At 36.5% G+C, this 57,671-nt stretch carries 48 protein-coding genes and 1 tRNA gene (1 of these 49 running past the window's edge); 23 read left to right on the top strand and 26 right to left on the bottom strand.

The features are described from left to right. A protein-coding gene (locus tag K345_RS0118290) for a UTP--glucose-1-phosphate uridylyltransferase (RefSeq protein ID WP_028975396.1) crosses the window boundary here: on the bottom strand, window positions 1–868 show its start. 869 nt of this gene lie to the left of the window's left edge; the window shows 868 of its 1,737 coding nt (coding positions 1–868); the start codon lies at window positions 866–868; its stop codon lies off the left edge, out of view. Between the two features lie 111 nt (window positions 869–979). Between K345_RS0118290 and K345_RS0118285 the strand changes: the two genes are divergently transcribed. Both K345_RS0118285 and K345_RS0118280 read left to right on the top strand, forming a co-directional pair. Next, window positions 980–2,149, top strand: coding sequence for an ATP-binding protein (locus K345_RS0118285; RefSeq protein WP_053228458.1), 1,170 nt, complete (start codon window positions 980–982; stop codon window positions 2,147–2,149). 12 nt (window positions 2,150–2,161) lie between these two features. Further along, window positions 2,162–3,424 (top strand): OmpA family protein, encoded by a 1,263-nt coding sequence (locus K345_RS0118280; RefSeq protein WP_028975394.1) that lies wholly within the window; start codon window positions 2,162–2,164, stop codon window positions 3,422–3,424. Here K345_RS0118280 and K345_RS21815 read toward each other — a convergent pair. After that, complete coding sequence (locus K345_RS21815) at window positions 3,408–4,193, bottom strand: TatD family hydrolase (RefSeq protein WP_053228457.1); 786 nt, start codon at window positions 4,191–4,193, stop codon at window positions 3,408–3,410. The two genes, K345_RS0118280 and K345_RS21815, sit on opposite strands and share 17 nt — an antisense overlap. Window positions 4,194–4,282: 89 nt before the next feature. On the opposite strand from K345_RS21815, the gene K345_RS0118270 reads away from it, so the two are divergent. Beyond that, window positions 4,283–4,367, top strand: a tRNA-Leu gene (locus K345_RS0118270). Between the two features lie 139 nt (window positions 4,368–4,506). Here K345_RS0118270 and K345_RS0118265 read toward each other — a convergent pair. From K345_RS0118265 to K345_RS0118255, 3 genes are all read right to left on the bottom strand, one after another. Then, on the bottom strand, window positions 4,507–4,806 hold the full coding sequence (locus K345_RS0118265; protein WP_028975393.1) for a hypothetical protein: 300 nt from the start codon (window positions 4,804–4,806) through the stop codon (window positions 4,507–4,509). A 76-nt stretch (window positions 4,807–4,882) separates the two neighbouring features. Next, on the bottom strand, window positions 4,883–6,886 hold the full coding sequence (locus K345_RS0118260) for an ATP-dependent helicase (RefSeq protein ID WP_028975392.1): 2,004 nt from the start codon (window positions 6,884–6,886) through the stop codon (window positions 4,883–4,885). Between the two features lie 31 nt (window positions 6,887–6,917). Next, a complete protein-coding gene (locus tag K345_RS0118255; protein WP_028975391.1) occupies window positions 6,918–7,781 on the bottom strand; it encodes a M28 family peptidase in 864 nt (287 codons plus the stop codon). A gap of 70 nt (window positions 7,782–7,851) precedes the next feature. Between K345_RS0118255 and K345_RS0118250 the strand changes: the two genes are divergently transcribed. The 3 genes from K345_RS0118250 to argS all read left to right on the top strand — a co-directional run bounded on the left by K345_RS0118250 (window position 7,852) and on the right by argS (window position 11,334). Further along, window positions 7,852–8,310 carry a hypothetical protein gene (locus K345_RS0118250; RefSeq protein ID WP_028975390.1) on the top strand — a complete coding sequence of 153 codons (459 nt, stop codon included), beginning with the start codon at window positions 7,852–7,854 and terminating at the stop codon, window positions 8,308–8,310. Window positions 8,311–8,400: 90 nt separating this feature from the next. Further along, window positions 8,401–9,603, top strand: a complete 1,203-nt coding sequence (locus tag K345_RS0118245; protein WP_169714840.1) for a D-alanyl-D-alanine carboxypeptidase family protein — start codon at window positions 8,401–8,403, stop codon at window positions 9,601–9,603. Window positions 9,604–9,627: 24 nt separating this feature from the next. Continuing rightward, the gene (gene argS, locus K345_RS0118240; protein ID WP_028975388.1) at window positions 9,628–11,334 is read left to right on the top strand and encodes an arginine--tRNA ligase; all 1,707 of its coding nucleotides are present in this window, start codon (window positions 9,628–9,630) and stop codon (window positions 11,332–11,334) included. A 1-nt stretch (window position 11,335) separates the two neighbouring features. Here argS and K345_RS0118235 read toward each other — a convergent pair whose 3' ends face one another. Beyond that, a complete protein-coding gene (locus K345_RS0118235; RefSeq protein ID WP_028975387.1) occupies window positions 11,336–12,010 on the bottom strand; it encodes a Crp/Fnr family transcriptional regulator in 675 nt (224 codons plus the stop codon). 80 nt (window positions 12,011–12,090) lie between these two features. Here K345_RS0118235 and K345_RS0118230 point away from each other — a divergent pair, with 80 nt between their 5' ends. Next, complete coding sequence (locus tag K345_RS0118230; RefSeq protein ID WP_028975386.1) at window positions 12,091–14,022, top strand: ATP-binding response regulator; 1,932 nt, start codon at window positions 12,091–12,093, stop codon at window positions 14,020–14,022. On the opposite strand, the gene K345_RS0118225 is transcribed toward K345_RS0118230, so the two are convergent. Further along, window positions 14,015–14,371: a response regulator gene (locus K345_RS0118225; RefSeq protein ID WP_037573215.1), complete on the bottom strand. Its 357-nt coding sequence runs from the start codon at window positions 14,369–14,371 to the stop codon at window positions 14,015–14,017. The genes K345_RS0118230 and K345_RS0118225 overlap by 8 nt on opposite strands. 124 nt (window positions 14,372–14,495) lie before the next feature. Between K345_RS0118225 and K345_RS0118220 the strand changes: the two genes are divergently transcribed. Next, window positions 14,496–15,113 (top strand): methyltransferase domain-containing protein, encoded by a 618-nt coding sequence (locus K345_RS0118220; protein WP_037573212.1) that lies wholly within the window; start codon window positions 14,496–14,498, stop codon window positions 15,111–15,113. A gap of 33 nt (window positions 15,114–15,146) precedes the next feature. Here K345_RS0118220 and K345_RS21810 read toward each other — a convergent pair whose 3' ends face one another. Further along, complete coding sequence (locus tag K345_RS21810) at window positions 15,147–15,800, bottom strand: potassium channel family protein (RefSeq protein ID WP_053228456.1); 654 nt, start codon at window positions 15,798–15,800, stop codon at window positions 15,147–15,149. 4 nt (window positions 15,801–15,804) lie between these two features. After that, entirely contained in the window at window positions 15,805–17,238 is a 1,434-nt protein-coding gene (locus tag K345_RS21805) for a potassium transporter TrkG (RefSeq protein ID WP_083963861.1), read from the bottom strand. Between the two features lie 52 nt (window positions 17,239–17,290). Between K345_RS21805 and K345_RS0118205 the strand changes: the two genes are divergently transcribed. Further along, a complete protein-coding gene (locus tag K345_RS0118205; protein ID WP_028975383.1) occupies window positions 17,291–18,469 on the top strand; it encodes a pyridoxal phosphate-dependent aminotransferase in 1,179 nt (392 codons plus the stop codon). A 159-nt stretch (window positions 18,470–18,628) separates the two neighbouring features. Here the strand turns inward: K345_RS0118205 and K345_RS0118200 are convergent, their stop codons facing one another. Further along, window positions 18,629–20,425, bottom strand: coding sequence for a motility associated factor glycosyltransferase family protein (locus K345_RS0118200; RefSeq protein ID WP_028975382.1), 1,797 nt, complete (start codon window positions 20,423–20,425; stop codon window positions 18,629–18,631). Beyond that, the gene (locus K345_RS0118195; RefSeq protein WP_037573209.1) at window positions 20,422–22,314 is read right to left on the bottom strand and encodes a penicillin-binding protein; all 1,893 of its coding nucleotides are present in this window, start codon (window positions 22,312–22,314) and stop codon (window positions 20,422–20,424) included. Before K345_RS0118195 ends, K345_RS0118200 begins: the two co-directional genes overlap by 4 nt. Before the next feature lie 101 nt (window positions 22,315–22,415). Here K345_RS0118195 and K345_RS22655 point away from each other — a divergent pair, with 101 nt between their 5' ends. Continuing rightward, window positions 22,416–23,552 (top strand): peptidoglycan DD-metalloendopeptidase family protein, encoded by a 1,137-nt coding sequence (locus K345_RS22655; protein WP_053228454.1) that lies wholly within the window; start codon window positions 22,416–22,418, stop codon window positions 23,550–23,552. 322 nt (window positions 23,553–23,874) lie between these two features. On the opposite strand, the gene secA is transcribed toward K345_RS22655, so the two are convergent. Then, window positions 23,875–26,598: a preprotein translocase subunit SecA gene (gene secA, locus K345_RS0118180; protein ID WP_028975380.1), complete on the bottom strand. Its 2,724-nt coding sequence runs from the start codon at window positions 26,596–26,598 to the stop codon at window positions 23,875–23,877. Window positions 26,599–26,705: 107 nt separating this feature from the next. Here secA and K345_RS0118175 point away from each other — a divergent pair, with 107 nt between their 5' ends. From K345_RS0118175 to K345_RS0118155, 5 genes are all read left to right on the top strand, one after another. Continuing rightward, complete coding sequence (locus tag K345_RS0118175) at window positions 26,706–27,896, top strand: LIC_12708 family protein (RefSeq protein ID WP_028975379.1); 1,191 nt, start codon at window positions 26,706–26,708, stop codon at window positions 27,894–27,896. Further along, window positions 27,897–29,315 carry a bifunctional ADP-dependent NAD(P)H-hydrate dehydratase/NAD(P)H-hydrate epimerase gene (locus K345_RS0118170; RefSeq protein WP_028975378.1) on the top strand — a complete coding sequence of 473 codons (1,419 nt, stop codon included), beginning with the start codon at window positions 27,897–27,899 and terminating at the stop codon, window positions 29,313–29,315. 4 nt (window positions 29,316–29,319) lie between these two features. Next, window positions 29,320–29,850, top strand: a complete 531-nt coding sequence (locus K345_RS0118165) for a hypothetical protein (RefSeq protein ID WP_028975377.1) — start codon at window positions 29,320–29,322, stop codon at window positions 29,848–29,850. 68 nt (window positions 29,851–29,918) lie between these two features. Further along, window positions 29,919–30,329 (top strand): hypothetical protein, encoded by a 411-nt coding sequence (locus tag K345_RS0118160; protein WP_028975376.1) that lies wholly within the window; start codon window positions 29,919–29,921, stop codon window positions 30,327–30,329. Next, complete coding sequence (locus K345_RS0118155) at window positions 30,329–30,733, top strand: (deoxy)nucleoside triphosphate pyrophosphohydrolase (protein ID WP_028975375.1); 405 nt, start codon at window positions 30,329–30,331, stop codon at window positions 30,731–30,733. Before K345_RS0118160 ends, K345_RS0118155 begins: the two co-directional genes overlap by 1 nt. A gap of 4 nt (window positions 30,734–30,737) precedes the next feature. On the opposite strand, the gene K345_RS0118150 is transcribed toward K345_RS0118155, so the two are convergent. Continuing rightward, window positions 30,738–32,015 carry a glucose-1-phosphate adenylyltransferase gene (locus K345_RS0118150; protein ID WP_037573206.1) on the bottom strand — a complete coding sequence of 426 codons (1,278 nt, stop codon included), beginning with the start codon at window positions 32,013–32,015 and terminating at the stop codon, window positions 30,738–30,740. Window positions 32,016–32,047: 32 nt separating this feature from the next. Here K345_RS0118150 and K345_RS21795 point away from each other — a divergent pair, with 32 nt between their 5' ends. Genes K345_RS21795 through purB form a run of 3 tightly spaced genes read left to right on the top strand, consistent with a single transcriptional unit; the run spans window position 32,048 to window position 36,996 of the window. Beyond that, the gene (locus tag K345_RS21795; RefSeq protein ID WP_083963860.1) at window positions 32,048–34,408 is read left to right on the top strand and encodes a DEAD/DEAH box helicase; all 2,361 of its coding nucleotides are present in this window, start codon (window positions 32,048–32,050) and stop codon (window positions 34,406–34,408) included. Next, complete coding sequence (locus K345_RS21790; protein WP_211227923.1) at window positions 34,401–35,519, top strand: ribonuclease H-like domain-containing protein; 1,119 nt, start codon at window positions 34,401–34,403, stop codon at window positions 35,517–35,519. The genes K345_RS21795 and K345_RS21790 overlap by 8 nt, the downstream gene beginning before the upstream one ends. A 52-nt stretch (window positions 35,520–35,571) precedes the next feature. Next, window positions 35,572–36,996 carry an adenylosuccinate lyase gene (gene purB / locus K345_RS0118135; RefSeq protein WP_028975373.1) on the top strand — a complete coding sequence of 475 codons (1,425 nt, stop codon included), beginning with the start codon at window positions 35,572–35,574 and terminating at the stop codon, window positions 36,994–36,996. Here the strand turns inward: purB and K345_RS0118130 are convergent. Together K345_RS0118130 and K345_RS0118125 are read right to left on the bottom strand one after the other, a co-directional pair. Then, window positions 36,972–37,541, bottom strand: coding sequence for a hypothetical protein (locus K345_RS0118130; protein WP_028975372.1), 570 nt, complete (start codon window positions 37,539–37,541; stop codon window positions 36,972–36,974). The genes purB and K345_RS0118130 overlap by 25 nt on opposite strands. Continuing rightward, entirely contained in the window at window positions 37,534–38,364 is an 831-nt protein-coding gene (locus K345_RS0118125) for a CvfB family protein (RefSeq protein WP_028975371.1), read from the bottom strand. Before K345_RS0118125 ends, K345_RS0118130 begins: the two co-directional genes overlap by 8 nt. Before the next feature lie 46 nt (window positions 38,365–38,410). Here K345_RS0118125 and K345_RS0118120 point away from each other — a divergent pair, with 46 nt between their 5' ends. After that, window positions 38,411–39,433: a diacylglycerol/lipid kinase family protein gene (locus K345_RS0118120; RefSeq protein WP_037573203.1), complete on the top strand. Its 1,023-nt coding sequence runs from the start codon at window positions 38,411–38,413 to the stop codon at window positions 39,431–39,433. Window positions 39,434–39,454: 21 nt separating this feature from the next. Next, the gene (locus tag K345_RS21785; RefSeq protein WP_053228452.1) at window positions 39,455–40,117 is read left to right on the top strand and encodes a lysophospholipid acyltransferase family protein; all 663 of its coding nucleotides are present in this window, start codon (window positions 39,455–39,457) and stop codon (window positions 40,115–40,117) included. Here the strand turns inward: K345_RS21785 and K345_RS0118110 are convergent. The 3 genes from K345_RS0118110 to K345_RS0118100 are packed head-to-tail and all read right to left on the bottom strand — an operon-like array spanning window position 40,114 to window position 42,448. Beyond that, window positions 40,114–40,290, bottom strand: a complete 177-nt coding sequence (locus K345_RS0118110; protein WP_156888471.1) for a hypothetical protein — start codon at window positions 40,288–40,290, stop codon at window positions 40,114–40,116. The genes K345_RS21785 and K345_RS0118110 overlap by 4 nt on opposite strands. Window positions 40,291–40,316: 26 nt before the next feature. Next, window positions 40,317–41,201, bottom strand: a complete 885-nt coding sequence (locus K345_RS0118105) for a GRP family sugar transporter (RefSeq protein WP_028975368.1) — start codon at window positions 41,199–41,201, stop codon at window positions 40,317–40,319. Further along, window positions 41,201–42,448 (bottom strand): mechanosensitive ion channel family protein, encoded by a 1,248-nt coding sequence (locus K345_RS0118100; protein ID WP_028975367.1) that lies wholly within the window; start codon window positions 42,446–42,448, stop codon window positions 41,201–41,203. The genes K345_RS0118105 and K345_RS0118100 overlap by 1 nt, the downstream gene beginning before the upstream one ends. 97 nt (window positions 42,449–42,545) lie before the next feature. Here K345_RS0118100 and K345_RS0118095 point away from each other — a divergent pair, with 97 nt between their 5' ends. Both K345_RS0118095 and K345_RS0118090 read left to right on the top strand, forming a co-directional pair. Next, a complete protein-coding gene (locus K345_RS0118095) occupies window positions 42,546–42,743 on the top strand; it encodes a hypothetical protein (RefSeq protein WP_028975366.1) in 198 nt (65 codons plus the stop codon). A 41-nt stretch (window positions 42,744–42,784) separates the two neighbouring features. Further along, entirely contained in the window at window positions 42,785–44,146 is a 1,362-nt protein-coding gene (locus K345_RS0118090) for a tetratricopeptide repeat protein (protein WP_156888470.1), read from the top strand. Here K345_RS0118090 and K345_RS0118085 read toward each other — a convergent pair. The 8 genes from K345_RS0118085 to K345_RS0118050 are packed head-to-tail and all read right to left on the bottom strand — an operon-like array spanning window position 44,139 to window position 56,933. Next, a complete protein-coding gene (locus tag K345_RS0118085; protein WP_028975364.1) occupies window positions 44,139–47,054 on the bottom strand; it encodes an efflux RND transporter permease subunit in 2,916 nt (971 codons plus the stop codon). The genes K345_RS0118090 and K345_RS0118085 overlap by 8 nt on opposite strands. Next, complete coding sequence (locus tag K345_RS0118080; RefSeq protein ID WP_028975363.1) at window positions 47,032–50,004, bottom strand: efflux RND transporter permease subunit; 2,973 nt, start codon at window positions 50,002–50,004, stop codon at window positions 47,032–47,034. The genes K345_RS0118085 and K345_RS0118080 overlap by 23 nt, the downstream gene beginning before the upstream one ends. Further along, window positions 49,997–51,568, bottom strand: a complete 1,572-nt coding sequence (locus tag K345_RS0118075; RefSeq protein ID WP_028975362.1) for an Ig-like domain-containing domain — start codon at window positions 51,566–51,568, stop codon at window positions 49,997–49,999. The genes K345_RS0118080 and K345_RS0118075 overlap by 8 nt, the downstream gene beginning before the upstream one ends. Continuing rightward, window positions 51,565–53,052: an Ig-like domain-containing domain gene (locus tag K345_RS0118070; RefSeq protein ID WP_028975361.1), complete on the bottom strand. Its 1,488-nt coding sequence runs from the start codon at window positions 53,050–53,052 to the stop codon at window positions 51,565–51,567. Before K345_RS0118070 ends, K345_RS0118075 begins: the two co-directional genes overlap by 4 nt. Next, on the bottom strand, window positions 53,039–54,382 hold the full coding sequence (locus K345_RS0118065; RefSeq protein ID WP_028975360.1) for an efflux RND transporter periplasmic adaptor subunit: 1,344 nt from the start codon (window positions 54,380–54,382) through the stop codon (window positions 53,039–53,041). Before K345_RS0118065 ends, K345_RS0118070 begins: the two co-directional genes overlap by 14 nt. Further along, entirely contained in the window at window positions 54,379–55,752 is a 1,374-nt protein-coding gene (locus K345_RS0118060; RefSeq protein ID WP_028975359.1) for a TolC family protein, read from the bottom strand. Before K345_RS0118060 ends, K345_RS0118065 begins: the two co-directional genes overlap by 4 nt. 1 nt (window position 55,753) lies before the next feature. Then, entirely contained in the window at window positions 55,754–56,251 is a 498-nt protein-coding gene (locus K345_RS0118055; protein ID WP_028975358.1) for a hypothetical protein, read from the bottom strand. A gap of 1 nt (window position 56,252) precedes the next feature. After that, window positions 56,253–56,933: a tetratricopeptide repeat protein gene (locus K345_RS0118050; protein WP_028975357.1), complete on the bottom strand. Its 681-nt coding sequence runs from the start codon at window positions 56,931–56,933 to the stop codon at window positions 56,253–56,255. Window positions 56,934–57,247: 314 nt separating this feature from the next. On the opposite strand from K345_RS0118050, the gene K345_RS21780 reads away from it, so the two are divergent. Then, the coding region (locus K345_RS21780) for a hypothetical protein (protein ID WP_037573198.1) at window positions 57,248–57,671 on the top strand (424 nt) is incomplete at its 3' end.

Raw genomic sequence — 57,671 nt, 5'->3', positions numbered from 1 at the left:
GCCCTTCTTTGGTAAGCTTAACCAAACCACCTACCGCTTCACCGGGGACACGGTTAACAGCCATAGAGTTGTAGTCATAGTCATATTCCAGAGAACTTCCTATGGCACCTAGTACGGCATTAAAGATCTGTCCATTGGTATCCTGCATGAATACAAGATGTTCGATTCCCTGTTCATAGAGTTTACGAGCTGTTCCTGTTGTATGAAGCAGCATATGCACATCTCCATGACCATGGGGTTTGAAGACAACTTCATTGTTTTCATCCAGAGCTATATGAGCCTCATTGTCTGATAAAGCAGGAACAAGCTCCTGCTTTATGATAATAACTTGCTTTGGATCTAAGCCGTAGTAGTTGTTTGTTTTGAGGCTTTCTAAGGTTTTATCATTTGTATCTTCTGATGTCATAATGACAAAGGGGATAGGCTGTGGAGATGACATTCTTTTTTGTAAGGCTAATAAGCATTGGGCGTAATGTTTTATATAAGAAGTTTCTCTGAGAACCTCAACGGGAATGTCTAATTTGATACCAGTGTAACCCAGGCGTTCCCCTAAACCGCCGGCAACGAGTACAAAGGCTGTTTTATTTATATGTTCCAAACCACGTTGTTCGAGGGCTTCATAATGGGCATCAAGACTTGTTAAATCTTGTACTTCCGGTTGTGAGGGAATATAGCCGTCATAGGGATTCACTCCCGCCTGTGATTCCTGAAGAAGCTTTCGGGCGTTGTCTATATAATGACCAATCCCTCCGGGATAAGCCTGATGAGCTTTTATTAACTGGGAATAATATGAATCGGAATGACCGACGAGATGTTCCTGTCCTTTTTCCTTTAATATCTGTATAAGATCACTCTGTTCCTGAGTCACAAATACCTCCTTTAAGTGTTAACAGGATAATAAAAGATAGAATAACATTCCAGTCCTTGGGTTTTACTTGCCTAATGTAAATATATCCTCCAAAATGTTATGGGGGTTCCGGTGTATCAGGATTTTATAAAGAAAGTAGCCTTTTTCACTAATTTGACTGATCAAGAGGTAGATGAAGTCATTAAGTATTGTCAGGAAGATTATTTTTCCGCAGGAGAGATTATCTTTCGGGAAGGGGATCAGGCCGATAGGTTTTATATAGTCCTTAAAGGTACCGTAGAAGTTTGGAAAGACTGGGGAGCCGAGAATAGTGACCTTCTTGCTGTTCATAAGGAGGGGGGCTTATTTGGTGAAATGGCTCTTATCGATGATTTACCCCGATCTGCCACTGTTATCGCTGCCAAAGCGACTAAGGTCCTTTATCAGAATCAAAATGATTTTCAAGAACTTATTAAAAGCAATTCAGCTATTGCCCTGGCTATTATGAAATCCGTATCCAGTATGGTCCGCAAGAGTAACGATAGTTTTGTGGAAGAACTGCGTCTTCAAAATACTCAGTTAGAAAATGCTTTACGAGAACTCCGTCAAACTCAGGCAGAACTGGTTCGTTCAGAACGTTTATCTACAGTGGGTAAGTTTTCTTCCAGTATTATTCATGACTTGCGAAATCCTTTATCTATTATCAAGAGCTATAGTGAACTCATTTCTTATCAAATTCCAAGGGAAGATAAGATTTGTTCTTATATTAAGAATATACAGACAGAGGTGGATCGCCTAAATCGCCAATGCAATGAACTATTGGATTTTTCCAGAGGTCAGATAAGATTGAACTGGTCGATTACAGATATGGCTTCTATCTTTGATGAAGTCCAAAGTTTTATCAAATCAAGAGATCCTCGTAACCAAATTACTTTTAAAAAGGACCTTCAATATAATGGACCTGTTTTGATCGATGTAGAGCGAATCCTGAGGGTTCTCTATAATCTGGCTGATAATGGCCGTAAAGCTATGTCGAGAGGAGGATGTCTGACTCTTCGTTCCCTGTATGAAGATGATATTCATTTTAAACTGGAAGTCATTGATGATGGGGAAGGTATGAGTCCAGAGGTCGTGGAGCATGTATTTGATCCTTTCTTTAGCCAATCCAATAGTGGTGGTACAGGTTTAGGTATGTTAGTTGTTCAGAATGTTATCGAAGCCCACCATGGAACCATATCTGTTGATAGTCAGATGGGGCAGGGCACCAAGATTACCATATATCTTCCTATCAAAGGACGTTAAAGGAGCTTCATCATGTCAAAAGGACCCCTCATTCTCATTAGTTTAATATTCGTCTTATGTATACCCTCATGGGGGCAGGAATTAACTCAGATTGTATACCCGGATCAATTTAAAATTCTCCATCGTTATGATTTTAGGATTAAAGAAAATAATAGGTACCAGGGATTAGCCTATCGTGAGGTTCGGGGAATTCTCAATCAACAGGAACCAGGTTCTTATGCCGGTCAGTATTTTGTCCTTCAGGAAACGAAAAAAGATAATCGCTATACGATTAACGGAGTTAACCAGGTTCTTGATATTAATCTGAATATTAGTCCTAAAGGGGATTGGATTAGTCAGGGGCATCAGGCGTATCCTGTCTTCAGAAATTTCCCCAGTGCTCCTCCTGAAGGTATCAAAGTAGGCCAGCGGTGGACCAGTTATGGACAAAAAGTTATAGACCCTCTCAATGACGGAAATTATACCACCGTTCCTATCCTTTGTGAGTATGAGTATAGAGGTCTTGATGATTATCTGGGAGAACAGGTTCATGTGATCACTGGACAATATGCCCTCAGGTATCAAAATGGTGATGATCCCCAGGGGGATCGTAATTTATTAAAGACTAGCGGCAAGCATGTCATTGCTTTTTATGTATCCCTGGAAGGGAAGCCTATATTTATGAGAGACACTCTGACAGATGAGTTTTATTATAATGATGGACGCCAGATCGAGCATAAAGGCTTTCATTTGACCTGGTATAAAGATATCATTCCCCTTCAGAGAAGCTCCCTTATTGCAGAGTTAGAACGTAGCTTATCCGATGAGATACAGGATCAAATAGATCAATTAGAACCGGGGAACGGGGCTGGCGGATCAGGAGCTAAAGATGGTTCTGGAACAGGTGGGACAGACCAAGCAGGTGACTTTAGTGTGAGTGAGAATGAAGAAGGGGTTATGTTAACTATGAACACTCTCAATTTTTATCCAGATCAAGCCACATTGCTCCCGGGAGAAGATAAAAAGTTGTCCCAGATAACCAAAGTCCTCCAGGCTGTTCCCGATCGTACTTTTCATGTTCTAGGGCATACAGCAGATGTAGGCTCTGCTGAAAGTCAGCAAAGCTTGTCTATGGAAAGGGCTAAGACGGTAGCTAAGTATCTAATGAACAATGGTATCGATCCCCGACGCATTCTGTTTGAAGGACGGGGGGGACGAGAACCTGTCGCTGATAATAATACCGACGAAGGGCGAGCTCAAAACAGGAGGGTTGAGATCGTTATAATGGAAGATTGATCTTATTGCCCCATAGGGATCTTATATTAATAAGAATTTGATCTTCCAGACTTTTGGGCAGCATTTCCCTTTGAGTGGCCACATACTCTAGTGTGTGATGTACATAAAGGGGGGAATTCCCTTTGCCTCTATGAGGAACGGGTGTCAGATAAGGGGCATCTGTTTCTACAAATATCCTTTCTTTAGGTACGACTCTGGCCGCCTCCTGTATGTTCCTGGCAGATTTGAAGGTCACATTCCCGGCAAAGGAATAGTAGAATCCCAGATCAAGGGAGTTCTCTACAAATTCCGGTCCCGAGGAAAAACAGTGAAAGATCCCTTGTACTTTGCCTTTATAGGGCTTGAGAGCCTGGAGGATCTCCTTATCTGCATCCCTACTATGGATGACTAAGGGTAGGTCCTTTTTTATGGCCAGTTCCGCCTGGAAGTGTAGGAGGTCAAGTTGAATAGGCAGAGTGTCTTTTGTGTAATGAAGATCAATCCCTGTCTCTCCTATGGCTATTACCCGGGGATGTTCTACCTGTTCCAGTACAAGATTTTTATGTTTATCTATATCAATATTCGTATTCTCAGGATGAATTCCAGCACTGTAGTATAAGGATGAATGGGTGATGTTTGTACGCTGGTCAAAATTATCACCATCCACTGCTATATCCATAAGAAAGGCAATATCCTGTGATTGGGTAAATATGTCATGGGGTGAAATTTCTTTGCGTAACATCTCCATCATATGAAAGTGTGTATCTATTAATTTGTATGTATTATTCATTCCCCTAAAATAGCGTTTTTAATCAGAAAGGAAAAGTGAAAATAACGTATTGACTAAGAATGGGAATCTCGTTATTGTAGTTTTCAGTTGCCGAAGTGGTGGAATTGGTAGACACAAGGGACTTAAAATCCCTCGGCTATTATGGCTGTACGAGTTCAAGTCTCGTCTTCGGCACTCCACAATTAAGACCATCTATTTGATGGTCTTTTTTTATGGTCCAATGATTTTTGCACATCCTAATGTCAATAGTTTGTTATAAAAAAATAAGGGATGATAATGATTATCATCCCTTTCTTGTTTCAACATCAAAAAATTATAGTGAAGATCGCAGTTTCTTTGTCATAAAGCCTGCTACAGAAAACCGAATCTTTTGGAAGGGGTTTTTTGTATGTCTTTTCATTATCTCTATTGATTTGAGGTTCAGTTCAACCAAGGCATCCTTGCTTGTGCTGCTTAAGGTTTGGAATTCGGAAGAACCAATGCGGCCTCCCTTTTGCAAGAAGGCTGTGAGGGCTCTTTTTTCTTTACCCTGCATTCGTCTTGTATAGACTTTTAATATCTTTTCCTGTGCCTTCTGAACCTCTGCCTGAACCCTCTTTTTATTTGTACTCAAAAGAAATCTCCTCATTCAAAGTATCCATTAACTGTCCCATGATCAGTTATATGAAAGCCCTTGTCAAGGGAAAAGCTTAGGAGAAGCGCTTCTTTAAATCCTTAAAAAGATCTTTCGCTTCGGAAACATCGACATAGTCCTCAAACTCATGATACTGGATAAGTTCTGTTGGGATTTCATCAAGAAAAGGACTAGCGGCTGGTTCAATCGTTTCATTCATGGATCGTCTCGTCCGGCAAGCGGTCATGAAAAGTTGTTCCCTTGCTCTTGTGATAGCCACATAGAAAAGGCGCCTTTCTTCTTCAACATTCCCATCACCTTCTTCCAGGGAACGTTGGTGGGGAATAATGCCTTCCTCCACACCAGCCAGGAAGACGACCTTGAACTCGAGTCCTTTTGAGGCGTGCACTGTCATAAGATTAACCTTGCTATGGTCTTCTGAATCATCACTAACATCGTCTCTGGTGATTAGAGTAATTCTGTTTAAGAAGGCTCCGAGAGACTTATCCTGTACATCCGGGTTATTCTCCCAATCTTCCAGAATACTGATGAAGCTTTCCAGGTTCTGGTATTTCCACCGGGCTGCTTTATCGCTTTTAGGATTTTCCTGTATTAGATGCCCCCAATAATCAATAGATTCTACCATGTCCCTGAGAGTATCAGCTAATTTATCTTTGGAATTGAATCTATCTTTGTATTCTTCAATGAGTTCGATGAACTCACTTAAGGAGCCTTGCATAGTGGATCCAATGGGAGTGTCACTAGCAAAAGTAAGGTCATATATAGAGCTGTATAAGCTTGAGCTTTTCGTATTGGCGATGGCATTGATAGTCTGTAAGGAACGTTTCCCTATCCCTCTACGGGGAGTATTAATGACCCTCAACAGGTTTACATCATCATCTGGGTTATAGATGATTCTTAAGTAACTAATAATATCTTTGATCTCTTTACGCTGGAAGAAACTCGTACCTCCAGATACTCGATAGGGGATGTTTTCTGTCAGGAGAGCGACTTCAATAGATTTGGTTAGACTATTGGTTCTAACCAAGATACCCACATCTCCATAACGTATTCCTTCCCGGAAAGCCAGGGTCTTAATGGTTTCGGCAATGAACTCACCTTCTTTAAGTTCTGATTCTGGATGGTTCAAGCTGATCGAAGCTCCTCCTTCCATTCCTGTCCAGAGGACCTTGTCTTTACGGTTGGTATTATTGGCTATAACCGCATTGGCCGCATTAAGAATCATCCCTGTTGATCGATAGTTTTGTTCTAGTCTGATTTCCTTTAGTTCGTGAAATTCCCTTTCGAATTGGAGAATGTTTTCATAGTTAGCCCCTCTCCAGCTATAGATAGACTGATCGTCATCCCCTACAACACAGATATTGCGTGAACCGAGGGCAATGTATTTCATCATTTTGTATTGAGCTATGGATGTGTCCTGAAATTCATCTACCATGACATAGGTAAATCGTTTTTGGTAGCTTTCCAATACTTCTGGAAAGTTTTCGAAGAGCTGTACAGGCTTGACAATCAAGTCATCAAAGTCGACAGCATTATAGGTTTTAAGATGATCTTCATATTCTTCATAGAGAGGTTTTAGAGACCCATCTACTTCAGACCAGGAGGTCCTCCATGTTTTCAGGCCTGAGAATATTTGTCCTATGTTTTGTAATTCCTGTGGTTCATACACCAGGTTCAGTTCGCGAGCTGCTTCTTTAAGAAGACTTATCTTGTCTACTGCATCATATATGGTGAAGTTAGGTCGATACCCTAGTTTTGTTATAGATTCTCTTAATACTTGAACACCAAAGGAATGAAAGGTACTAACGGTCAAATTCGACAGTTTTCTTCCGGTCAAATCCTTTACCCGTTCTGACATTTCCTTTGCCGCCTTATTAGTAAAGGTGAGGGCCAGGATGGAAGATTGGTGTATACCATGGGCCAGCATATTGGCAATACGAAAGGTGATTACCCTTGTTTTACCGGAACCGGCACCAGCTATTAGTAAAAGAGGTCCATCAATGGTCGTAGCGGCCTCATACTGTTTGTCATTTAATTCATTCTTTAGGTTATAGATCATAGGGCCATTGTTATGAAAATAATAGAGTTGTTCAAGCGAATTCGAGGTCACTTAGGTAAGAAAGAAATTCTCCCATAAGATCAAAGGATTCCTGAGTCAAACTTTCAAAGGTATCCTCAATGGTATGATTCACCTTCCAGGCATCAGGAAGGGTCTTCCTCCATAGGCTGTGATCGTGCTTTTTGAATTGTAAATAATTGTCAGGTTTAGATTTAGGAAGTTCTGCTTGCTGCCATTGGCTTAGTTGATCCAACTCTTCCTGAGGAAGAAGGCTTATAAGTTGGGCAAAGTGCCCGGCCTGGAAGAAGCCAAGATCATCACTAAAGGGAAGGCGGTTCATACTAATGGGATAACTAGAGGTTATGACTTGCTTTCTGATCCTTTGTCTGGTCCTTTCAAGGGCATCATTATTAAAGGCTTTATGAAAGGTTTTGGACCAGATAATATGATCCCCAATGCCGCACATATCAAAAACGAATATATGGTTCATAAAAGGGGCTTGTTCAAACTCCTTGGCAAAATAATAGCTACCTTGTTTGTTATGTCTATTATGAAAATGAAACTCTTCTAGATCTGTCAGTAGGATAGCTGTGTTCTTTTTTTGATTCTGTCTTTGAATGAGAAGGGCATGTTTTATTAATTGGAAGACCGCTGCTGAATTATCATTGGCTCCATAGGTCCCTTTGATTCTGTCATAATGAGCCACATAGAGTCTATCAAAGTCTTTGGGGTTTCCAGCTCCTGGAAGGATGAGAAAGTTATAAGCGTCTTTGTTGGTTATTCCCTTGAAGGGAATATCTTTTTTACTTAGTAATCGATGGAGATAGCTACTTCTATTACAATCCAAGTGACAAAAATCTTTAAATTCCTCTAGGGATAAAAGCTCTTCAACCATCCGTTTAATATCGGGGAAATAGATGAATTAATCCATTTTTTTTGCTATCTTTTTTAGGAAGGAGATTGAAATGATTAAAAAAAGCATAATTTTATCATTCGTGGCTTTGTTTTTTGTTGGTTGTGTGTCAACTAACATCGAGACTCTGAAGAATAATCCTGCCCGTTATGGGGGGACGGAGGTTTTTCTTGCTGGTGAAGTAACGAAAGCGGTGAACGTTCCTTTCACTTCCTTAAGTGTCTATGTCTTAAAAGATAGATCCGGTCAAATTCCTGTTATCTCTTCTATTGAAAGAAAGTCAGGAGATAAGGTATTCGTTAAATACAAGGTCATTGCCTTTGATGGTGATAATATGTCTAAGTCTGGTGAGGATGCTGTAACAGATCTCAAAAAGTATCTGGAAAAGGAAGGAATCCTGTCTGGCCGTGCTGTCGATGTGGCTTCTAAAGGAGCCGTTAAGGTTATTCAAACATTGACTTCAACGGCAACTGGAACTTATTTTCTTGTTGATATCGGCAAGGAAAAATAAAAGAACCTGGGGAATAATGGAGAATATCCCAGGGGTATTCTCTTTTCCCTTATCTAATAATCCCTTATAATGCGCCCTTCTGGGGGAACTATGATTAAAAAATTACCTTTTATTGTATTATCAATATTGATATCACATAATATATTTGGGTTTGATACGATAGCCTCTTCTGCTATCCTGATTGAGGAGACTACAGGCCAGATTATCTATGAAAAGTCCTCTGATATGCCTATTCCTCCTGCTTCCATAACTAAGCTTATGACCCTTGATCTGGTTTACAAAAAGATTAAATCTGGACAAATTAAATTAGATGATTATGTCCCTATTCCTTATGAAGGGACTTTAGCCGCTTTACCACCTTTTTCAAGTCATATGGGGTTGTATGCAGATATGAGGGTTACCTTAGATGAGTTGATAAGAGGTACGGCTGTCATGAGTGGAAATGATGCTGCTAATACATTGGCAATCACCATAGCCGGCGATATTGATTCCTTTGTTGATCGGATGAATCAGGAAGCTTTGGACTTAGGTTTATCAGAGACCCATTTTGATGATCCTTCAGGACTGTCTGAGAAAAACATTACTACTGCCAGAGATTTGGCTAAGTTTGCCAGGATCTATATTCGCAATTATCCTGATAGTCTTAAATTATATCATTCTCAGCATACTATGACCTTTCCCAAAGAGGATAATTGGATTTTTGACAATCATCCCAATGTCCGTGTGAGAACAAAACAAAATACCAATCTGCTTATTGGAGCCTATCCCGGAGCTGATGGATTAAAGACAGGATATATTGATGAGTCGGGATTTAATATTGCTGTAACCGCTAAACAAGGTGATTATCGACTAATAGGAATCTTGTTAGGAATCAATACGGATGATTACATGAATGGTATTGCTTTAAGAGCTCAGGAAGCAGCCCGGCTTTTAGATTATGGCTTCAAGGATAATCAATTCATCACACCACCCATTCCTGATATGTCTCAGGTACAGGTTTGGTTGGGCGATAAGAATTGGATCTCTCCTTCTGTGAATGGCTCTGTTAAAATCGTTGTTCCTAATGATCAAAAAGATCAATTAAGGAGCGAATATTATCTAAAAGAAGAGCTTATGGCTCCCTTCCCAGCAGGAACTGAGTTAGGCTCTTTGACTTATTATATTGGGGATAAGGAATTGGCTCACTTTACACTTGAGAGTCCTACCTCTGTTAATAAAGGACCCTGGTATAAAGTTGCATGGCATAAGATCCTTCTCTTTTTCCGGGACTTGATGAAGCCTAAATCAATATGATAAAAACTTGGAAGGAGTTGGACAATGGAAATAATTACAGAACAAGTACTTAAGATTCTTAATGAAGGTATTTTAAAAGCCTTTCCTCAAGTGGATGTTGCAGACACCCAATTACAGTTCACAAAAGATATTAAGTTTGGTCATATGCAGAGTAATGCTGCAATGACTTTAGCCAAGCCTTTGAGAGATAATCCACGGTCCATCGCTACAAAAATCGTTGATGCTATTGATAAGAAGGATGTCCTGGAATCCATTGAAATAGCTGGTCCGGGATTTATTAATTTTACCATTAGTCAGAGTAAAATCATTGAATACTGTAATAATCTCTTCAATACAGAGGATTTATTCAGCAATTTGGATAGAGCTGGTGATATCATAATCGATTACTCATCTCCTAATATTGCTAAGCGGATGCATATTGGTCATCTACGAAGTACTATTATTGGGGATTCTTTAAAACGAATTTACAATTACTTAGGATATCACACTGTTGGAGACAACCACTTAGGGGATTGGGGAACGCAATTTGGTAAGTTGATCGTAGCTTATAACCAGTGGTTAGACAGGGATGCCTATGCCAAAGACTCTGTAGAAGAATTAGAGCGTTTATATGTCGAGTTTGAAAAGCGTTCTCATGATAAGCCTGAGATGCTAGAAGAAGCTAGGTCAGAGCTTAAGAAGCTCCAGGATGGGGATGCTACACAAGTAGAGTTATGGAAAGAATTCATTCAGGCTTCTATCAGAGAATATAATAAGATTTATACCCGCCTTAATGTTAGTTTTGATACTTACTATGGGGAATCTCATTACCATCCTTTAATGCCCTCTATCTTGGACCTCCTTAAAACAAAGGGGTTAGCCAAAGAAAGTGAGGGAGCCCAGGTTGTTTTCTTCGATGAAGAGGAACATCTTCATCCCTGTATTGTTCAGAAGAAAGATGGCGCCTACTTGTATGCAACCAGTGATCTGGCATGTATTAAGATGAGAATGGAAGATTATGATGTGAATCAATTAATCTATGTTACAGATGACAGACAAGCTCCTCACTTTAAGCAAGTGTTCAGTATTGCTTCCAAGCTAGATTGGGATGTTAAATGTGAACATATTAGTTTTGGGATTATGAAGTTCAAAGATGGTCACTTTTCCAGTCGTAAGGGTAATGTTATCTATCTAAAGGACTTGTTAGACGAAGCTGAACGAAGAGCTTTTGATGTTGTGAAGGAGAAAAACCCAGATCTTCCTGAAGAAGAACAAAGGGATATAGCTCGAATAGTTGGTGTGGGTGCCGTTAAATACGCCGATCTTAGCCAGAACCGAAGTTCTGCTATTATCTTTGATTGGGACAAGAATCTGAGTTTTGATGGTAATACGGCTCCCTATCTTCAATATGTGTATGCTCGTATACAATCAATTAAGACTAAAGCAGGTATCGATAATATATCTTCTCCTAAGTCTGAGATCTTTAAGGAACCTCAAGAGATTAGGTTGCTTGGACAACTTATCCAGTTCCCTTCCGCTCTCCAGAAAGCGGCTGAAAGCTATCGGCCAAACGTTGTTTCTGATTATTTATTTGATTTAGCACAGGACTTTAACACTTTCTATAATGCCAATAGGGTCATTGTTGAGGATCAGGACATTAAGCTGAGTCGACTTTATCTATGTGATCTAACCGCTAAGGTCATTAAACAGGGCTTGGAACTTCTAGGGATAGAAGTCGCTGGTAGAATGTAATTTATTCATAAATTAAATGTTCAAGACCTTCTTTATCTAGAATATGGAAGGTCTTTTTTTCTTTTACTATGAATTGCTCTTCTACCAGCTCTCCGATTGTACGGGAGAGGGATGGTCGGCTTATACTGAAGAGTTCGGCTAGACTTTCTAGTGTATGGGGAATTTGTATATCCTTAGTACCTTGTTGATTGACCTGTTCTAACAAATAAATCGCTATCTTTTGTTTGATATTTGTATGTTGATAAAGATGAATTTTCTCAGATAGAAAGCTGATTTTATTACCGCAAAGTTGGAGAAACTTTTCCATGAGATGGATATCTTTGTGTAGTAATTGAACAAATCCTTCTTTGGGTATTGATAATATCCTAACCCCTGTGTCTGCTGTGATCTGAACTGGCCATAATGCTGGATTGGCAAATATTAGCGGCCCTGCTAACAAGTGGGGGCTTGTTAGTGTTTCTACCTTTAGAATCTTACCCTTTATACTGGCTATATGAGTAGAAACGACTCCTTCTTCCAGTATGTAGAGGTATTCCATGACATCACCACGGAAGGCGATAATATTCCCTTTGTCATAACTTAATATTCGACAGGAATATTCCTTATTAAGATCTTTAAGGAGTGTATCATTAACGGACTTGAATAAGGGGATTCGTTTCATTTTCTCTATAAGCATTGATAGACCTCACCATTATAATGATAGGAATTCCTTGCATTTGCCAAGGGTCACTCCTAGACTTTTAATCAGGAGAGTCTATGGCTGAGCATCCTTTGTTAGGGGATTGGAATCGATGGAAAGTGAAGTTTGAACGATTTCAGGCTACGTTTAATGTTGATCAGATACTAATATTGGAACGTAGGGATAAAGAGTGGGTCTGTATCTGGCCAGCGGAACATGATTTGTGGTTGGATGGTGAGGATTTCCCTTCACCGGAGGAGCTTGATAGTTTTCCCAAAGAACAGGGGGTTTATGATTTATCCCAACTCAATGTATTTGCTAATTATGATATTATCGGGGTTCGTGCTTTAATTTTATCTTCTCAAGGTTTAGATACCTGGGGCGTGATTCTTGCGTTAAATAAAGAGTTAACTCCCTGGGAGGATAAGGCTTATCAGTATTTCTGTGATCTTAGAGAACAGATCGATTTTACCATCACATCCTATTATAAAGAATCTTTAGTTGTACCCCAGTGGTTTGATATTGTCATGTCCACTGTTCCTTTTAGTTTTACTGTTTTTGATTTGGAACAGGGTAAAACAACGTATACAACAGATTGTTTGGAAACCTTTGGAATGGTTACCTCTAAAGATGTGTTATCGGATATTAATCAATTGTCCCGTATTGTTCCCATAGGGGATGCAGATAATATTCAACAATTCATTAGTAAAGAGATGGGACAAGGAACGAGCTTTGAAAAAAAATTTATACAATCCATTGGTAATGAGGCACGTTGGGTTAAATGTCAGGTCTATTTCCTAAAGGAAGAAAGTCATCATCGCCCCTACTGGCTGATTTCTTTATGGGATATGTCAGAAGCAAAAACGACCTATGAAAAGATGGTCGGTGAGTATAATGAGAATCGGGAAGCAGGAGTCATTAAAACCAAATTTCTGGCTAATGTTAGTCATGAACTTCGAACTCCTCTAAATGGGATTATGGGAATGTTAAGCCTTCTTCTTATGGATACACATAGTCCACAGGAAGAAGAATACCTCCAAATGGCTCTTCATTCCGCAGAGGGGATGCTTGCTATGGTTCAGGACCTTCTTGATATTACCCGTCTAGATCGAGACAAAGTTACCCTGAAGACAGAACCTTTTAATGCTGTTGATTTATTCCAGCAAAGTATGAATCTCCATGTGAATAAGGCGGAACAGAAGGGGCTCGTTTTAGACTTTGAGAAAGATGTGGACTCCCCTATATTTGTGGGGGATGCTCAGAGGATCAAAAAGATCATCAATAATTTATTGGATAATAGTATTAAGTTCTCCAATAAAGGGCGGATTGTTTTGTCCCTGGTTTTGTTTAATGGTCATTTGTCTTTTAGTGTAAAAGATCAGGGTATAGGCATGGCTCCTCAGACAATTAAGGATATTTTTACTCCCTTCCAGCAATTAGAGGATCCCTATACTAAAAGACATGAAGGTTTGGGTATTGGTTTGAGTATCATTAAATCTTTACTGAATATTATGGATGGCACTATTAATGTGGAATCAAAAGAAGAGGAAGGTAGTACTTTTTACATAGATATTCCCCCTCAGGAGAGTGGTTATTCCAAAGAACAAGTGCTCAAAGAAGTGGATGTCCCAGAGTTCCCATCTATTAAGGAAATCCTCATTGCTGAAGATGAAATCATTAACCGATTATACTTAAAGACTGTTCTTCATAAAAATAACTATCAGGTCAGAGAAGCTCGTAATGGGCAGGAAGCTGTAGAGATGGCACGCTTAAAGAAGCCTGATCTTATTTTTATGGATATTGGAATGCCTGTTATGAATGGTCTGGAAGCAGCGACACAGATCAGTAAGATTTATGAGTCCCATCCTATTCCTATTATTGCTTTAACAGCTCATGTTACGGTAGGGGAGAGCGAAGAATACAAGAATTCCGGTATGATTGGACTTATATCTAAGCCCTATGACAAACGGGCCGTTCTTAAGGCCATCGAATCTGTACAACTTAATTAAGAAGCATTTTTACAACTTTTTGTAAGGATTCTGGCTCAAAAGGTTTTACTATCCAACCTCGTACTCCTAAGCTTTTTCCTTTTGCTTTTTTATCATCAGAGCTTTCCGTTGTGAGAAAAACAACTGGTTTTTGTCCATAGTCCGGCTTTTGTTTTAGATTTTCTACAAATTCAAAGCCATTCATTTTGGGCATATTTATATCAACAATAAACAGGGAAATATCTGTTGATAGTTTATCCATAGCATCCAGGCCATTTTCGGCTTCAACTAAACCATAGCCTTGTCCATCAAGAGCTTTCTTAACCAATATTCGTATGGAGGGAGAATCATCTACACACATTATCTTCATATAATATACCTCTATACACAATTATGGAGATGACTTGCTGTTTTGCAAGTTTCTTTTAATAGCTCCTTGATACTTGCCTCTTACTTAACTTTTCCCTATCCTTTTAAGGGGCACTTAATAAATTATGATTGAAATTGATAAATTAAATGATCATTATCTACCAAGATTTGAAAAGCATAGTGAAAATTATGAGATCCTTGACTGGGAAAGTAAGGAAGCACAGTATCAGCGTTTTGAACAACTGACTAATCTTGTGGATTTGAAAGACAAATCAATACTAGATATCGGATGTGGCTTGGGGGATTTAAATTCCTATTTGAAGAGCAATGGTATAAACAGTCGGTATATAGGGACAGATGTTCTTGCAAAAATGATCGATGAATGCAAGAGAAGCTTTCAAGATGGTGTTTTTTTTCACTGTGATCTTTTTAGTCATACAGGAGAACTTCCTGTTGATTTGAAAAAGTCCCTTCCTGTTGATCTCATCTATATATCAGGTATTTTTAATCTCAATATAGGAGACATGTCTTCTTTTTTTATTCATTGCATGGATAGCTTGGATAGTCTCTTTACGGAAAGTCTTGTCTTTAATTTACTAAGTGTTGACTCTCCTGCAAAGGAGGAAAAGTATTCTTATTTTGATCCTCAATGGGTCAAGGAACAGTTGAAGTCGTATCCTTGGGATGTCCAATTATTTAATCAATACCGTCTTAATGACTTTACCATTCTCTGCCAAAAGTAATCCATATAGTGTTATCTGTATTATACTTCTTCTTTATGACTTGCGGGAAATATCCTGGAAGAGGGTATTAAAGTTGCTTTTACTTCCCAGACAAAAGAGAACATCATTTGGTTGTATATCTTCTATATCATTGATAAGAATGAGATCGTCTTCCCGTTGGATTGCACATATTTGGATATTATGGTTTGCGAAGAATTTGTTTGTGACCTTCATGGGGATTTCCTCCACTGATATCTCTTGGATGATGTAGTCATCATTTATGGATACCTTTCCTATCACATAGGGATTCATTAACTCCTCTGCCAGTTGATTACCATAATCTTCTTCTACATTGATTATTTTATCAGCACCTAATTGTCTGAGTACCTGGCTGTGAGTAGGATTTAAGGCTCTGGAAATGATATAGGGGATCTTCTTTTGTTTCAGTAAGGTGGTTGTTAATATATTATCTTCAATACTGTCACCAATGGTCACTATAGCTATATCAATGTTGTCTAGAGGGGCTTGATTAATGGCATCTGAATCAGAGGTATCCATGACAATGGCTTTTTCAACAGATGTTTTTACCTTATCCACAAGGGCAATGGAATTATCTATGGCCAATACACTGGCCCCTCTATTGACGAGGGTCTCACAGATGGTTCGCCCCATTGTCCCCAAACCGATTACAGCAATATTTTTATCCATTCCATCATCCTATATTAAAAGTTGTACCAGGGTATTCTATCATTGATTTATCCTTTGGAGTAGATAAGGCCGTTACTAAGGTGAGAGACCCTATACGCCCCATTATCATAAGGGGAATAAGTATGACCTGTCCCTGCCAGTTCAGTTGGGAAGTAATTCCCGTAGAGAGGCCTACCGTCCCATAGGCTGATACAGATTCAAAGATAAGATTAATGAACTCAGAAGCCGGTTCAAATAGGATGAGAAGAAAGCTTGCTGTATATAAACAAATGATTCCCATGAAAAATAAGATAAAACATTTGATAATCTGATCTTTGCCTACTTCAAAATTGCCAATGATCAAGCGCTTGCTTCCCTTAGCCAGATTTATGATTTTACGTAGTAAAAGGGCGGCTGTATTGATTTTTATTCCACCGGCCGTTCCTCCGGCACCTCCTCCAATGAACATAAATGGGATTAATATTAGCAGTGTTGCCCTTCTTAGTTGGGAAAAAGGTATGGTCGAGAATCCAGCTGTCCTTAAGGTTACAGCTTGGAAGAAGGTTGCTATCATTTTTTCTTTGGGATTCATGAATTGTAAGATATTCTCCCGTTCACTCACATAGATCAAAAGAGAGGACAGAAGGAGGAGAATAATAGTTCCCCGTAATACTAAAAGGGTGTTGATGTTTAATTTGTAATTCTTCTTACTCCACTTTGACTTAATCCATTGTAATAAATCATTGATAACCGGGAAACCTAATGCCCCCAATATGATAGCGGTCATTATAACCAGATTAAAGGGAACATTGGATATATAGGATTGAAGGCTTCGATGGGAAAGGGTAAAACCGGCGTTACAAAAGGATGATATACTGAGGAATAAGGAATTCCAGATATGATTGGCTCTCGTTGTATGAACAGGTGTGCTTATTAGAATAAAGATGAACACCAGGGCTTCGATTACGAAGGTATAGGTGACAATCAAGCGAACGCCCTTATTAAGAGAGCCATAATCATCTTTACTCACAATCATTTCCATAACAGTATCATCACTTAAGCTTAAGTTTCCTCTAATGGTTAGGACCAGGAAATAAGAAATAACCATGAAACCTATGCCACCAAACTGAATTAGTATCATGACGATAGTTTGGCCTAGCAAGCTTAATTGACTTAATTCTATCACTGATAAACCAGTAACACATACCGCAGAAGTAGCTGTAAAAAAGGCTTCTAGTATGGTCAAGGAACCTTCTTTACTTGACCAGGGGAGGAGCAATAAGAGCCACCCTATTAAGATAAGAGCTAAGAAACTTAATGCGACAATACGGGGAGGATACTTCTTTCTTTGTTCCATTCTATAATCATAACACATACTTACGATTGGTTTCTTTAATAATGATGGAATATAGATTCGACTAAGTGGAACATAAATTATACTAAAATTTATTAAAACCATGTATTATGATGAAGATCACATCTTAAGTATATCTAATTGAGGTTGTTAGTTTATGATATCAAAGAAAATGTATGAACTAGGAAGTAAGAGTTCTATTATTAGAGAATTATTCATGTATGGTCGGCAAAAAGCCGCTGAAATTGGTGAGGAAAATGTATACGATTTTAGTTTGGGTAGTCCCAGTGTTCCCCCTCCAGAGACTGTGACAAATACATTGTCAGACCTATTACAAAGGGATAATGTTCATGGTTATACACCAGCTGCCGGACATCCTTCTGTTAGGGAGTCTATTGCCAAATCAATCAATAAGCGATTTGGAATGAAGGCTGATCCTAATCGTATTTACATGACTTGCGGAGCGGCCGCCTCCTTGACCTGTACTATCAAAGCTCTCACAGTTGCCGGGGATGAATGGATTGTTCTGGCTCCCTTTTTTCCCGAATATAAGTGCTTTGTCGAAAGTGTTGGTGCGTCGATTGTCGTGTCTCAACCAAATCCGGACACAATGGATATTGACTTTGAAGATTTGGAAAAGTGCTTTTCTTCAAAGACCAAGGGCCTCATCATTAATTCTCCCAATAATCCTTCTGGATTTGTTTACTCTGAGGACACTATTAAATCTTTAGGGGCAATGCTAAAGGATAAATCAAAAGAAAATGGTCATCCCATATATCTTATAACAGATGAACCTTATCGAGAAATCGTATATGGCGATGTTTCTGTTCCTTATGTTCCTCATTATTATCAAAACACCATTGTTTGTTACTCTTATAGTAAATCTTTTTCTCTGGCTGGTGAAAGGATAGGGTATATCTATGTCAGTGATGGGGTAGAGGAAGGAGATCAGGTTTTCCTTGCTGTATGTGGAGCAGGAAGAAGTATGGGCTTTGTCTGCGCTCCTAGTATCTTTCAATACGTTGTTTCTGAATGTGTTGATACAGAAATTGACATATCTGTGTATAAGGAAAATAGAGATATTCTATACAAAGAGTTAAGCGCTATGGGATATCATTGTATTATGCCTGAGGGTGCTTTCTATTTATTTGTTAAAACTCTGGATCAAGATGCAGAAAAATTCTGTGAATATGCTAAAACAAAATACAATCTTCTTCTTGTACCAAGTAATAGCTTTTATGTTGAAGGTTATATGAGGATCTCTTATTGTGTGAAAAAAGATATGATTCTACGATCCCTTAAAGCCTTTAAACAATTGGCTTTGGATTTTACATAACAGACTGTTAGATGAGTTTTTCCTTAGGATAAAAAAAAACGGTATGCCTGGACGTCGTAATGCAGCATACCGTTTCCTTGTGAGCATATAAAATGCATCGCTCAATTATATCTTCGACTTTCTGGAAAATTCCTTTAGACGTTTTTTACAAAAAAGTTATTAGTTCCTATACATTCGTTGAAATTGGTCTAAACCTAATTCCATCTGAGAGATTGTGTAGTTAAGTGTGCTTAATAGGGAGTCATAAAAAGACTCTGACAAATCCATTGCTTTTTCTTGTTCTAAGTTAGTACTATTGATAAGATCTTCCATATAGGGAAGTATGAGATAGGATGCTGCATGTCTAGCAGGATTAGATATAATGATTTGATCAATATGTGATAATTGCTTATTCTTCTGTTGAATGCTTAAGGGCCCTTTTATGCAGTCTATGCCTAATCGACAGGCCTTTTTCATCTTTTTAAGGTCATTTACGATATTATTCACTTCAAGAAAGGTCTTTTGAGAGAGTTCATTTTGTTTCTGTACTATTTTTTCTGTTAAGCCCTGTCTATTAATCTTTGTCCTATTAGATAGAAATTCATTGATACTATAGGGAGCCAAGCTCTTTATATGTAGTCCTCTTGGACTTAAGGTTCTATTGGTGATGTCCTTATATCGTGGCAGAATCCTTTCAAACCAGGTTCTATATATTGTTAAACGTTGGTCTGTGAGCAGAAGCTGTTCCTGATAATCTTTATCAAAGGTAGGATTCCCACTATAAATATATTGATAAGATTGTTTTTCCGAGGTATTCCAGCGATTAGCTATAAAGTTCATCCTTTCTTCAAAAAAGGCTCCACCCATGTGAGTTCTCCCATTGGGATAACCTAAATCCATACCACAAATATATATTTCTTTGGAGCCCATAATCCTTGCTAAATCCCATGCTGCCGTTGTTACAGATCCACCTGCTGCAATCTTCCCCTTAGGGGCAATCTTGGCTTCCAGGTACTCACATAGGGGGAAGTGGCTTGCTGTAAGAAATACAGGGCCTTGCCAGTCATTTAATAAGGACCCATAAGTCGTAGAATCGGTGACTAAAATCACTTGTGAAGAATTAAAGCGGTCGAGGTGTCTTGAGTTCCAGTATTGGGGATCAACTGATATTACCATGTCAGGTTTTACTCCATGGTGCTTTAGGGCTGTACAAACCGTATCAACAGCAATAATGAAGGCTCTATTCTTGAGTTGAGCATATTTAGCCAGTCCTTCATCGAGACTTGGACCGGCAGCCAATATTATCACTGGAATGTCATGTAGCACATTCTGTAATAATTGAATTCCTGGATACTTCTCAATGGAACCTATATTACGGGCCATATTATGGATCCACAGTTTTCCAAATCTTTTGAGGGTATTTCTATTAATCTTCCTTCTCTCTTGATAGGCGTCATACTCTTTTATATAGCTGGTCCATAGTTCAGGAAAAAGGCTTTGGTAGGCTTTATTAGGAACCCATTGTACTATTCCTCCAATAATGTCTTCTAAAAAGAAGTGAATTCCACTAGAAGGAGCACTAACTAAGAGATTAAAACCGGGATGACTGAATAAAGTGGAATAATCCTGGTGATATAGTAAATGGTAGAAAAGGTCTATATCTGGTTCTACTATAAGATAGGGCTGCTTACTTTGTTCTAAGATGACTTCTGGAACATATCCCAATCCAAGTCCATAATAAATCCAACCACTGGATGGATTGTCCCTGTTTAAGTAGGATTCGGCTATTTTCTTTGCTTCCTGACCGGGAGCTCGTGAACTATGGAGATAACGCCCCTTCCATTTTGCACTAGGTTTATCGTTTGTGTGATAAATCCACTCAAAATCGGCATTAGGTTCCCATGCAATAGGTTTTATTTCAGCTATCTGTGGATATTTCTTTTCTAAAAGTAACCAGTTCCTATCCCAGTAATTCACTTTAATTCCAGTGTTATTTGTGTGTCAGGCTCTAGAACTACTCCAGGACTAGGTGTTTGTTTAACAACCCAACCACTACCACTAATGCTTATTTTGAGGGAGGGATCTTTGAACAAACCTAATATTTCCCTTTTGGAATATCCTTGAACATTGGGCATTTTTCCATCGAGGATAATCTCTTTATTTGCTTTTACTGACACCTTTCCATCATGAGCGATAGCCTGTTCCCCCTCTATTGGTAGATCAAGATAGTTAATCATATAATTAATCAATGATTTTGTAGCAGGTCCTGCTAATACACCGCCATAGTAACTGGATCCTTTGGGATTCTGTATAACTATATAGGAAATGAGCTGTGGATCGGGTAGGGGGAATATACTCATTGCAGAGGCAATATAATTACTCTCTGAATAAGTTCCTGTTGTTGGATCCAGGCTTTGTGCGGTTCCTGTTTTAATACCGATTTCAAAGTTATCGATTCTCGCTCTTCTACCAGTACCACCTGCTTCGGATCCGCCTTCTAATAAACGTACCATTTCATGGGCGGTTTCAGGTTTTAAGACTTCCCTGACTGGTGTTCTATTATATTCTTTTACAACATTGCCTTGAGGATCCACAATCTTTTTCACTATATGTGGTTGGAGTAGTACACCATCATTGGTCAAAGCTGTAGCTGCTGTAATCATCTGCATGGCTGAAACTCCGATTTCCTGGCCCATAGCTAACGTTGGTTTTGAACGATATGACCATTTATCTGGTTTTCTTAATAACCCTGCTGATTCCCCTAATAAAGGAAGATCTGTTCTGTTTCCAAAGCCAAATTTACTAAGAGTGTTATATAAATCTTCTTTACTAATGTGCTCACTTGCCAGTGCGGCACCAGCATTACAGGAATATTTGAGGATTCCTCCCACATTCTGCCAACCATGAACTCCAAGACAATTAATGTACTCTATAGAACCATTGGGGTTTTTAGTTTCATAATGTCCAGCACAATAAAATTGATCCTCTAACGTTATAGAATTGTTTTCCAGTAAGGAAGCCATAGAAAATGCTTTAAAAACAGAACCTGGTTCAAAGGTTAGTGATAAAGGTCTATTTCTCCAATTATCCTGAGGATAATCTCCATAGGTATTCGGATCAAAAGTAGGAACAGCTGAATAGGCTAATATTTCTCCTGATTTAGCAGCCATTACTAAAATCATTACAGAATCAGCATTATTATCTTCCATTAACCTAAGAGCTGCCTGGTCTGTTTCGTATTGAATATTCATATCCAGGGTGAGATAAACCTGATTTCCATGGATGATATCTTTTTCTCCTCCCATGACTGGAGGGCTAAGGGTGTCATTAAAAGTATATTCAATGCCATCCAGGCCTACATTATCCGTACCAACATAACCCAATACATGACTAGCAAGAGATTGTCTAGGATAATTTCTTCCAAATTCCTGTTCAAGATATATCCCTTTCAAAAATCCCTGTTCCTGTAGTTTGCGGATCTGTCCGCTTTGTGTGGGACTGATTTTTCTTTTAATAAAGCTAAAAGCCGCATCTGTACTTAGTTTTTCTTCTAACTCTACCTCATCCATGTCAAGAATTTCAGATAGATATTTGGCTGTTTCCTGCACATTGGTTATATGAGGGCCTGATAAGGTCACAGAATCTAACTGAGTTGTGATGGCTAGAAGTTCTCCATTTCTATCAAGAATGGGGCCACGTTCAATAGCAGGGAAGGGGATGGAATCCTGTAAGCGCTCAGAAGGTCCAAAGATCATTAATCTGGCGTACTGAATATATAATATTAACAGGATTACAATTCCTGAAATAATCAAAGTCTTTAAGCGTTTGAAGCTTTTTTCTACGGGGTTTGTGTCTTTCTTTTCCATAATACTAATTGTAAACAAAGAATAACACTTTTCCTTTTCCGTGACAAACCATTAAGTGCGTTTTGCAATGATCCGATAACACTAAAAGGGAGACATTATAAATGGAAATCTTACTTCAAAATCAAAAAGTAGTAAGAAGGCAAAAAAATCATCAATATTATCATAATAATAATATGATTAGCCTTTTTGGTGCTTTAAAGCGAAAAGCAACTCAAGTGTCCAATACTAAACGAATGACGAAGCTACCAAAGTCACCCTTTAAATTCTCACGAAAAACATTGTTGATTTTGTTAGGGGGAATACCAAGTATGGTATTACTTTTTTCTCTGATTGGTGGAGAAAAAGAACAAGGATATTGGAGAGGTGATTTTGCTTCAAATGACTTGAGTTTGCCAACAGAAAGTGGTGAGGAATTATATTATTTTGATGAAATAGGAACAACTTATGACGGTATCGGCGGAGCAGCTGCAGATCAGGCTATCATTGACTTACCTTCAGATGCGGTTCTTAAAGCTGTTGATAGTTTTGAATACACCGTTAAGAATAAGGATGTTTTGTCTTCTATTGCCTATGACCATAATTTGGCTTTGGGTACATTAATAAGTTTTAATCAAATTAGGAATGCAGATAAGCTTAAGCCTGGAGATGTCATTAAGATCCCCAATATGGACGGAGTTCTCTATAAAGTTAAGTTCGGGGATAATCTCAATAAGATAGCCGATGAATATGGTGTAGCTGTAACCTCCATTTTAGATGCGAATACTCTGGAAACTGATAAACTAAAAATGGGTGAGGAGTTATTCCTTCCAAAGGCAAGTATGAACTTATTTGATTTGAAGCGTGCTTTGAATCAATTGTTTTTAACTCCTACAAGAGGGGTCGTTACAAGTCCCTTTGGATATAGAAATGATCCTTTTACTGGTTTGAGACGTTTTCATAATGGACTAGATATCGCTGGACCTTTGGGTACCCCTATCAAAGCTGCTTTAGATGGGACTGTTGTGACTGTCGGCTATCATTCCAGTTATGGTAACTATATTGTTATTAATCATCAAAAGGGATACCAAACTTTATATGGACATTTACAAAAAGCACTTGTAAAAAAAGGACAACGTGTTATGCAGGGAGACCAAATTGGATTAATGGGCTCTACAGGTTACAGTACAGGAAGTCATTTACATTTTTGTGTGTTCGAAAATAAAAAACCTGTTGATCCTAAGAAATTTTTGAAGCTATAATGAAACCATCTTCTAAGGGAGCGTAAGATGAGAAGGCTTGCTATGTTTATTGTAGGAATGCTCGCTGTATTTACTTTGATCAGAGCTTTTGCTGGCAATGATCTGAATGTGGCAGAGACTCCGAATCCCATTGTACTTACGGAATAGACTGAATAATTTTACTTGAATAAAAAAAGGGCTGTTGCAAAGTTCTAACAGACTTATGGCAATAGCCCTTTAAGATATCTAAAAAATATTACATATCATTTTACTTAGGGCATAAAAAAGGGCCAGAACAAAATATACTTTTGTTAGAGCCCTCTTTTTTTATTTGCATTATTGGTTAAGAAGCTCCGTGACAGTGTTTGTATTTCTTACCACTACCACAAGGACAGGGATCATTTCTCCCTACTTTAGGTGTGGAGCGTTCTACCTGTACGGCTTTTCTATTTTCCTGGGCAGGACCGGGGCCTCTATTTGAACCAAAAGCATCCATACCACTATGATTAGCTTGAACACGACTGACTCGTCTGGCTCGTGCCTTTTCCGCTGGATTCGTTTCGACCTTAACCCTGAATAGTCTTCTTGCAATACCAGTCTTGATTTCTTGAATGAGTTCATCAAACATTTGAAAACCTTCAAGTTTATATTCATTTAGAGGGTTCTTTTGAGCATAGGCTCTTAAGTATACCGCTTCACGTAAGGCTGTTAATGCTTCCAGATGGTCTTGCCATCTCATATCAATAGTTCTTAGATATTCAAATCTGATAAACTGGTTAAGAACATCTTTTCCTACCTGATTTTCCTTATCTTCGATCTCCGATTTAAGGGATTGAAAAACTTGTTCCCTTATCGCATCTGTACTTAAATCTTTCCATTCTTCTGAAGCATTATCATTTTGATATAAGAAAGTTTCTTGTAAATCTGCTAATAGGATAGGAAGTTTATCAGTAAAGTTATTCTTGTTTTTGCTATATGTATCAAAAATGTCTTCCAACATCTCCTTAGCCGTATCAAGTACTCTGTGACTTAAGTCCTCTCCCATTAAGATTTGATCTCTCTGGTCGTAGATAAAGTTTCTTTGTTCACTTAATACGTTATCATAGTCTAACAAATGTTTACGAATATCGAAGTTACGATCTTCCACTCGTCGTTGTGCTTTTTCCAAGGATCTTGTTATCATTCGGTGATGAATAGGCTCTCCATTATCCATTCCCATTCTACCCATAAAGTTTCGCACACTATCAGAAGCAAAGAGGCGCATTAAATCATCATCTAGACAGACATAGAATCTACTTCTTCCTGGATCTCCTTGTCTTCCTGAACGTCCTCTAAGCTGATTATCAATCCGTCTTGATTCATGACGTTCTGTTCCCAGAACGTAGAGACCTCCAAGGCTTTTTACTTCCTCATAATCTCTCTGCCATTCGGATGAAACTTTTTCAAGTGCCGCCTGAAACTCTTCCGGTGTTGCCTCTGTCCCTGCGATTCGACGTGCTTTAACTTCTGGATTACCTCCGAGCTTAATATCTGTTCCTCTACCAGCCATATTCGTGGCTATTGTTACAGATCCTTTAGCACCAGCTTCTCCAATAATCATGGCCTCCCGACCATGGTTTTTGGCATTTAATATCTCATGTCTTATACCCCGTTTTTTTAACAAACGGCTTAGTTTTTCAGATTTTTCAATACTGATGGTCCCTACAAGAATTGGTTGCCCTTTCTTATGAACTTCTTCGATTTCATCAGCAATGGCTTGAAACTTAAAGTCTTCATTGAAATAGATAATGTCATCTTCATCTAAACGAGCTATAGGTCTGTTCGTTGGAATAACCACAACATCAAGATTATAGATCTTTGTAAATTCTTTAGCTTCTGTATCTGCTGTACCGGTCATCCCTGCAAGTTTGTCATACATTCGGAAGTAGTTCTGAAAGGTTATAGTTGCCAACGTTTTGTTTTTCTGGGCTACTTTAATATTTTCTTTGGCTTCAATAGCTTGATGTAATCCTTCAGAATAACGTCTACCGTGTAGTATACGTCCTGTAAATTCATCAACAATCTGGACTGTTCCTTCCTGAACAACATAATCAACATCAATATGGAACAGATGATGAGCCTTCATGGCCTGTGTCATGTAATGGATAAATTCAAAATTTTCTTCATCGAATAGTGAACCTGATATAAGGTTGTTTTTTTGAAGTAGGGTTTCTACTTTATTCATTCCCTCATCAGTGAATAGGACTCTTTTTCCCTTTTCATCAAGTTTGAAATCACCGACAGGTTCTTCCGGATAATCCCCCGTTTGAGGATCCTTTTCACATTCTGTTAAGTAGGGTACAAGTTTGTCAACTTCATTAAAGCGTGTAGTATCTTCTTGAACCGCTCCGGATATAATTAAAGGTGTTCGAGCTTCGTCTATCAGGATGGAGTCAATTTCATCAATGATACAATAATTGTATCCTCTTTGCGCCCTCTGATCCCCAGAGACTCGCATGTTGTCCCGAAGGTGATCGAAGCCAAACTCATTGTTTGTCCCGTAGGTTATATCACAACTATATGATTCTTTACGTCTGTCAGGATCCATATTGGACAGAATAAAACCTACTGAAATATCTAGATATTCAAAAACAGGTTTCATCCATTTGGCATCACGTTCTGCCAGGTAATCATTGACTGTGACCATATGAACTCCCTTACCAGAGAGTGCATTCAAATAAGCTGGAGCTACAGAGGATAAGGTTTTACCTTCCCCTGTTTTCATCTCCATAATCTTACCTTGATGTAAAACTAATCCAGCCAATATCTGAACATCGTAGGGGCGTTCCCCTAAGGTTCTCCTTGCGGCTTCACGGGCTATAGCGAAAGCTTCAGGGAGAATCTCATCCAATTCTGTTCCCTTTTGGATTCTATCTTTAAACTCGGCGGTTTTTTGTTTTATATCTTCTTTTGACAAGGCCATGGACCAGTTTTCTAGGCTATTGACTTTATGAAGAAGGGGGAGTAGTAATTTCAGGTCCCTTTCATGTTTTGACCCAAAGAGGGTTGTGATAATTTTTTCCAACATGTGACCCAATTTATCCACTTTTATAAGGGTGGTCAAGACAAAAAGCCCCCTCATTGACAGCCCAAAAGACTGGGGTGTACTATCGGACTAGCAGGAGTCATCATTAAATGAACAAAAAGCAAAGCCTCACACTCGCAATTGCCTTACTTTTTGTGGGTTGTCATTTGAATGGTCCCCTTCTAAAGAGGGAGAATCTATTTAGTCTTCGATTGGGTGTTCTGGAAAATGAAATGGATGTGTTTCTAAGGAACGATGTCATGCCCAATGATAAAAACCGCATTTACATGAAAGACGGCATCTTTTTTATAGCTAATGGTACTGGTTCAAAGGTAATGCAGTTAACTAGTTATGGTGATCTTCTTTCTCTTTATTATAATGCAGACAAAAACCCCCAACCTGTAGCTTTAAGTCTTAAGTCCTCTGAGCGTTCCAACAAAAAAGCCATTCCGTTTCCCTTTGTGTCTCCTGGTGAAATAACGGTATCTGAAAACCGAACTATGTTTGTACAGGAAGTGGTAGATAAAAGCAGACAGATAATTAATGGAAAAGACAGTGCATTAAAGAATATTATTCTAAAATTCGACAGTAATGGTGAGTATAGTGGGTATATTGGGGAAGAAGGTTTAGAGGGGACTCCCTTTTCCTATATCATGAATATAAATATGGCGGCCAATGATACTCTTTTAGTCTTAACACAATATGATGATGAATATCGTTTATATAATTATAACACTGATGGTACTTTTATTAAAAAATATACTATGAGCAGTTCCTTATTTCCCCATAAAGGAGAGGGCGTATTCATTAATGTGGAAGGTGTTTTCCCTTCCCAAACAGATATAGGGACTTTATTTGTTACTTTGGATTACTATAAAGAGGGAATTGAAGAAAACACTGGTGCTAGTATAGGCGTCTCAAAGACAAGATCTGTGGTTTATAATTTTGATGGAATCACACATGAATTTGATCAGGGTTTTGTTTTACCGGATTTTAAAGCCACTTTAAAGGGAGAAGGTTTACTAGATATGCAATCAGTTATTCTGCCTTTAATGTTTTTAGGCTCTTCCCTTAATAACGATTTGTTTTTTTTAACAAGTGGAACACATGACAAACACACTTTATTTGTTTACAGCCGTTCAGGGAAATTAATAGCAAAGCGCTTAATAGAAGTAAAAGATGAAGAATTCTATTATACTAACTTTAAAGTAGATGCTTCTGGTCTATTATATGCTCTACTGGTAGATCATGAGTCCGCACATGTCGTTTGGTGGAGGTCTGATAATCTGCGAGGTAATTAAATGAAAGCTCTCTATACCTGTCAGCAAATGGCTCAAATGGATAGGGATGTACAGAATGAGTACCATATTCCTGGTATTGTTCTCATGGAAAATGCAGGTAGATCTTTTTGTGAAATTCTTTTGTCTCAGCCTGAAATCAAATCATTAGTTAACAATAATATTCTTATACTAGCTGGAGCTGGTAATAATGGTGGCGATGCTCTTGTTATAGCAAGGGTTCTGTATGATAAAGGTTATTCTGTCTCTATCTATAATCCTTTTATAAAGGGTTCTGAATCCTTTCTTATTCAGAAAGAAATATGTGTGTCCATGGGACTTTATTTTCTTAGCAACTTTCCTGAAGATGAATATGATGTCATCATTGATGGTCTAATTGGAACAGGAGTCAATGGTCCCCTGAGAGATAACATCAAGTCAATAATTGCCCAAATAAAAAATTATAAAGGTATAAAAGTTAGTATAGATGTTCCTAGTGGGTGTTCTGACACTAATCATGAAGACTTTATACCCTGTGATCTAACTATTGCTATGGGTGCATTAAAAAAACTTCTGTATCATCCACATATCCAACCCTATCGAGGACGCATCATTGTGGCTGATCCCGGCTTTCCTCAAGTTTCGTTTGGAAAACTTTCTAAGAACTTTTTTTTAATCGAATCACAGGATAAAAAGAACTTAATACCAAATCCCTTTGGACATAAAGGGACTCATGGTTTAGTAGAAATATGGGGTGGCAGTCCGGGGATGGAGGGAGCTGCCCTTTTAGCGGCATCAGGTTCCGGTCGTATTGGTGCAGGATTGGTTTGTATTCATACTTCTCATCCGGATCATGTGTCTCGTCGATGTACTGATCTTTTTGTCATGATCAACAATGAGGAAAACTCTTCTCCTAAAGCAAAGGCTTTAGTCCTCGGTTGTGGATGGGGAAGGAATGCTGAACGGTTAGATGTGTTGAATAGACTATTATCCTTATCTATTCCTACTGTGGTTGATGCTGATGGTCTTTTTGCACTCAAAAAGGTGGATATTAGTAGTTATTCTAACAAAAATAAGCTTGTTTTAACACCTCATGTTGGTGAAGCTGCCTACTTATTAGATACGACTATCGAGATTATAAAGAGTGACCCTGATTCCTGTGTGAGAACTTTAGCAGATAAATACAATTGCTGGGTTCTTCTTAAGGATTTTACTAGTCGATTCACAGCTCCAGGAGAGTCTATATATATTCATAGTGAACCTAACGGTTATTTAGGCACAGGTGGGTCTGGTGATATACTTGCTGGATTATTAGGTGGACTTCTTTGCCAGGGATATTCCTCTTTTGATGCTATAACACAAAGCTTACTGATTCATAATGAAGCTGGCAGAATTGTTGCCGATGATATTCTTAAGGGAGTATCTTTGATCATAGGGAGTTAAAATAGTGATATATCGTGGTCCGGAGACGGAGGGTGATGGAGATTTCTTTTTTTATTATGATAGGAAAGAGAGACAAAAAGGTTTGCCTAATACCCTGGCGGATAGGATAATCAATCGTTATCGATATAAGGGGTTATGGGGTTTTGTAAAGGCCAATAAAAGATTAGGTCTTATCTTAGCGGATATCTCTGTACTATTTCTCATTGGTTTTCTCCTTGTTCCATTTTTGAATCGTCAAATAGAAGATGAACAATGGAAACATTTAAAATTCAGTGCTCATGCTTATTCTCTATCAGATAATATGTTACTCAGCTTAGAAATAAAGCAGAAGGACCCTATAGAAGAGAGTTCTCCTTTGAAAATGGAGGTTATTGTTGATCATGTTCTACAAGAACAACAGTATTTCAACTTACCGGGAACAAGGCAAGAGGATGTCATTCGTCTAAAGATTCCAAAAGGCAAGAATATAGAGATAAATTTGATATGGAATGATATAACAAAGACAATTAAGCCTGATATTAGATTAGGGGAGTGAGAAAAATTTGTTGACCCCTAAAAGAGTTTTGACTATGCTTCAAGCAGAATAAAGGGAGGATAACTAAGATGTATCAAATCTATTTTTTATCCATTGTATTGAATGTTTTTGCTGGTGGTATACTAGCTAAAGAGTCTCTTGATGAAAAGCTTCCTTCCTTGGCACGATTCGTGGAATTGATGTCCAGCACTGGTGTGAAAGGATTTATGGGGTTAGTAACAGCCATCATCGGGATTGTAAATTTATTGACCTATACTGAAGGTGCTTATCCAATCGTTGGAGACCTTATACCTGCTTTGGCTGGTATGGCTTCTGGTGTCACACTCATGCTTGAGTACTATAAGGAGAAAGCGACTACCACTAGCGATGTCGTAGACAAATTGGATCATAGCGTATTGGCAAACAAGAATATCATTGGAATCGCCACAATATTGACAGGAATTCTTCATTTCTTGCTGCCGGGATTACTTTTAATATAATGGAATACATTTCAACAGCTGGTATTGTCATCAAACATAAAAAGGTCTTTTTAGCTCTTCGTAATCCAGGAGGGGCTCAAGGAGACCGGTGGGAATTTCCCGGTGGTAAGGTCGATCCTGGAGAAACCCCGGAAGAGGGTCTTAAACGAGAATATCAGGAAGAATTTGGTATTGATTTAAAAGTAGAGGATCTGTTTTTAGAGAGCCAGTTTACTAATGGTAGTAAACATTTTAAATTACTAGCATTTTTGGCTCAAATGGATCGAAAAATTCCCAGAATACTCACGGAGCATCAAGCTGCAAAATGGTTCAAATTAGAGGATATGGATGCCTTGAGATTGGCTGATTCTGATATGCCAATCTACGAATATCTAATCGAAAACAGAAGAGCCTTCAACCTGTAGGAATCTATATGATAGATCCCTCAGGAAGAACAGCTCCTTTATGAATTACGATGACATCATCCTTAATATGATAGTTGCCGTAATCTCCTTCTTTTCTGTTTATATTATCAATACCTATGCGGCAGTTCTCACCTATTCGAACATTCTTATCAATGATGGCTTTTTTGACAATTGTCCCTTTACCTATTCCAATATTGGGAACGCCTTGACGCTTATTTTGATTTTTTTGATCCATTGTTTCATAGAAGTCAGCACCCATACAGATAACACCATCTAAATTAGACCCTGAATCAATCAGTGTACGTATTCCAATTATACTATTGGCAATACTGGCATTAGTAATGATACATCCATCAGCAGTAAGGGTTTGACTTATGGTACAGAAGTTGATCTTTGAGGCTGGTAAATCCCGTCTATGAGTATAAATAGGCATTTTTTCATCATAAAAGTTGAAAGCGGGATTAACAGAGGAGAGGTTAATATTGTTCTGATAGAAATTTTTAATCGTACCAATATCTTCCCAAAAACCTGTATAGATATAACTTTGAACTTTCATATGATCAATAGAGTCAGGGATGATGTTCTTTCCGAAGTCAGGTTTATTATTATCCAGGCTATGTTCCATTGCAGAAGCTTTAAAGAAATACATTCCCATGCTTGCCAGGTAACATTCTCCTTTCTCATAGGCTTCCTGATCCGGATGCAGGTTTCGTGGCATTTTATACTCACTAATATCTTTATCCAGACTTGGCTTTTCTATAAATCCTATTACACGACCTTCTTCGTCAACTTTTAGTATTCCTAAATCTAATGTTTTCTCTTTTGTGACTGGAGTACAGGAAAGGGATATATCAGCAGCATTATTTTTATGAGTTCTGTAAAAATCCTGTAAATCCATACGAAATAACTGATCACCAGATAGTATCAAGTAATTTTCTGGGTTATGGGTATGAAAGTGACTGAAGTTCTTCCGTACTGCATCTGCTGTACCTTCATAAAAGCTGCTATGTTCAAAGGTTTGTTCAGCGGCCAATATTTCAACAAAACCCCTGGAAAAACTATCAAAAACATAGGTGTGATTCACATGAACATGTAAGGATGCTGAGTTAAATTGCGTCAAAATATATATTTCTCTAAAGCCTGAATTAATACAGTTACTGATAGGAATATCCACAAGTCGGTACTTGCCTCCAAAGGGAACTGCGGGTTTAGATCTTTGCTTTGTTAAGGGATATAGTCTTGTTCCTTTGCCTCCGCCAAGAATCAAACTAAGTACTTCCATTTCTACTCCTTTAATGTATTTTAGGTAGGCCTATGATGTCGGTCAAGAAAAAATATGATATAGTACCCTCTATGGCGGAAATGGATCATTTTATTGAGGGATTAAATGAGGACAAACAGTTCCTCCGTTGTTTAACCCATCACGAAACAATACCTTCTCAGGAAGGTCAGTATCTTCCTTTACCAGATGATTTGCACCCTCAACTGATTGAGGCGCTCCATCAGAAAGGTATACATAAATTATATACACATCAAGCTGAATGTTATCAGTCTGTTAGACAAAAGGACAATATCGTTGTCGTTACTCCTACGGCCTCGGGAAAGACTCTCTGTTATAATCTACCCATTCTACAATCACTATTAGAGGATATTCACAGTAAAGCCCTGTATCTTTTTCCTACTAAGGCTTTGAGTCAAGATCAACAATCTGCCCTGAACGAACTGGTTCTTCCTTCCGGGCTACCTATTAAAATTGTAACTTATGATGGGGATACTCCCAGTTCATTAAGAATCAGTGCCCGAGATCAAGGTCGTATCATTGTGACCAATCCTGATATGCTTCATTCTGGTATTCTACCGAATCACCCTAAATGGATAGCCTTTCTTAAGACATTAAAATATATCGTAATTGATGAAGTGCATACCTATAGAGGTGTTTTTGGCTCCCATATGACGAATTTGATACGCAGGCTCAAAAGAATACTAGCCTTTTATGGTGCTACTCCTCAATTTATCCTCTGTAGCGCCACTATTGGTAATCCTCTTGAGTTAGCAAAACAATTACTGGAGGAACCATTAACTTTGATTGATAGGAATGGGGCTCCCCATGGGGAAAAGCATATTCTTTTATATAACCCTCCAGTAGTGGATAGTGTTCAGGGAATAAGAAGAGGAGTTGTTCTGGAATCCCAAAAATGGGCCTTACGCTTTCTTAAGTCAGGAATAAAAACTATTGTGTTCGCAAAAAGCAGAGTTCGTACTGAACTTATTCGATCCTATATTAATCAAAATTTGGCTAATCATTTTAATGAAAATAATCGTATAACTGTTGAGTCCTATCGAGGTGGATATCTACCAAATGAAAGAAGATCCATTGAGAAGGGTCTTAGAGAGGGGACCATTCAAGGGGTTGTTTCCACAAATGCCCTCGAGTTAGGTATAGACATTGGTGGATTAGATGGAGCCATCATAGCTGGGATGCCTTCTACAGTAGCTTCTGCCTGGCAGCAGTCAGGACGGGCTGGACGTAGTCGTAATACTTCTATTAGTTTGTTTATAGCCACATCCGGACCTAGGGATCAGTATTTAATCAGTCATCCGGAATATTTTTTAGAAAAACCACCTGAGTCAGCCTATGTTGATCCAGATAACCCTTACATTTTGATGGATCACTTAAAATGTGCCAGTTTTGAACTGCCCTTTGCAAAAGGTGAAGCTTTTGGAGGAGATGTCCAGGAGCTGTTGGTTTATTTAGAATCTGAAGGAGTTCTACGCAATACTCAGGATCGCTACTATTGGGCTGATAGAGGATATCCAGCAGAGACTGTGAGCCTCAGAGCTATCACTAATGAAAATGTAGTTATCATTGATGAGACCAAAGGACGATATGAGATTATCGGTGAGATGGATAAGTCCAGTGCTAAAGAGCTTCTTCATGATAATGCCATATATATTCATCGTGGTAATCAATTTGTTGTAAAACATCTAGATCTTCTGAACCTTAAGTGCCATATAGAAGCTAGTCAGGTCAACTATTATACTGATTCCGTAGTAAAAACTGATATAAAAGTATTATCAGAGGATGAAAAAAATGATTATTCCCTGTATCAGAGTATCCTGGGGGATGTTCTGGTCCGTAGACAAGTCGCTAAATACAAAAAACTTCGTTATAATACGCATGAGAATTTAGGATACGGAGAAATATTTCTTCCGGAAGACGAAATGCATACGAGAGCCTGTATGATAGTATTCCATTCTTCTACCATAATGGGTATGGCTTTCAATCAATGGCCCATGGATGAGCAGGGAGCTGTCTTACGACGAATAGGTAATCTATTAGCTCAAACTATCCCCATTTTCTTAATGTGCGATTCCGGAGACATTCGTGTCTCTGAGCGGGTTAATGATCCCCATTATGATTGTCCCACTATCTACCTTTATGATAACTATCCCGGTGGTGTTGGATTAGCAGAACAGGTTCCTCAAAAACTGACCCGAATATTACAAGCTTCACAGGAGGTTATTAATAATTGTACCTGTGAGAAAGGCTGCCCCTCCTGTGTCGGTCCTGAGTCCAGTGATGATCCAGAGATAAGCAAATCACTTGATAATAGTAATTTAAACTATAAAGACAGAACAAGAGCTCTTATTGATCAATGGTTTAAACATGGCTAGATCTTCTTTGTCCTCCCGTTTAGGAGCCTTACGACAAGCTCAGGAACTGACTAAAAAAACAACAGTAAAATCAAAAGAGCAGGAAGTGAGTATTAAGGGGCTGGATGGTTTCCATCAAGTCGCTCCTCATTTATGGCTCAGGGAAGAGAATTTACCGTTACCACAACCATATTGGTCGAAAGATCCCTATTTGTATAATGGTCAACGTCAAGCCGAGGATTTCTTATTCTATGATACAGAAACTACAGGCTTATCAGGGGGGGCGGGTACAGTTCCCTTTTTGGTAGGCATAGGCTTTATTAAGGGTGATGCCTTTCAATTCAAACAGTACTTTCTGTCCGATTATCCAGGAGAAGGGGACTTACTGGCATTGATTAAAAAGGACCTTGATCCCACTAAGCTTCATGTCAGCTATAATGGCAAAACCTATGATAGTCATTTAATACGTACCAGGTTTTTGATGAACCGTATGAATTGGATGATTCCCCCCCAATTAGACCTTTTAACCATATCGAGAAGATTGTGGAAGAATTGTATAGGATCTTGCAAATTATCAAATATAGAGGAAGTGATTCTCGGTATCAAAAGACAGACCCAGGATGTTCCTGGAGCCCTTGTTCCACAAATGTATTTTGATTTTTTAAAATCAAGAGATGCCAAAGATTTGCAAGGTGTGTTTTATCATAATCAAGAAGATATTTATAGCCTGGTTAAGTTACTCTTTTACATAGAGAAAATTTTTGCTCATCCTTTTGAATATTCCTTAGTTGACCGTTTTCGTTTGGGCTTATGTCTACAAGAAATTAACAGGCCTGAAGGACCTATTCTTATCGAACAATCAGCATCCTTGCCTCATTATCATAGTATGCGTTATATGGGTAATCTATATAAAAAGAGGGGAGACTGGGATAAAGCCTTATCCCTATGGAGGGAACTGGCCTCTATTAAACCCTATTTTGCCTATACAGAATTAGCAAAATACTATGAGCACAAGCAAAAAGATCCTATTAAGGCCTTGGATTATCTTAATCTGATACCTTTAAATGTCCTTAGAGAGGGACAGAGAAATGAACTGGAAAAGCGTCTTAAACGTCTTAAACAAAAGATTTAAATAGGTTAACGTATGCCTACCTACAAATAATCAAATAATAGAGGAATGTTATATGGATCCCATTGTAAATGTCTTAGCAGATCGCTATGCCTCCCAGGAAATGAAAAATATATGGTCAAGTACAGGAAGAGTCGTACTGGAAAGGGAGTTGTGGATTGCTGTTCTCCGGGCACAGAAGGAATTAGGACTAGATGTTGATGATCAAATCATTGAATCCTATGAAAATGTTAAGCATCAAGTTGATTTGGAATCCATTAAAGCTCGTGAAAAGATAACAAGACATGATGTCAAAGCCCGTATAGAGGAATTCTGTGAGTTAGCTGGTGCAGAACATATTCATAAAGGGATGACCAGTAGGGATCTTACAGAGAATGTAGAGCAGCTTCAAATCTTTAAGGCCTTGAAGGTTGTTCGGAAAAAGACCCTAGCTACTTTAAATCGTTTAGCCCAATTAGCAGAACAGCATAGTGAACAGATAATAACCGCCAGAACTCACAACGTTGCCGCTCAGCCAACGACATTCGGTAAACGAATTGCAATGTTTGGTCAGGAAATACTATTAGCCCTCACTTCTCTGGATAATTTAATTCAGTCTTATCCTGTTCGTGGTATCAAAGGCGCCGTTGGTACTTATTTGGATCAATTGACTTTATTTGATGGTGATCATGACAAAATTAAAGCTTTGGAGAGTAAAATAGCTACTCACTTAGGTATCGCTTCCACAATTAATGCTGTTGGCCAAGTCTATCCTCGTAGTTTGGATTATCAAGTCGTCAGTGTCTTGTATCAAATATCCTCAGGAGCAAGCAGCTTTTCTAAAACCTTAAGAATCATGGCAGGAAATGAAACAGCCAGTGAAGGTTTTGCTAAAGGACAGGTGGGATCTTCCGCAATGCCTCATAAAATGAATAGCCGTTCCTGTGAAAGAGTTAACGGATTCCACATTATACTTAATGGTTACTTAAATATGCTGGCTGGATTATCAGGAGATCAATGGAATGAAGGGGATGTCTCCTGTTCCGTTGTCCGTCGAGTGGCTCTTCCTGACAGTTTCTATGCCTTAGATGGTTTATTTGAAACTTTCCTTACTATTCTCAATCAGATGAGTACTTTTCCTGCCATTATTAAACAAGAGAATGATCATTACTTTCCCTTTTTATCAACAACAACCATATTAATGGAAGCCGTCAAGAAGGGGGCGGGACGTGAATTAGCTCATGAAGCTATCAAAGAACATGCTGTATCTACAGTATTAGACTTGCGCAATGGGGTTATTACTCAAAACGATTTACTTCAAAGATTAGCTGCCGATTCACGTTTGGGTTTATCACAAACAGAATTAGAGGCTGTTATTAATCGAGGTGCTGAATTAGTAGGTGGGGCAATGGAGCAAGTAGAACGGTTTAAAGAAGACGTAAACCAATGGCTCATAAAATATCCGGAAGGACGAGATTATACTCCTGGTGACATACTGTAATAATTATTAATTGTTATGATAGCTTCCCTCAGTTCTGATTTAGTAATATCAACGAGGGAAGTTATTTTTTTGTCATCATGTTCCATAGATAAACTGGCTACTTTGACAAGAAGTTTATTTTGAACTCTTAAATGTTTCTTAAGCATTTTTTTTTCTTCAGGTCTATCAAGCAGCTTATCTCCTCCATGCTTTTTGACTAGTTTTATAATTTTATTATGAAGCCCTTGTAAGGTTTTTTTCTCAAGATCCATTCTATAGTTGTAAAAGTCTTCATTTTTCATATAACTATGTCCCAGTAATATTTCCATATCAGAGGGTTTAATGACTAAGCTATTTTTTAAAAGGTAAAAACCAAAGTAGGTTCTCAGGCGATTATCATGATCCAACCAATGAAGGAAATCCCCTTTCATTAAAGGGTTCGTTAAGGGATAGTGGGAAGGATCTTTTAGCAAAAGATGTACATCTTCCCATGATGTAGAATGGGGTTGAAGACAAAGCCCAATCCAATGACCTGCTAATACGCCACTTATGTGACTATCAATCACAGAGATGTACTCCCTTTTCGTCTTGTGTAACTTTCCCTTCACGCATAAGCATTCCGACAACAGCTTTGAAATTTCTCTTACTCATTTTCAATTGATGTCTTATCTGATCCGGATCACTTTTATCTGTTAAGTAGATATGTCCCCCTGATTTGAGTAATTGAGTAAGTATTTTTTCTTTTTCATCGTTTTTTCCACTTTGAAACCCAGGTTGCTGTATAGCCATATCCAGTTTACCATCCTCCCGAACTTTCTTAATAAAAGCCATCCTCGTCATTCCTCTAAATAAAGGTTCGAAAGTTTCATCTTTATAGAGCATTCCCTGGTATTTGTTGTCTACAAGGCATTGATAGCCTATTCTTGTATCTTTATAGATTAAACAGGGAACTTTTTGTCTCAGAGGTATATCCAGAGGTGCTTCTTCTACAATCTCTTCTATACGAGCTTCAGCAATGAGTCCTTTTCCTTCAAAATCCATGATGATTTTAACAAGTATTCTCTCTCCTACCTTTGGTTGAAATGCAAAATTCCTTTTAGGGAGGAAAAGATCCTTGAAAATTCCCCAATCTAGGAAGGCTCCAAAATCTGTGAGTTCTTTTACTGTCATAATGGCTACTTCACCTAACTGTGCATAAGGCTTTTTTAAAGTAACAGCTATTCCTTCTTTTCCATCATTATAAATAAAACCTTCTAAGGTCATTCCTTCTTTCATTACTTTAGGGAATCCTTTCCGATTCAAAAACACTGTATCTTCTACACCTTTTAGAATTGCCCCGTCTTTTTTTATTCTTTCTACTGTCAGTAGGTTTACTTTACCAATTTCCATCTCATTCCTCTTGCGTGAAAAATAAAACCTATTGTACATTTGTGCAATGCGCATTGATGAATTCCTTAATGATTTCCGTTTGTTTTTAGCAAAAACCCAGATCATTCACAAAAAATCGTTCCATAAAGTCTATTTGGTAATGAATCCCATAGCTGGAGGATTCAAACACTTGGCTAAACATCACAGAGAATTACTAAGTATTTTAGAGCAATCAAAGGATAGGCCAGAGGTTGATTTCGAATGGAAGGTGATAAAAACAACCAGTCCGGGACATGCCTCCCTAATATCCAAAGAGATAGGGCTCTCTTGTGAGGAGGAAACTATTGTTTTCCTTATGGGAGGAGATGGTACCAGTATGGAATTCTGTACTGGATTAATGAGTCTTCCCTTAAGCAAGCGTAATAATTTGTGGTTATTTAGAGTCCCCATGGGAACTGGCAATGATGGATTAGATGCTAATACTTTTAAAGAGTCCCTGGTGGGCTTGCTACATAAAGAGGATCATAAAGAGTTGGGAACCATTAAAATTGATGGACCTAAACTAGAGACTCAGTATGCTTTTAATATTGGTACTGTTGGATTGGATGCCTTTGTTACTCATATGACCAATATTATGAAAAGCAGAATACCCGGTAATTTTTATAAGATAGCTGTTGATCTATCTACCATATTCTATGACCTCTTTGTTTCTATTCGTCCTATGGAGATCTCAGTAAAAACACTGGATGGAATAAAAGAAATAAAGGACAGATTCTTATTTGCCTGTATGGGAGTCACAGGAAATCGAACCTATGGTAATCAGATGAAGATCCTTCCTGATCAAAATAATTTTTTAGCTGTAAACTGGGGAAGTATACTTCGCCGTATTATGATCAAGGGAGCTTTTTATACAGGAGCTCATAGGAATATAAAGGAAACAAACTTTTATGAATCAGAAGAAATAACCATTCAATATGACGGTCGTATTCTTTTAAATAGGGACGGGGATACCCTATGGATTAATAAAGAGAATTTTCCCCTTACCATGAAAATCGTACCTTCAGGTATAAGAGTCTTAGATATTACTTAAGAGAATATAAAGGATAATAGAGTGATAAAAATCATAAATGGTATTATTAACTTTTTTTTGAAATGTTTATGCAAGATTGACGATAGCGATTTAGTTAATTTGCCATTGGAAGGTCCCTACATACTGGCTGGTAATCATATTAACTTTCTTGATGTGCCCCTACTATACTTATCCTTACAACCTAGACCCATTATAGGAATGGCCAAAGCAGAGCTTTGGAAAGTTCCTGTGGTAAAAAGCTTAATGAAAGCCTGGCATGTTATTCCTATTAAGCGGGGAGCTGCTGACGTTGGTGCCATGCGTAAGGCCATGGAATCCTTAGAGGAGGGTGCTTTTTTTAGTCTATCTCCTGAAGGAACTCGTAACAAGAATGGAAAGCTTTTAAAAGGAAGACCAGGCACTGTTGTTATAGCAGAGAAAAGCAGAGTTCCCATTATTCCTGTTGTTCATTGGGGTGGTGAGAACCTCAAATATAATATGAAAAGGCTTCGGCGTACCAAGATTACTATAAAAATCGGCAAACCTTTTATTATCGATATTCAAGAAGAGAAGATGTCTCAAGAGCTACGAAAAAAGGTCGTAGACGAAGTCATGTATCAGATAGCCGAGTGCCTACCAGAAGATTACAGAGGTTATTATTCAGATATGTCTCAAAAGACAACTAACTACTTAAAGTTTGTTTAAGCGTACAAGTCTATTGTGTTACCCATATAAGCTAGCTGACTAACATCAATTTGCTGCTGAACATTAACTTTCAGCAGCTTATTAGATAAGTCACTACTTTGAGTTTGGGCTGAATCTAAGATCTGCTTCATCGCTATAGAAGCAGATTCAACAGGGTTTTGTGCTATTTCCATACTCATAGTGTAATACTATCGATCTATTATTTCAAGTTCCCCAAAATAATCGCACCTGCAAGAGCCACTAATATCCCTATGACTGTCTTTAACGCTTCTTTGGTTTTAGGACTAGGTTGGTGAAAAATAAAGATACTAATCAAAGCATTTATGACTAATGAGATTTGGGCAATAGTATAACCTTTGCCTGTACCAATTCGCTCCATTAGGATAAGGGAAGAATAATTACCAATACCCCATAATAAACCTGATGTCATTGTAATGGCATAATCTTTTGTCTTTTCCAGCTTGAGGGAGGATCTGCTAATAATAACAAATATTAAGCTTCCCACCAAAATACCTATACCTAAAGGAAAGGCTGCCGCCCAGGTACTAGCTTGGGTGAGTCGGATAGGGATAAAATAAGTTCCCCACAGTACACCAGTTCCTATAGCTGCCAGGTAGGGGAGGAAAGAGTTCATGGACTTTGTTGCTTTACCACCAGAGGCAGTAATAATCATTAAGATACCTGCAATGATGATGATAACAGCTAGTAAAGCCAATAATTTAATTGGTGTGGGAAGGTCAAGAAACTCACCAAATAGCAAAATCCCCCAGGTGATAGAAAACACAATATTCAATGGTGCCCAGGTTCCATTGGCCTTCGCTATTCCTATTCTTTCAGAAGCATAAAAAGCACAGGCACCACTAATAGCCCAAATAATTCCTCCTATAAAAGAGAAAATCATAACTCTAGGAGTCAATTCAGCCCAATATGGGGAAAACCTGGCTACAAAAAAGGCCAGTATAAGGTTCGCTATAGCGACATAAAATACCCTGGTATAACTTGAGGGAAACTTTACTTTATGTGTTAGAGGTACCCATATACCCCAAGCAATAGCTGTTACAATAATAGCAACAAATGTTAACATTAAATATCTCCTTGATGATAGAGACGCAAATCCCAGCCAGATGGGGCTTGATAGGGTCTTAATTCAAATTCCGGTAACACTGCATATAGGTGATCGAATATATCCGCTTGTAGACTTTCATAATCAGCCCATACGGTTGTCCCCGCAAAAACATAAACCTCCAAAGGCAATCCTTCCGATGTAGCCGGTAGCTGCCTAACCATCAGAGTCATACCATGATTAATTTGGGTATGATCTTTTAAATAAGCTTCCACATAGGCTCTGAAGGTTCCAATGTTTGTCAGGCTACGTAAATTAGAACGACTTTTAGTGTTTTTTCCTTCATTATATTTGCTTAATTCTGATTGTTTTCTATGCAAATATTGTTTTAATAATTCTATATTTTCTAATCTATCCCATAAATCCTGATCTAAAAACTTAATAGAGCTAAGATCCAGATTAAGGGAACGCTTGATTCTACGGCCACCTGATTCAGACATTCCTCTCCAATTCTTAAAGGAATCTGAAATCAAAGCATAAATGGGAATGGTCACCAGTGTCTTATCCCAATTCTGTACTTTGATAGTTTGAAGCGTTATATCAACAACATCCCCGTCAGCTCCGTACTTGGGCATTTCGATCCAATCCCCAATTTGAACCAGGTTATTTGCTGTTAACTGGACTGAAGCGACTAAACCTAAAATCGAATCCTTGAATACCAGCATAATGACCGCTGTTAACGCTCCTAATCCACTAAGAAGTACTGTTGCATCTTGATCCATTACTAAAGATACAGATAAGATTAAAACAACAGAATGGATAAATATATCTGCCAGTTGAAGATAACCTTTTATCGGTCTTCGTTTAGATATGGTATAACCTTTGTAGATGTTCTGAATTACATCCAGTACACGGCTAATGACCCGTGCAATCATGAGCAGGATGTACACCATAGATGCTTTTTGTATGATATCTGTCCATAGATTATCAGAATCGAGTATGAGACCAATTCCTGAATATAAAACCAATGCAGGTATGATATGAGATAATCTGGTTAACACTCCTGATTCAAGGATCATATCATCCCAGGTGTTCTTGGTTTTTTTGACAAAGCTCGATAGTCCTTTATTAATAAAGGCTTTAGATATAAAGTCTAAAATGAACATGAACACCAACAACAGAAGTCCAAGAGCTGTTTTTATGGCAAGTTGGGTCATTTGAGTAGTGAAACCCAAATTCTGTAGAAATTGTTCGATTGTCTCTGTCACGCTATTCATCCTTTTGTTCTGACGATTCGTAAAGAATAATTTATACTATCATAGTAGTAAAAGCTAACCCTTTATACACAAAATATAGGAGGTTTTCATGGTAGAATGGGAAGATATGACACCAGAAGAGAGGGATAGGTTTATTTATCTTACTTTGAGCAAGGATGCCTTGGAAGCCATTGTTCTTATTATGAAAAAGAAACATGGTCCTGACGTTTCTACTGAGAAGATAATGAAGTTCGCCTTTAAGGTCGCCCGGAATCGGATGATTCCGAAGCATTTGAAGGGTAAATAAACAGGTAGGACAAGGTTTAAATATGATGTATAATGAAAGATATGAAAAAGATTGTGTTAAAAATATTGATTATTACCATTATTTTGAATTCTTGTAGCAATGAAAATGTAATTAAACAGAAATTACAAGATGAATATTCCCAAAGTTCTAAACAGGAATATTTTAATTATTTATTGAAAATGAAAGAAAAAAATCCAAATAGTTTCTATATTAATACTGACTTGGGCTTAAGGTATCTATTAGATTCAAAACTGGCCGAAGCAGAAGAATCTCTATCGGCCGCTGAGAAAGAATTGATTGATTCCGATAGTGTATGGACGTATAAGTTATATGCAGGTTTATCTTCACTTGAATATAGAAAGAATAATTACACAAATACTATAGATTTCGGTCGGAAGGCTTTGGATAATGATAAAAATGATTCTGCAGGTGTTAACATTATAATTGCAAGATCTCTGGTAAAATTTAACAAGAATGCTGAAGCTTTTGAAAGAATGAAGCATGTGTACAATAATAACGTGAATCTTATGAAATATGATGATTGGAATTTTCTATCTGAATTAGCTATCAATCAAGAAGAAACAAATTATGCTTATAAATTGTGGTTAGATTATTGGAAGAGGAATGGGTATCAACCCAGTTTAGGATTAAAGCTTTCATTGATATCTGGATTAAATGGTAACGCTACTCAATCACTTCTTTATAGTTATATCGATATGGATTATCAATTATCCTTACAGTATATCGATGAACAGTCTATGGAGGCCTATATTAGCAAGTTAAAAACAATTGAAGGCTCTCCAGATGAAGTTGTTGATCTTTTAACATTCTACAAAAATAAGAAGTACAATGAAGTAATATCCATTATCAAGAAAGTTCCTGATAATCTAGTTACAGATTTTATAGAATTAATAAGTTTGAATCAAATCAATCAGTTTAACCTTTCCGATTATAATAAATTTATTAATTTAATCCCATATTATTACAACCATCCTATCTTTTGGAAGAACTTGATTGATATGGGAACTTCTTTAAATCAAGACATACCTTTAAGATTCTATGAACTTGGAATATTATATTCAGAAACTAATACAGCTAACAAATATAGAGAATCTATAGCTAAAAACAATGGAGTCTCTGAAGAGTTTGCCACGTACATGTTGGTTCCTCAAGAAGTACAGTCCATCCTATCAAATTATATAGGTAATCAGAATGTAGAGATTCTTAGACCCTTGGTACATTTTCTTAATTTACCTAAAGTGTATTCTACACAAGAAGCGATTGAGAAGTTAAAATTGCTTCAAAAGAGTGATATTAAAGTGAAAAAATATTTAGAGCTTGTTAAAGATGAATCAACAGGAATACTAAAAACTAGGTTAGAAGAAATATTAGCTGCTAATTAAGAGATTTAGGAAAATATCGAGTGATTGCCGGTAGAAAAACAAGTGATGTGAAAAGAGATCCTAATACACCAAAAAGCATGACAAAAGAAAGTGCATTTAAAAATGAAAAGTCTCCTGGATTATTAAATAGTAGTGGTAAAGATCCTAGTATTGTTGTACCCGAAGTGAGTAAAAGTGGTTTCAATCTTACAGATATTGCAAATATAAGATCATCTTTGAGATTGGTTTTAGAATAATTAGATTTATACTGATCAATAATCAAGATAGCATTGTTTACTGCCATACCTGTTAATACAATGAAACCAATCATTACCGAAGTAGTTATTGGTTGTGATATGAGCTTCAAGGCAGTAATAGGAAAAGCTAGTGATATGGGTATAAAAGAAATAATAACAAGCGGTGAAATAAAAGATTCTGCTTCACTAGCTAAAACAGCATAGATTAGAAAAAGAGCTAGTCCTAGCAATACCCAAAGCTTATACATTTGTTTCCGTTGTTTATATATGGTATCGCTAAGTTTGAATGCATAACCTGGTTTTAGTTGCTGACTGTTTAAAACGTTCCAGATTAAGTTTTCTATTTTTTCTATGTTCATTTTTTTAATAGAAATTGAAAAACTAACACTTCTTTGTCTATTGTTTCGATAAATTCTAGAAGGTTCTATATCTTCATTAAAAGTTCCTAATTGCTCTGTACGTAAAGGAACTCCTGAATCTTTTTTATTTAAAAATGGTAATTCCTTTATTTCCGTTATTGTTCTATCTGTATAATTGTTTCCCATAATGCGAACATCTATTTCGTCATTTTTATCTAACCATTTATCAGCAACGGGCCCTTGTAAATCCCATCTTATTCTATTGGATATGTCACTAGTAGAAATACCAGTAATAGGAAACTGATTGTTATCAATATCAAATACATAACTAGGCGGAGCCTCTTTGAAATGCAATACTCCTTCAGTTACCCAATCTTGTTTTATTAGATTATTTAAAGTCTCTTTGGCTACACGTCTTAATTCTAAATTGTCTTCACCTGTTAATGTAATTTCAAGATTGATCAATTTTTTATTATTATTTTCGGGGATAAACAAGCTGCCTTCAGGAATAGAGTTGGAAGTATCTTTGATCCATTTAATGAGGTCGCTTTCAGCTATCTTCTTTTCATTATATTTGATTGTTAGTTGTGCATTATCTCGTCTCGATATTGACTCAATCTGTGTAATATATGGGTGTTTTTTTAATATTTCTATATAGTCATTTACTCTTTTATCTACAGTCTTTAAATTAGTACCGCTTTCCATTTCAATATGTGCAAAGACAATTGGTTCTTTTAATATGTTTTCAAATTGTGTACCATTATCAATCATAATAAATATGGCTATTCCTAAAAGAAATGTCGTTAATATTAATACTAATTTGCTATTTTTATAAGAGAAACTACACGCCTTCATTATATAAAACTTTAACTTTGATATAGATTTTAAGTTAAAAATGGTTTTGCTTTTGTTTCTATAAAAGTAAGGCATAAATAGTATATTCATTAATAAAGAGGTTATGATCATTACTAATAGGGCTAAACTGATATTGGCTACACCTAGTATTGAATCACGTAAATATATAAGAGGAAATAAAACAATTATCGATGTTAGTGTAGAGGATAAAAGAGCCGGGATTGATTTTACGAAATTTGATTCTGTAATGATGATACCAGTATCAATAATAATCCCTAAGGCTATAGCTATTCCTGCTAGAATATAGTTGTCTATCGAGTATCCAAAAATACTGAATATTCCAATAGTTATTAGTCCTGTAATAGGCAGTGTTAAAGCCAATAATAAAGATTTTAAGAAATCCCCTGTGAAAATGAAAATAAATAAACTAACAATTAACATTCCTATAAAAATGGAAAGTATAACCTGTTTTATTGCTTCAAACATTTTTTCACCCTGATCGTATATCAAGTTGGTCTGGAGCCCTTTATTGTTCCATTTTACCACTTCTGAGTTAATTTTTTTTGATAAAGACACTATGTTAGCTTCACCACCGGTTTTAATGTATAGTGTGATTTTTTTTGATCCCTGAACCCTACTTATACTCTCAGGATTTCTATAACCAAAAGTGACATTTGATATTTCATCTAAGTTTATAGTACTTCCTTGTTGATTAAGAATAAGCTTCTTAAAATCAGAAATATTTTTAAATCTTCCATCAATACTAACAGGTATATTATTTTTATTAGTTTTAATGTTGCCAAGTGGAGTATAGATATTTTGTTCTTGTATAAAAGAAGCTATTTGATCAGGACTATAGTTTGAAGATGTAATTTTCTCTTCATTTACTAGAATATGGATTTCTTTTTGAGCTCCTCCACCAATTTCAATCTCACCTACACCTGGTATTTTCTCAAAAGCTGGCTTTATATTGTGTTCAACATACTGTCTCAGCTGTGTAGGTTCCATTATCTCTGATTCAAAACTAATTATAAATGAAGATCTTTGATTTGAATTACTGGTGACAATTCTTGGTTTTTGTACAGAAGAAGGCATGTTCGCATAAACTCTATCAACTCGATCCCTTAATTCAAGATAAAAGTTGGTAGAATCGATCTCTTCCCTGAGTATTATATCTATTCTAGATTTTGAGAATTCACTGGAAGATTTGAGAGATTCAATTCCAGTAATTGATCCGATTGTATCTTCTAGTGGTATCGTAATAGTTCGTTCAATCTCTTCACTGTTTATTCCATAGTGTTGAGTTATAATGGAAAAGGACTTTTGTACAGATGGTTGTTGCCCACCAAGCTCTGTATAAATTAAACCAATAATCCCAAAAAATAAGATAGAGATAAAGAATAGTTTAGGGGTTACAGGTTTATCATACCAACTGTTAAGAATTTTTTCTATTTTCATATCTATAAAATACCTGTGGTATCACGATTAAACTTAATAACGTAGATATTAAGAGTCCTCCAATTATTGCTAATGCCATTGAACTTTGGGTATTTGTTCCTGCTGGGTCTATGACCATTGGTAATAATGCAAGAGTTGTTGTTAGCATAGTCATCATTATTGGTCTAATTCTTGATTTTGTACCAATATAAATTGATTGCAAAATATTATTGCTTTCTTTGAATCGTGCTATAAATGTTTCATATAATAATATTGAATTATTAACACTAATTCCCATGAGTACTAATATACCTAAAATTGAGTTTAGATTTATACTGGCTCTACCTATAAATAGACTAAAGGCAATCCCTGTAAAACCAAGAGGCAAGGTTAGTAATAAAATAATTGGTAGAATAAACGATTCAAATTGGGCTCCTAATGTTAGATATAAAAGTAGTAATGATATAGAAAACACTAAAATAATAGTTGATATATTTTCATTTATAAGTGATTGTCCAGCAGAAATAAAATTTAGATTATATAAAGATTCCTTTTGCTCTTTAGTCGTTTTTTCAGCAAACAAAATTTCTGAAACATCTTGTCTATCAAACCTCGTCAGATAAGGCAGGCTATTTTCTTCTTTGAGTTGAATTAGGTCTTCTAATTTATATCTAATTCCCTCTTGATTAAATATGCTAAAATTTCTTAATTTCTGTATTGAATCTCTATTCTTTTCATCTAATTGTACTTTGATATCAACATCTCTTCCTTCTGAATAGAATGATGATTGTATAGATCCAAATAATGAAGCACCAATAAACTGTGATAGGGTAGATACACTTAAATTATTTTTAGCCAATAATTCTCTATCTGGGTATAATGTTATTCGTGTTTTTTTATCTGCAGGTAATATTTGCCAATTTTTATGTTTTAATATGTAATTCTCTGCTTTTTTTCGGGCTTCTTCTGGTGATTCACCTGTTGCTAACCAAATTTCACGTCCTGAATCAATTCCTATGATAGATGATAAAAGATCTGTAGGCTCAGAGATCAGTAATTTGCCTTGGTTTAATAAAATACTTTGTGTGATAGAGTCACGTATTTTTTTAAAAGTAGTCTTATTCTTGTTATAAGTAATGACTCCAGTTATTATCTCTGTACTTGCTTCCTTATTGGATAAGTAATATGGATCGTTTGTTTCCCCGCCAATTTCAAAACTAAAACTAGTAATATAATCGATATTCTTAACTTGCCTCATGAAATCCTTGCCAATATCTTTCATATAATCGATGGATGTACCAGGTGGCATTTCTAATTTTACAGATGCAGTACCTGAATTCAGACTTGGTAAAAACTCAATAGGTAGCGTTGTGGATAAGATACCTCCACTGATGAATAATATTATTACGAAAACTATGGTAAATATGGGTTTTCGAAAAGATATCTTAAATATTTTTTGCCAAACATATGACTTTGTTGAATTTCTCTTTGTAGGGGCTCCAGTTTTACCCCACAATTTAAATAGGACAGGAATTAAGGTTATTGCGACAACTAAAGAGGCACTTAATGAAAATATTACAGAGAAGGCTAAATCTGAAAACAAAGTACCTAAGACCCCAGGTAAAAATAACACAGGAATAAATACTACCAGACTTGTTATTGTTGACCCAACCAAAGAATTTGCTAAGGATGTTGTTGAATATATAATATTGTCCGTGTTTTTGTTCTCAAGATCTGATAATCTTTCCATTACTACAATAGCATTATCAACTAACATACCAATACCCATGGCGAGTCCGCCTAAACTCATTATATTTAAACCACGACCAGTCATTGCTAATAGAAAAATTGCCCATGATATAGAAATAGGTAAGCTAATAATTAATAATAGACTATTAGGTAAGTTTCTTAAAAAGAGTAATAAAATTATAAAGGCAAATAATGCTCCAACAACAGCGGAATATACCAAATTTGTTATTGATTCTTTTACGAGCAGAGAGGTATCTTCAATAATATTAAATTCTAATATATTTCCGTATGATCGTTTTAAGTTTTCTAACTCCGTTCTGACCGATTTTGACATTACAATAGGACTTGTTCCAGATTGTTTTCTTATAGATAGTAAAACTCCCTCTGAATAGTCACTCATAAAAACAGAATGTTGTTCATCATATGCTGTTTTTACAGAACCAAGTTCTTTGATTTGTATTGGATTTGAATCATTTTGAGATTGTATATAGTAGTTTTTAATATCATTAATAGTTTTTGCTTTACCATCAGTTTTTACTATATACTCAATTGCTCCCTCATTGATCACACCTGCAGGATAACTAATATTCGTAGAGGCTAATGCCTGTGATATATCCGTTAGTGTTAAGCCTTTTGCCATTAAAAAATCTTGATCAATCGATATATGAATTTGTTCAATTAATCCACCAGATATTTGTATTGTTCCAACTCCAGTACTTTTTTGTAATCTTGTTTTGATTTCTCTCTCAGCGATTCTTCGTGCTAATGCTAAATCCCCATCTTTGGGGAAAATACCAATAGAGATTACAGGCCTATCATTGGGATCAACAGGAAGTACTTGTGGTTTTGAGGCATCATCAGGTAAGGTCAAATAGGCCAAATCAATAACTTCCCTTGTCTCAACACCAGCCAGAACCATATCTGTACCCCAATGGAACTCAAGCTCTATAATTGTTAATCCATCACGTGAAATTGAATTAATATGTTTGATTCCCTTTAAGGAAGAAAAAGAATCTTCTAATGGTATTGTAATTAATTCTCTTACTTCTTTTGCTGGAAGACCTCCGTAACTTGTAACTACGGTTAATTTGGGGACTTCAATTTCTGGCAAAAAATCAATTGACATTTGGTTCATAGCCCAAAGACTCAAGATAAATATTGCTAGAAAAAACATTATAGTTGCTATTGGTCTTTTTATGCTTAATGTGATTAAACTATTCATCTTTGTCAAACACCTGCCAGTACCAATCTTCAGACATTTTATTACCAAGTGTATCTTCAAAATCTTTATACACCTTGAAGTCAACCATCCCAACATCAATATCCGAATCATCAATATTGCCATAAACCCTAGCAATTATATAAGTACCATTTGAGTCTGTGAGTATAGGTGATATACTTCCTCCAAAATCTGGTACTGTAGTATCTGTTTGTGCAATTACTTTAGTTGGTGTAAATGTTAATGCGCTATCTTGTGGTAATACTGCAAAATTTTCCATAAAAGAGAACAAATTAATGTATGCATCATCTGCTAAGGAAAAATAAAAATCAAAACAGACTTTTAATGGTGAACCATCATTAATCTCATCTTTATTACTGAATATAAAATCAACTTTATTCTCTGAAGGGGTATTTTTATTGTAAAGTACTTCTTCTCTAAAAGGATTAGTCATCGGTTCTTTGATATAAACCAGTTTTATCAGTTCTGGAGGTATAGAAGAATGACCATTAGATTCAAAATTATAAACAGCTGTTTTGACTAGACTATTATTGTAAATATCAAGGGCAGAATTTGTTATTCTCATAGTGTAAATAGTTCCATACTTTAAAGGCTCTTTCCATTCTATTATCATGACATCGCCATTGGTATTATGATCCCAAGTGATATCATACGCGGTCTGTGGCTCTATTACTAAAGAATTTTTGGTTTTGTTCCGATCCATTGACTTTGTGAATTGAATATATATGTCCCGATTTACTTCCCAATCTCTTGTAACTGTAAATTCGTCATCCTCTTCATTCTCTAGCCGCATAAAGAAAGAGTTAGTTGAATCCGATACCGCACTTATCTGAGGATAAATAGTGTCAATCCCAACATTGAATGATGATGTAAAATCATAACCGATATTCCATTTATCTTTATCTTCCAAAGAAGAGGCTAAAGTCACAGTATATTCTTCTTGATATTTATATTCTTCCTTTGGGTTAAAGGTGAAAATTTGTTGGTTTTTATCCCAAGTAAAATACCCGCTTACACTGGGTGATATACTAAAACTGTCTATCACACTTGTATAATTCATACTTTTGTCAAAGCTTATTGTTATCGGAGATAATGAATCATTAACAGTTGAAAATGGACTCGGATTTATTCCTAACACTTTAGGTCTATTTTGTGAAATTTTTGTACTAAACCTAAAAGAGAAGTCCTGTTTTAATGAATTCCCGTCCTTATCCTCTGCATTTGTAGATACCTTCAAAATATAATCTCTTCCATCCTCTAAAGGATGATATAAGTTGTACCTTAGTGTCTTATCATCTTTCCAAATCTTTCTTCCTGGAACTTCTATTCCATCATAAGTTAGTGAAAACGCTTCTTCTGTTATAGTTTTCTTTGGTGCTTTTGAAAAACCTACATATATATCAATGTTAGAATTATCAGTAATACTAGTTTGCTTAGGAGACCAATCGGTTACTTCCAAGTATTCAGAGTTCATCATGTTAAAAAGATCACATGACATAATAGAAACAAAGCAGATAGCTATAATAGGGACTATCATTTTTCTCATGGGTTCATTCCCTGTGCATTGAAATAAAAGTACACGTCATCTAAAAGATAAGAACCTGATTTATTTGCAGATGAACTACTTCCGCTTGCCATATTAAATTTATAGTAAATAGGCTCATCATTAGTAGCGATAGCAAAACCTCTAAACTCTAGAGTTATACTGTTCCCAGATGCATTCCAATTACTATTGTAAAGATATGGAGATGAATAACTCTGACTTTGAGGAAATGTTAACTCGCAGCCTATTGTTTGTATAAGGTTTTGTTTTGCTAAGATTTCCTCTTCTAAATAGCTAGTGTTAATAGTTATAACGAATTGCAACGCATAGTCTTTTTCGTTTGACCCAAAATATGTAAAAGATGCTGGCATCTGGATTAATTTTGTTGAATTGAATTGTGCATCAGATATAGATATATTCCCACCTTTGTAAATAATACTTATATCCTCTATAACGATGGGAGGTATATTAGGTTTAAAAGTAAAGTTTAGATCTGCAGGTATTTTGTTGCCAGATAAATCTGTCATACCTTTTTCTATTGTAATTGAATATTCTTTGTCTGGCTCAAAATCATTCCCTTTAATGTAGACAAACTTGGAATTCGAAAGTTGTTTAATATGTCCATCCATATCGGGGGTTATAGAAAAAGCAGATGAGAGACTAGAAAAATCTATGCCCTCATCAAACTCAATATAAATATCATTACTATTCTCAACATCTTCAAGTGATAAATTGGTTAGTGCAGAATATTGTCCCGTCGTGTTGAGTATTGATGGCACTATATACATAAGTTCTGGAGAGGTTGTATCTAACTGGATTAAGAAATTATCACTATATTCTATTGGTAATGGTTCCCCAGTAGAATCTGTAATTTTTGTTGGAAGTTTCCATTCAAGTAAACTTAAATTTGTCCATTTTTTATTGGGACTAATAGTTACTGTTGTCTTATCATCATCCCATGAAAAGTCTAATTCAGAAGATGGGTTTACAGAAAAATATTCTTCAAACAATTTAGTGTTCATTGCTTTACTAAACTTAAATTTTATTGGTTCATAAACGTTAGTTATTGCACCGGAAAAAGGGGAATAGTCTATTAAAACAGGTAATGATTCATTTGTCCCTGCATAGAATGGAATATCGGAATTAACAGAAAAATTAAGGCCTGAAGAGGTCTCTAGTTCCCCTTGATACTTAAAATTGTATCTATATCCAGTAATTAAACTTTGATAAGGTTTGAAATTGAGTTTAGTGTTTGTCCAATAAAAATCACCTTCAATGATACCGTTTGGTCCCACAAGTTGTAATAATTCTTCTGCGTCATCCTTGTTAACTTCTTCTGAAAAAGATACCCATAGAGTACTATCTTCCTTAATAATCTGATCTCTTTCCGAAGGATAATAAGATACATTTAATTCTGTTAGATCAATTATATTACAGGATTGTAAAATAAGAAAAGAGAAGAACAATAGATAATTAATTGATTTCAACTTCTTCTCCTTCCCTTAATAGGGGAGAGGGATTATCAATTATCAGATCTCCTTTCTTTATACCATCAATAATTTCTATATTCCCATTAAACTCTTCACCTAAAACAACTTGTTTCTTAAAAACATGATTATTAACTGTCAAAAAGATCACAGCATTATTTTCTTTTTTTTGTACAATAGATGATTCAGGAACGAGGATAGCTTTTCTTTTATTTCCATACTCAACTTTGACTCTCGAAAACATGCCAGGTTTGAAGAGTCCCTCTCTATTCGACAGGGAAGCTTTTATCGTAATATTACCGGACTGGGGATCTATCATAGGTGATATTTGTCTTATAGATGCTTCATATTTCGAGTTATCAAGTGCATCAACAACTGCTTCTACCTTTAATCCTTTTGTTAGTAAAATTCCTTTGTTTTCTGGTACTGGAAAAGATATGTCAACCATTGTAGAATCGAATACTGTAAATACCTTTGTATCTGCCTTGACTCTTTCTCCCAACTCCAAATATTTTGCGCCGACAATACCGTCAATTGGAGCTTTCAAATTAAGTTCTTGCATTAATTCTATTGCAGACTGTAGTTCTGTTTTTGCTGTATTAAGTTGGGATTTAGATACATTAAGTTCTGCTAGTAAGGTACGTGTATTAATGTCCTTAAGAATTTCAATACGTGTATCCTGATCCTCTGGAACTGAATACCCATAATTAAGAATGTCTTCATCTCTAAGACCAACCATTTGTATGGATAAGTCCTTTCTAAGTCCTAGTAGTTCAGTTTCTGAAGCGCTATAACTCAGCTCTAATGAGATAATATCTTCTTCTGTTGCTCCCCCAATAGCGAATAGTTCTTTTTGATTAGCTAGATTTTTCCCTATTTGCTCGAACTCTCTTTCCTTTTGCTTGAGCTGTAGTTGAGATTTTTCCAAGCTTACTAAACGGGATTCTATTTGTAATTTACCTTCATAGAGCTTCGTCTCTGCGAGTTCTACTGCTGATTTTGCTGATTCAAGAGAAGATTGGGCTTGGTCTTTTCTGATTTTAAGTTGAATATTAGATAATGTGGCAAGGAGCTGACCTTTTTTCACCACATCTCCTTCTTCAACAAGGATTTTTGTTAATGTTCCATCTACTGTTGAAGTAATATCTGCTTTTGAACGAAAGGATATACTGCCAAAAGAGGTTAATGTAGGAATGATTTCTTTTTCTACTGTCTTAATTGTACTGACCTGAGTTTTTACAACAGTATTGGCATCGGGTATTTTTTCATTTGCGTCAGAACAAGATATATACATTAAGAGAGAAAAAAAATACAAGCATTTTTTTTTCATTTTTGAACTCCCAAATTTGATAATTCTCCTAATCCTAAGCCCAACAATTGCTCAAAAGCCCTTTCACTTAAGATAAGTTCTAGTATGCTTTGCCATATTGCAATCTCTTGATTATAGTAATCAATATTACTTTTAAGTAAATCAAGCTCTTTAACTTCACCAAGTTTATATTTTACAGCCAAAATATCCTGTTTTTGTTTTTGTAAGGATAAAGCTTTTCTATTCAGAATTATGGATGACCTTTTTTGTTTAAGGTCCTTTAACTGTTCTTCAATATTAAAAATAAGGTTATTTTGAGTATCCTGTTCCTTTTGCATTGATGAGGTAAGTTGAATAGCTGCTGATTTCTTATCAACTAAAAAGCTCATATCGCTTAATGGCGTTACTGAGTAACTATTACTTGAAGAATATTCGACCTTTGGGGTTGAACTAAAAGCTACACTAGTAGTAACAGGAACGGCTTTAAATGGAAATTGAATATTTAATTTTGCATTATAGGAAGGAGTTTGTAAGGGGAATTGTTCTCCGGAGAAATTCACACCACCTTCTAGTGAAATTGTAGGAATTAGGGATCGTGTAGCTATATCATATTGTGCTTTTGCTTGGGTGGTTTCGACTCGTGCACTTTTGATATCTAAATTCCGGGATAATGCAATATTGTAGTAATAGTCTTTATCATCAATACTAAGAGATATCCCTGTATATTCAGTATCAATTGATGAAAATAAAACCAATTCCGTTTCTACTGGTAGACCTAATAGGCTATTCAGTTGGGATAGTAAACTATGATATTGGTTTTCTGTTGCTACAATATCTATCTCTAGGCTTTGTACTTCAATTTTAGATTCAACGAGATCAATTTCTGTAATACTACCGATATCATATTTTTTTTGTGTTATATCAAGTTGTTCTTCACTAATTTTATATAACTCTCTTTGTAAGTCTAACTTTTGTCGTGTTATATATACCTGATGGTATAGCTGCCATACACTATTTCTAATGGAATCTCTTTGCTTTTCTAAATTGGCTGATTGTAAATTTAGCTGAATCCCTGTTAATTCACGTTGGATTAGGGTTCTTCCTCCATCAAAGATTGGTTGATCTATGTTTACGCCTAGTTGAATACTGTCAGAATCCGTTGAGTTGTACCGAGTCTGTCTACTATTACTATAGGTAAATGAGAATTGTGGGAAAAAATTTCTAATACCCAATTGATATGAAAAATGGGAGATCTCCATTGAACTTTGCTGATTCTTTAGTTCTTGTGAGTTATTGAGAGCCATTGCCTCAGATTCATCCAGTGTAACTTCTAGAGGGAAAAGACTAACCGATATGAATATGAGACATACAAGCCCTATGGGCCTTTTCATTTTATATTTTACCTTTTTCTATTTCTTTTTGTATTCTCAGAAATTCATTATTGAGTTCTTTCATGAGTATGTCAAAAATTCGATATATTTGTGAAAAGGATTCAAGTGGTGTGGTTATATCGTCAGTATATATGACACTAGCCACTTCAGTAGAATCTTTTACGATATCTACAATCACTGTTACAGATTCATATTGCTTGAATTTCTTATAATAAGGTTTCCGATATAGGGACACATTCATAACTAAATCAGATATAACTTCAGAATTTACAGTTAATTCATTCTGACTTGCTACAGATTTTATAACATCGGGTAGATCTTTCATTACCTCTGTTTGTGTATGGCTAGGTTCAATAAGAATAGTTCCTAGTCTGATTGAATTGTCCAGTTGTTTGGGATAATAACTACTAATACTTACATTTGGTAAAAAAAACATACAACCGGTAAAAGCAGATGATGTAACTAATAATAATATTATACTTCTTATAATTTTTACCATTCTATTCACTCTCCAGAACTGAAGTTAATTTATTTTGAAGAACTTTTATTGGTTTATTTAAGGGACTATCATTCTCAAGTAATGACTTCGCTTTTTTTAACTCTGATAAGGATTTATCATAAACACCTAGTCGTGAATATATCTGACTAAGATATAATCTGTTTTTAGCTAATTCTTCTTCATACAATGTGGCTCTTTGATAATAATCGATGGCTTTATGCAGATCTCCTTTTTTCTCTAGAATATTCCCCATCAGACCTAGAAGTCTAGGGTCATCGGAATTATATGATAATAGGTTCTCTGCTTCCTTTTGAGCCTCATCAATCTGATTTAATTGGATATAAGTTCTAGATAACCAAACTCCTGCTTCCAAATAGGAAGGATTATCCTTCATTAGTTTGGTTAAAATTTTTTCTGATTTCTCATACTGGTCTGTCATATAGTAACATTTGCCCAAAAGAAACTTTGCTTGATAGAAATGGGGGCTTTTTTTATTAAGTACTTCCAACGTTTTAATAGAACCTGATAAATCACCTATCGTATAGCTTTTCTTTGCTTCAAAGTAATGACTTATATCTTCTTGTTTTACTTGAGGAGAAGATAATAACAGGATTGTTCCCAAGACTATAAATACAAGTGAACTAATTGCTAGTATGAATATCCATTTTTTTTTTGAGATCATTTTAATATGACTCCCTTTTTTTATAAACAAAACCTCAGCAACAATGCTATAGAATAATTAGTAAGGAATTTAGTTGTGCTCAGATTATTAATTCATAATTAAATAATTTAGTTTACATAAATAAAAGCTACTTAATTTAGCATACACATAATATGAATTGTCAATAGTCTATTGTGGATAGTATTTCTTTTTGTGGGAATACATAATGTTTTTTAAGATCGTGCAATTATATCTCTTGATTGAGTCTTTGGATTAAGTTTATTATGGTAACTAATTATATAACAATATAAATTGATTTGTAAAAAGGGCAACAAATGAAAAAGAAAAGTTCAATTCTCCTATTTATAATCCTGTTAATCATAAGTGTAAACTCAATATATGGACAAAGCCAATATGACCTTTCACAAAACTATGACTCCTCTTTATTAGAAGTGTATTTGGACAAAGCCGATCAACAACAGACACAAGATGATTGGTTTCGCTTAGCCGAGTATGGAGTTGAAGCGGTTGTCGCAAAATGGGAACAGGAATTAACAGTAGTTCAAGGGGAAGACCTTGATATTGAGGGAGAAAAGAACGCGCTTGAGCAAAATCTAAATGAGATAGTTGAAGAACGTCTTATAAAGTATTTGTCAAAACAGTTTTTTCTTAATCTAAATGGGCCTGAATTAGGATCTTTGCTAAGCACCATTGATGAGCAGAACCTAAAATACCTCTATCAAACAGATGATGAAGGGA

The sequence above is a fragment of the Spirochaeta cellobiosiphila DSM 17781 genome, assembly GCF_000426705.1.
Classification (GTDB): Bacteria; Spirochaetota; Spirochaetia; order DSM-17781; family DSM-17781; genus Spirochaeta_E; species Spirochaeta_E cellobiosiphila.
This window is presented reverse-complemented; position numbering and strand designations above follow the sequence as displayed.

Excerpts from the sequence above, each read along its gene's own strand:
- K345_RS0118280 (WP_028975394.1), top strand. The coding sequence starts at position 2,162 with ATGTCAAAAGGACCCCTCATTCTCATTAGTTTAATATTCGTCTTATGT.
- K345_RS21815 (WP_053228457.1), bottom strand. The coding sequence starts at position 4,193 with ATGAATAATACATACAAATTAATAGATACACACTTTCATATGATGGAG.
- K345_RS0118260 (WP_028975392.1), bottom strand. The coding sequence starts at position 6,886 with ATGATCTATAACCTAAAGAATGAATTAAATGACAAACAGTATGAGGCC.
- K345_RS0118255 (WP_028975391.1), bottom strand. The coding sequence starts at position 7,781 with ATGGTTGAAGAGCTTTTATCCCTAGAGGAATTTAAAGATTTTTGTCAC.
- K345_RS0118250 (WP_028975390.1), top strand. The coding sequence starts at position 7,852 with ATGATTAAAAAAAGCATAATTTTATCATTCGTGGCTTTGTTTTTTGTT.
- K345_RS0118245 (WP_169714840.1), top strand. The coding sequence starts at position 8,401 with ATGATTAAAAAATTACCTTTTATTGTATTATCAATATTGATATCACAT.
- argS (WP_028975388.1), top strand. The coding sequence starts at position 9,628 with ATGGAAATAATTACAGAACAAGTACTTAAGATTCTTAATGAAGGTATT.
- K345_RS0118235 (WP_028975387.1), bottom strand. The coding sequence starts at position 12,010 with ATGCTTATAGAGAAAATGAAACGAATCCCCTTATTCAAGTCCGTTAAT.
- K345_RS0118230 (WP_028975386.1), top strand. The coding sequence starts at position 12,091 with ATGGCTGAGCATCCTTTGTTAGGGGATTGGAATCGATGGAAAGTGAAG.
- K345_RS0118225 (WP_037573215.1), bottom strand. The coding sequence starts at position 14,371 with ATGAAGATAATGTGTGTAGATGATTCTCCCTCCATACGAATATTGGTT.
- K345_RS0118220 (WP_037573212.1), top strand. The coding sequence starts at position 14,496 with ATGATTGAAATTGATAAATTAAATGATCATTATCTACCAAGATTTGAA.
- K345_RS21810 (WP_053228456.1), bottom strand. The coding sequence starts at position 15,800 with ATGGATAAAAATATTGCTGTAATCGGTTTGGGGACAATGGGGCGAACC.
- K345_RS21805 (WP_083963861.1), bottom strand. The coding sequence starts at position 17,238 with ATGGTTTTAATAAATTTTAGTATAATTTATGTTCCACTTAGTCGAATC.
- K345_RS0118205 (WP_028975383.1), top strand. The coding sequence starts at position 17,291 with ATGATATCAAAGAAAATGTATGAACTAGGAAGTAAGAGTTCTATTATT.
- K345_RS0118195 (WP_037573209.1), bottom strand. The coding sequence starts at position 22,314 with ATGGAAAAGAAAGACACAAACCCCGTAGAAAAAAGCTTCAAACGCTTA.
- K345_RS22655 (WP_053228454.1), top strand. The coding sequence starts at position 22,416 with ATGGAAATCTTACTTCAAAATCAAAAAGTAGTAAGAAGGCAAAAAAAT.
- secA (WP_028975380.1), bottom strand. The coding sequence starts at position 26,598 with ATGTTGGAAAAAATTATCACAACCCTCTTTGGGTCAAAACATGAAAGG.
- K345_RS0118175 (WP_028975379.1), top strand. The coding sequence starts at position 26,706 with ATGAACAAAAAGCAAAGCCTCACACTCGCAATTGCCTTACTTTTTGTG.
- K345_RS0118170 (WP_028975378.1), top strand. The coding sequence starts at position 27,897 with ATGAAAGCTCTCTATACCTGTCAGCAAATGGCTCAAATGGATAGGGAT.
- K345_RS0118160 (WP_028975376.1), top strand. The coding sequence starts at position 29,919 with ATGTATCAAATCTATTTTTTATCCATTGTATTGAATGTTTTTGCTGGT.
- K345_RS0118155 (WP_028975375.1), top strand. The coding sequence starts at position 30,329 with ATGGAATACATTTCAACAGCTGGTATTGTCATCAAACATAAAAAGGTC.
- K345_RS0118150 (WP_037573206.1), bottom strand. The coding sequence starts at position 32,015 with ATGGAAGTACTTAGTTTGATTCTTGGCGGAGGCAAAGGAACAAGACTA.
- K345_RS21795 (WP_083963860.1), top strand. The coding sequence starts at position 32,048 with ATGATGTCGGTCAAGAAAAAATATGATATAGTACCCTCTATGGCGGAA.
- K345_RS21790 (WP_211227923.1), top strand. The coding sequence starts at position 34,401 with ATGGCTAGATCTTCTTTGTCCTCCCGTTTAGGAGCCTTACGACAAGCT.
- purB (WP_028975373.1), top strand. The coding sequence starts at position 35,572 with ATGGATCCCATTGTAAATGTCTTAGCAGATCGCTATGCCTCCCAGGAA.
- K345_RS0118125 (WP_028975371.1), bottom strand. The coding sequence starts at position 38,364 with ATGGAAATTGGTAAAGTAAACCTACTGACAGTAGAAAGAATAAAAAAA.
- K345_RS0118120 (WP_037573203.1), top strand. The coding sequence starts at position 38,411 with ATGCGCATTGATGAATTCCTTAATGATTTCCGTTTGTTTTTAGCAAAA.
- K345_RS0118110 (WP_156888471.1), bottom strand. The coding sequence starts at position 40,290 with ATGGAAATAGCACAAAACCCTGTTGAATCTGCTTCTATAGCGATGAAG.
- K345_RS0118105 (WP_028975368.1), bottom strand. The coding sequence starts at position 41,201 with ATGTTAACATTTGTTGCTATTATTGTAACAGCTATTGCTTGGGGTATA.
- K345_RS0118095 (WP_028975366.1), top strand. The coding sequence starts at position 42,546 with ATGGTAGAATGGGAAGATATGACACCAGAAGAGAGGGATAGGTTTATT.
- K345_RS0118090 (WP_156888470.1), top strand. The coding sequence starts at position 42,785 with ATGAAAAAGATTGTGTTAAAAATATTGATTATTACCATTATTTTGAAT.
- K345_RS0118085 (WP_028975364.1), bottom strand. The coding sequence starts at position 47,054 with ATGAAAATAGAAAAAATTCTTAACAGTTGGTATGATAAACCTGTAACC.
- K345_RS0118080 (WP_028975363.1), bottom strand. The coding sequence starts at position 50,004 with ATGAATAGTTTAATCACATTAAGCATAAAAAGACCAATAGCAACTATA.
- K345_RS0118075 (WP_028975362.1), bottom strand. The coding sequence starts at position 51,568 with ATGAGAAAAATGATAGTCCCTATTATAGCTATCTGCTTTGTTTCTATT.
- K345_RS0118065 (WP_028975360.1), bottom strand. The coding sequence starts at position 54,382 with ATGAAAAAAAAATGCTTGTATTTTTTTTCTCTCTTAATGTATATATCT.
- K345_RS0118060 (WP_028975359.1), bottom strand. The coding sequence starts at position 55,752 with ATGAAAAGGCCCATAGGGCTTGTATGTCTCATATTCATATCGGTTAGT.
- K345_RS0118055 (WP_028975358.1), bottom strand. The coding sequence starts at position 56,251 with ATGGTAAAAATTATAAGAAGTATAATATTATTATTAGTTACATCATCT.
- K345_RS0118050 (WP_028975357.1), bottom strand. The coding sequence starts at position 56,933 with ATGATCTCAAAAAAAAAATGGATATTCATACTAGCAATTAGTTCACTT.